This window comes from Pseudobacter ginsenosidimutans (assembly GCF_007970185.1).
Taxonomy (GTDB): Bacteria; Bacteroidota; Bacteroidia; order Chitinophagales; family Chitinophagaceae; genus Pseudobacter; species Pseudobacter ginsenosidimutans.
Genome location: NZ_CP042431.1, coordinates 4,844,406 through 4,902,076 on the forward strand (window position 1 = coordinate 4,844,406; position 57,671 = coordinate 4,902,076).

At 46.3% G+C, this 57,671-nt stretch carries 35 protein-coding genes and 1 tRNA gene (2 of these 36 cut by a window edge); 19 read left to right on the forward strand and 17 right to left on the reverse strand.

The window, feature by feature from the left end; all coding sequences use genetic code 11:
• On the forward strand, window positions 1-3,135 hold the 3' portion of the coding sequence (locus tag FSB84_RS19080) for a SusC/RagA family TonB-linked outer membrane protein (RefSeq protein WP_130539489.1). Its footprint begins 390 nt before the window's first position; 3,135 of the gene's 3,525 nt are visible here — the last part of the coding sequence; its start codon lies off the left edge, out of view; its stop codon occupies window positions 3,133-3,135.
• Between the two features lie 26 nt (window positions 3,136-3,161).
• Window positions 3,162-4,511 carry a RagB/SusD family nutrient uptake outer membrane protein gene (locus FSB84_RS19085; RefSeq protein WP_130539490.1) on the forward strand — a complete coding sequence of 450 codons (1,350 nt, stop codon included), beginning with the start codon at window positions 3,162-3,164 and terminating at the stop codon, window positions 4,509-4,511.
• A gap of 55 nt (window positions 4,512-4,566) precedes the next feature.
• Here FSB84_RS19085 and FSB84_RS19090 read toward each other — a convergent pair whose 3' ends face one another.
• The 3 genes from FSB84_RS19090 to FSB84_RS19100 form a co-directional block, all read right to left on the reverse strand.
• Window positions 4,567-4,947 (reverse strand): hypothetical protein, encoded by a 381-nt coding sequence (locus FSB84_RS19090; RefSeq protein ID WP_130539491.1) that lies wholly within the window; start codon window positions 4,945-4,947, stop codon window positions 4,567-4,569.
• Between the two features lie 198 nt (window positions 4,948-5,145).
• Complete coding sequence (locus FSB84_RS19095; RefSeq protein ID WP_130539492.1) at window positions 5,146-5,619, reverse strand: MauE/DoxX family redox-associated membrane protein; 474 nt, start codon at window positions 5,617-5,619, stop codon at window positions 5,146-5,148.
• A gap of 279 nt (window positions 5,620-5,898) precedes the next feature.
• Entirely contained in the window at window positions 5,899-8,277 is a 2,379-nt protein-coding gene (locus tag FSB84_RS19100) for an ABC transporter permease (protein ID WP_130539493.1), read from the reverse strand.
• Between the two features lie 349 nt (window positions 8,278-8,626).
• On the opposite strand from FSB84_RS19100, the gene FSB84_RS19105 reads away from it, so the two are divergent.
• Window positions 8,627-10,213 (forward strand): ABC-F family ATP-binding cassette domain-containing protein, encoded by a 1,587-nt coding sequence (locus tag FSB84_RS19105; protein ID WP_130539494.1) that lies wholly within the window; start codon window positions 8,627-8,629, stop codon window positions 10,211-10,213.
• On the opposite strand, the gene FSB84_RS19110 is transcribed toward FSB84_RS19105, so the two are convergent.
• Together FSB84_RS19110 and FSB84_RS19115 are read right to left on the reverse strand one after the other, a co-directional pair.
• On the reverse strand, window positions 10,208-11,728 hold the full coding sequence (locus FSB84_RS19110) for an ATP-binding cassette domain-containing protein (protein ID WP_225979825.1): 1,521 nt from the start codon (window positions 11,726-11,728) through the stop codon (window positions 10,208-10,210). The genes FSB84_RS19105 and FSB84_RS19110 overlap by 6 nt on opposite strands.
• 22 nt (window positions 11,729-11,750) lie before the next feature.
• On the reverse strand, window positions 11,751-12,068 hold the full coding sequence (locus FSB84_RS19115) for a carboxypeptidase-like regulatory domain-containing protein (RefSeq protein WP_130539495.1): 318 nt from the start codon (window positions 12,066-12,068) through the stop codon (window positions 11,751-11,753).
• Window positions 12,069-12,420: 352 nt separating this feature from the next.
• On the opposite strand from FSB84_RS19115, the gene FSB84_RS19120 reads away from it, so the two are divergent.
• The 8 genes from FSB84_RS19120 to FSB84_RS19155 all read left to right on the forward strand — a co-directional run bounded on the left by FSB84_RS19120 (window position 12,421) and on the right by FSB84_RS19155 (window position 23,757).
• Window positions 12,421-12,831, forward strand: coding sequence for a hypothetical protein (locus FSB84_RS19120; protein WP_130539496.1), 411 nt, complete (start codon window positions 12,421-12,423; stop codon window positions 12,829-12,831).
• 297 nt (window positions 12,832-13,128) lie between these two features.
• Window positions 13,129-15,036: a DNA topoisomerase IV subunit B gene (locus FSB84_RS19125; protein WP_130539497.1), complete on the forward strand. Its 1,908-nt coding sequence runs from the start codon at window positions 13,129-13,131 to the stop codon at window positions 15,034-15,036.
• A gap of 17 nt (window positions 15,037-15,053) precedes the next feature.
• Window positions 15,054-15,893, forward strand: a complete 840-nt coding sequence (locus FSB84_RS19130) for a DUF1835 domain-containing protein (protein WP_130539498.1) — start codon at window positions 15,054-15,056, stop codon at window positions 15,891-15,893.
• 37 nt (window positions 15,894-15,930) lie between these two features.
• Complete coding sequence (locus FSB84_RS19135) at window positions 15,931-18,453, forward strand: DNA gyrase/topoisomerase IV subunit A (RefSeq protein ID WP_130539499.1); 2,523 nt, start codon at window positions 15,931-15,933, stop codon at window positions 18,451-18,453.
• A 202-nt stretch (window positions 18,454-18,655) separates the two neighbouring features.
• Window positions 18,656-21,013, forward strand: a complete 2,358-nt coding sequence (locus FSB84_RS19140) for a TonB-dependent receptor (protein WP_158644005.1) — start codon at window positions 18,656-18,658, stop codon at window positions 21,011-21,013.
• A 1-nt stretch (window position 21,014) separates the two neighbouring features.
• The gene (locus FSB84_RS19145) at window positions 21,015-22,181 is read left to right on the forward strand and encodes a PepSY-associated TM helix domain-containing protein (protein WP_130539501.1); all 1,167 of its coding nucleotides are present in this window, start codon (window positions 21,015-21,017) and stop codon (window positions 22,179-22,181) included.
• Between the two features lie 139 nt (window positions 22,182-22,320).
• Window positions 22,321-23,586, forward strand: coding sequence for a PQQ-dependent sugar dehydrogenase (locus tag FSB84_RS19150; RefSeq protein WP_225979826.1), 1,266 nt, complete (start codon window positions 22,321-22,323; stop codon window positions 23,584-23,586).
• 96 nt (window positions 23,587-23,682) lie between these two features.
• A tRNA-Val gene (locus FSB84_RS19155) sits at window positions 23,683-23,757 on the forward strand.
• 359 nt (window positions 23,758-24,116) lie between these two features.
• Here the strand turns inward: FSB84_RS19155 and FSB84_RS31715 are convergent.
• The 6 genes from FSB84_RS31715 to FSB84_RS19185 form a co-directional block, all read right to left on the reverse strand.
• A complete protein-coding gene (locus tag FSB84_RS31715) occupies window positions 24,117-24,407 on the reverse strand; it encodes a type II toxin-antitoxin system RelE/ParE family toxin (protein WP_130539502.1) in 291 nt (96 codons plus the stop codon).
• Window positions 24,401-24,616, reverse strand: coding sequence for a hypothetical protein (locus tag FSB84_RS19165; protein ID WP_130539503.1), 216 nt, complete (start codon window positions 24,614-24,616; stop codon window positions 24,401-24,403). The genes FSB84_RS31715 and FSB84_RS19165 overlap by 7 nt, the downstream gene beginning before the upstream one ends.
• Before the next feature lie 428 nt (window positions 24,617-25,044).
• Complete coding sequence (locus FSB84_RS19170; protein WP_130539504.1) at window positions 25,045-28,188, reverse strand: glycosyltransferase; 3,144 nt, start codon at window positions 28,186-28,188, stop codon at window positions 25,045-25,047.
• Window positions 28,185-30,185, reverse strand: a complete 2,001-nt coding sequence (locus FSB84_RS19175; RefSeq protein ID WP_130539505.1) for a glycosyltransferase — start codon at window positions 30,183-30,185, stop codon at window positions 28,185-28,187. The genes FSB84_RS19170 and FSB84_RS19175 overlap by 4 nt, the downstream gene beginning before the upstream one ends.
• A 271-nt stretch (window positions 30,186-30,456) precedes the next feature.
• Entirely contained in the window at window positions 30,457-33,336 is a 2,880-nt protein-coding gene (locus FSB84_RS19180; RefSeq protein ID WP_158644006.1) for a T9SS-dependent choice-of-anchor J family protein, read from the reverse strand.
• A gap of 571 nt (window positions 33,337-33,907) precedes the next feature.
• Window positions 33,908-34,357, reverse strand: coding sequence for a YqgE/AlgH family protein (locus tag FSB84_RS19185; RefSeq protein WP_130539507.1), 450 nt, complete (start codon window positions 34,355-34,357; stop codon window positions 33,908-33,910).
• 148 nt (window positions 34,358-34,505) lie between these two features.
• Here FSB84_RS19185 and FSB84_RS19190 point away from each other — a divergent pair, with 148 nt between their 5' ends.
• The 5 genes from FSB84_RS19190 (at window position 34,506) to FSB84_RS19210 (ending at window position 42,481) form a co-directional block, all read left to right on the forward strand.
• Window positions 34,506-35,105 carry an RNA polymerase sigma factor gene (locus tag FSB84_RS19190; RefSeq protein WP_158644007.1) on the forward strand — a complete coding sequence of 200 codons (600 nt, stop codon included), beginning with the start codon at window positions 34,506-34,508 and terminating at the stop codon, window positions 35,103-35,105.
• A gap of 86 nt (window positions 35,106-35,191) precedes the next feature.
• The gene (locus FSB84_RS19195) at window positions 35,192-36,361 is read left to right on the forward strand and encodes a FecR family protein (RefSeq protein ID WP_130539509.1); all 1,170 of its coding nucleotides are present in this window, start codon (window positions 35,192-35,194) and stop codon (window positions 36,359-36,361) included.
• 202 nt (window positions 36,362-36,563) lie between these two features.
• The gene (locus FSB84_RS19200) at window positions 36,564-39,887 is read left to right on the forward strand and encodes a SusC/RagA family TonB-linked outer membrane protein (protein WP_130539510.1); all 3,324 of its coding nucleotides are present in this window, start codon (window positions 36,564-36,566) and stop codon (window positions 39,885-39,887) included.
• A 9-nt stretch (window positions 39,888-39,896) separates the two neighbouring features.
• Window positions 39,897-41,285: a RagB/SusD family nutrient uptake outer membrane protein gene (locus FSB84_RS19205; protein WP_158644008.1), complete on the forward strand. Its 1,389-nt coding sequence runs from the start codon at window positions 39,897-39,899 to the stop codon at window positions 41,283-41,285.
• Between the two features lie 8 nt (window positions 41,286-41,293).
• Window positions 41,294-42,481 (forward strand): TlpA disulfide reductase family protein, encoded by a 1,188-nt coding sequence (locus FSB84_RS19210; RefSeq protein ID WP_130539512.1) that lies wholly within the window; start codon window positions 41,294-41,296, stop codon window positions 42,479-42,481.
• A 91-nt stretch (window positions 42,482-42,572) separates the two neighbouring features.
• Here FSB84_RS19210 and FSB84_RS19215 read toward each other — a convergent pair whose 3' ends face one another.
• Window positions 42,573-43,799: a WG repeat-containing protein gene (locus FSB84_RS19215; protein ID WP_130539513.1), complete on the reverse strand. Its 1,227-nt coding sequence runs from the start codon at window positions 43,797-43,799 to the stop codon at window positions 42,573-42,575.
• A 156-nt stretch (window positions 43,800-43,955) separates the two neighbouring features.
• Here FSB84_RS19215 and FSB84_RS19220 point away from each other — a divergent pair, with 156 nt between their 5' ends.
• Complete coding sequence (locus FSB84_RS19220) at window positions 43,956-46,724, forward strand: T9SS type A sorting domain-containing protein (protein WP_130539514.1); 2,769 nt, start codon at window positions 43,956-43,958, stop codon at window positions 46,722-46,724.
• Window positions 46,725-46,914: 190 nt separating this feature from the next.
• Here FSB84_RS19220 and FSB84_RS19225 read toward each other — a convergent pair whose 3' ends face one another.
• The 5 genes from FSB84_RS19225 to FSB84_RS19245 all read right to left on the reverse strand — a co-directional run bounded on the left by FSB84_RS19225 (window position 46,915) and on the right by FSB84_RS19245 (window position 53,422).
• Window positions 46,915-48,225: a hypothetical protein gene (locus tag FSB84_RS19225; protein WP_130539515.1), complete on the reverse strand. Its 1,311-nt coding sequence runs from the start codon at window positions 48,223-48,225 to the stop codon at window positions 46,915-46,917.
• A 12-nt stretch (window positions 48,226-48,237) separates the two neighbouring features.
• The gene (locus tag FSB84_RS19230; protein WP_130539516.1) at window positions 48,238-49,533 is read right to left on the reverse strand and encodes an OmpA family protein; all 1,296 of its coding nucleotides are present in this window, start codon (window positions 49,531-49,533) and stop codon (window positions 48,238-48,240) included.
• A 46-nt stretch (window positions 49,534-49,579) separates the two neighbouring features.
• Window positions 49,580-50,428 (reverse strand): hypothetical protein, encoded by an 849-nt coding sequence (locus tag FSB84_RS19235; RefSeq protein WP_130539517.1) that lies wholly within the window; start codon window positions 50,426-50,428, stop codon window positions 49,580-49,582.
• Window positions 50,429-50,510: 82 nt separating this feature from the next.
• Window positions 50,511-51,143 carry a response regulator gene (locus FSB84_RS19240; RefSeq protein WP_130539518.1) on the reverse strand — a complete coding sequence of 211 codons (633 nt, stop codon included), beginning with the start codon at window positions 51,141-51,143 and terminating at the stop codon, window positions 50,511-50,513.
• A 44-nt stretch (window positions 51,144-51,187) separates the two neighbouring features.
• Window positions 51,188-53,422 (reverse strand): tetratricopeptide repeat-containing sensor histidine kinase, encoded by a 2,235-nt coding sequence (locus tag FSB84_RS19245; RefSeq protein WP_130539519.1) that lies wholly within the window; start codon window positions 53,420-53,422, stop codon window positions 51,188-51,190.
• A gap of 147 nt (window positions 53,423-53,569) precedes the next feature.
• On the opposite strand from FSB84_RS19245, the gene FSB84_RS19250 reads away from it, so the two are divergent.
• Both FSB84_RS19250 and FSB84_RS19255 read left to right on the forward strand, forming a co-directional pair.
• The gene (locus FSB84_RS19250) at window positions 53,570-55,339 is read left to right on the forward strand and encodes a helix-turn-helix transcriptional regulator (RefSeq protein ID WP_130539520.1); all 1,770 of its coding nucleotides are present in this window, start codon (window positions 53,570-53,572) and stop codon (window positions 55,337-55,339) included.
• A gap of 262 nt (window positions 55,340-55,601) precedes the next feature.
• Window positions 55,602-57,671 carry the start of a T9SS type A sorting domain-containing protein gene (locus FSB84_RS19255; protein ID WP_130539521.1) on the forward strand. The gene runs 3,165 nt beyond the window's last position, so 2,070 of the gene's 5,235 nt are visible here — the first part of the coding sequence; it begins with the start codon at window positions 55,602-55,604; its stop codon lies off the right edge, out of view.

Here is a 57,671-nt window from a genome sequence, read left to right on the forward strand (position 1 = left end):
GCCGGCGCCACTATTTCAGAGCAGGGCGCAGATCGTTATACTGCAAGTGTTGCGGATGGAACTTTCATATTAAGGGATGTTGATGAAAATGCAATGCTGCTGATCAGTAGTATCGGTTATGAAACGAAAACTGTAAAGGCAGGAGGCTCAGGCAGTCTCCGGGTTGAATTGACAGTTGCTGCAATGCAGATGCAGGAAGTTACGATCGTTAATACGGGTTACCAGCAGATCGGTAGGGAGAGGTCAACCGGCTCTTATGAGTTTATCAAAAAAGATGACCTGAACAGGCAGGTTGGTACCAATATCCTGAACAGGCTGGAAGGCGTAAGCAGCAGCATTTTATTCGACAGAAGAAACTTATCTCCCGGCCAGAATACCATCAGCCAGAATAATCTTATTATCAGGGGGCTCAGCACTTTGTCGGAGGGCATGAAAGCACCATTGGTGGTAGTGAACAATTTTCCTTATGAAGGTGATATCAATAATATCAATCCTTCTGATGTAGAAAATATCACTATTCTGAAGGATGCTGCGGCGGCTTCCATCTGGGGCGCCAAAGCCGCAAACGGTGTGATCGTTATTACTACAAAAAAGGGACAATTCAATCAGCCGGTGCGAGCCAGCTTCTCGGCTAACGCCAATACATATGAGAAGCCTGATCTTAACTATTATCCCCAGATGCCTGTAGCTGATTTTGTGGAGGTGGAAAAGTACTTGTTCGACCAGGGGTTTTATAATGGAATACTGAACAGCCCTGTAGCGCCGGCTGTTAGCCCGGTTGTGGAGATATTGAATAACAAAAGAGCAGGTATTACAAATCCTGCTGAAGCGGATCGTTTGATCGAAGCATTGAAAAAAGAAGATGTACGGAATGAATTTGAAAAGTATATCTACCGTCAACCAGTGCTTCAACAATATGCTCTCAATTTGAGCGGTGGTACGGAGAAAGTCAGGTACCTGATAACAGGAGGTCTGGATCAAAGCCCCGGCGTATTGAAAGGTGATCAAATGAGGAGGATCACATTCAGAACTGATAATACGTTTGTATTAACAGACAAACTGGATTTGCAATTAGGTGTTGCCTATGCAAATACCAAAACAGAAAATAATAGCATGGGAGAATACGGAGACGAGAATTACAACTACAGGGGAGGTGCAATGTTCATTTATCCCTATGCCCGTTTTGTTGGAGACGATGGTAATCAACTCACCTTTCCGAAAAACTACCGGGAAGGTTATACCGATACTGCAGGGAATGGCCAGTTGCTCGATTGGAAATACCGGCCATTGGATGAGCTGGAACTGAACCCGAGGACGATCAACACCCAGGATATTACCGCTAATCTTGAAGCCAAATTCAAGATTAATAGAAATATCAATCTTACTTTTCGTTACCAATACGAGCAAAGCAATATAGATAGCCGCTCACTCAATAAGGCAGAATCTTACTTTTCAAGAAATACCGTGAACCTGTTCACGGAGATCATAGATGGCCAGGTGATCAGAAGAGTGCCGGAAGGAGGGATATTGCGTTTATTCAATCAAAAGCTCGTTGCCCAATCTGCGAATATCCAGGCGAATTTCAATAAGACATGGGCGCAAAAGCACAATTTGTTCGCCATTGCTGGTGGTGAGATCCGGAATGCTGTGATGAACCAGAACAATTCCATTACTTACGGATATCTCGAATCAAATTCATCAGTTGCCAATGTAGATTATGTTACACCATTTCCCCGTTACGGCAATAGGGGCGAGGCACAGATCCCTCCAGGTTATTCGATCAACAAGTTGACGGACCGGTTTGTGTCTCTTCTCGCAAATGCTGCCTACACCTACGATGGAAGATATATTTTGTCGGCAAGTTTCAGGAGGGATGCCTCCAATCTTTTTGGTGTCAGCACCAACAATAAATGGAAACCATTCTGGTCTGTAGGTGGAAGCTGGAATTTATCGAAAGAGAATTTCTATGATTTCGATCTCCTGCCTTTTCTACAATTCAATGCTACTTACGGTGTGCAGGGTAACGCGAACAATACCATTTCTCCCTATACCATCATTCAGTTCGAGGGAGCACAATACAGTATCATCAACCAGCCATATGCGAATATCAATACACCAGGGAATCCTGAATTGAGTTGGGAAAAAACGAGACAACTTAATCTGCGTTTGGAATTTCAATCGGCAGGGAATAAGTTGACAGGACGTTTTGAGATGTACCGAAAGAATTCTATCGATCTGATCTATAATTCCACTATCGACCCAACAAACGGCATCGGTTCTGTAGCAAGGAACAGCGCCAGTATGTTGACCAAAGGGTTTGAAGCAGAACTAAATTACAAAGCCCTGGACCGGGAAGTGAAATGGGTGATGGGGCTTTCTCTGAACACAATACAGAATAAAGTAACAGATTATTTGCTGGAAGATAAAGACAGAAGCCTCAGTGGTATCATAAATTCCTCCGGAGCGGGTATTATACCCGTCAGAGGCTTGCAGCCATATTCCATACTGAGTTTTCCATTTGCAGGATTGGATCCGCAGACCGGAAATCCCAGGGGTTGGCTGGGAAAAGAGATCAGCAGCAACTATTTTGAAATCAACCGTCAATCAATCGATACTGGTTCGATGGTTCGGCATGGTTCGGCTATTCCAACAGTATTTGGGAATTTTCGTCATACCATCAGCTACAAAAACATTTCCCTTCATTTTTCAATTGCATACAGGCTTGGTTATTATTTCAGGAAAAGAGCGATCAGTTATAATGAGCTAGTTTCTTCCGGACTTGGACAGGTGGATTATGTCAATAGATGGCAAAAGCCCGGAGATGAGACCATGACTACTGTTCCTTCCTTTCTTTACCCTGATGACAGTTATGGCGCCAGGGACCTTTTTTATGCGCAATCATCTGTGAACGTTTTGAAAGGAGATAATATTCAACTGCAGAATGTAAACCTGCAGTATACGCTTGGGAAAAACAAGCTGCCTTTCAAATTCATGCGGTCATTCAGTGTTTTTGTTGCAGCCAATAACCTGGGCTATATCTGGAGAGCGAATGATCAAAAACTGGATCCGGATGTTCCATTTGCTTTTTATCCAAGACTAAGAAGTTATGCAGCCGGAGCAACAGTGGAATTTTAAATGCTATCAACTTTGAATTATTTTGTATGGGTATCTATAAAAATATTTACACTATTTGTTTATTCACGATCCTCTTCACGTCTTGTGAAAAATACCTGGATGCCAAATCTGATGCAAGATTGTCTATTCCTTCCACGATAGAAGATTTACAGGGTATCCTGGATAATTATAGCATGATGAACCGCTCTTCCGATCTGTTGAACAATATGACGGATGAGTATTACCTGCGAAGAACAGATTGGGAAGCGGAATGGCAATTGAATAAAGACAGTTATGTGTGGGATCCGCAGACCAATTACTACAGTGATGAGAATGATTGGGACAAACTTTATCAACGGATCTTTTACGCCAATACGGTGCTGGATAATCTGGAAAAAGCTACAGGAAGTCAGGAGAAGCTCAATCAAATAAAAGGAGCCGCATTATGCTTCAGGGCAATTTATTATTATCAATTGTTACATTTATACGCTCCTCCCTATTTATCTGTTACAGGTGAAAACAAATCCGGAGTGGTGATCAAACTTACATCTGATTTCAATCAGCCGATCATTCGTTCGTCTGTGCAGGATAGTTATGACCAGATGTTTAAAGACCTGGAAGCAGCTGTTAAACTGTTGCCGGATCGGGCTGCATATAAAACGAGGCCTTCGAAGGCTGCTGCGTACAGCTATCTTGCCAAAGGTTATCTTGATCTGCATAATTTTGAAAAGGTCAAAGAGTTTGCCAATGCCGCCTTGTTACTGTATGATACCGTAGTTGACTACAATCAGGTGGCTCCGGCATTCAATCCATTTGAGCGGTTCTTTCCTGAAACGGTCTTTTATTTGTACACCGTCAATGCATTGAATAGCTACGATTGGATCGCGATGGTGGATTCTACACTTTACAAATCATATGAAGACGATGATCTGAGAAAGCTATTGTATTTCCAGGATGCGCAGGGAAATGGTACTGTTGCCTTTGAAGGTGCTTATACTGGTAACCCCAATCAATTATTCAATGGAATTGCAACAGACGAGCTTTTCCTGCTCAGGGCTGAAGCCAATGCAAGATTGAACAATATCAGCGATGCTATGGCTGATCTGAATTTCCTGCTGTCCAGGAGATATGCTGCAGGCAGTTTTGTACCGTTGGTGGCGAACACAAAGGAGGAGGCTATCAATATGATATTGTTGGAAAGAAGGAAAGAATTGTTGAACAGGGGAGTCCGCTGGACTGATCTGCGCAGGTTGAACCAGGAATCCCCATATGCTGCAACCATCAGGAGGGTACTGGATGGGGATGTATTTTCATTACAGCCCAATGATCCAAGATATGCGCTTTTGATACCTGCCAAAGTAATCCAGCTTTCAAATTTGAATCAAAATCCGCGATGAACAAAAAAGCGGACTACTGCCTGGATGGCAATAGCCCGCAATTTATCAGAGCCTGTTATGATCTTTCTTCATAGATGTTCAGTTGTGCGTCGGCCTGATTGTCGGAAATAATACCGTCAGAATCTGTATCCAGTTGATTTACCCTGATTGTGAAATCTGCGTTGTTCACTACACCGTCACCATTCAGGTCAGTTACACGAAGCCAGCAAACTTCAGCTGCGCCTGCGCATGCTCCATCAGCTGGTGCACCAGGACGAGTGGTTTGAGTTGTGTACTGAGACACAATTTTTTCCTGAGCTGGAGTGCCTGCTGCACTAAACACATAATAAAGGACCGTTTGTTTTTTATCTTCAACGGGTTTCACTTCTCTTTTTGTGAAAGCGCTGAATCCGATTGCCAGAACTACGGCGAATGCGCCGAACAGGTACTTTTTCATATTTATCAAGATTAATGGTTTTGTGCTTACTCTTTTAATGGTTTTCAGCATCCCCATTCGTCGTTGTCCAGTGAGTATCCGACGATGACACTTTGAACTGCAGGGCTGGCACGCATGCCGCAGTGGTCCGCCCGGTTGCGCTGACCGGACAGCTTGTTGTACAACAATATCTTTTTTTGTAGAATTCTTTTCGAATGCTCAGGCTATTGCGTTTGCATGGCCGGGTATTGCCGGCTTCGGTTTCAGTGGCCGTCGCATCAGCCAGATGCCGGTTGCAGACAGGCCTGTAAAGAAAATATTAAAGTAAAGGTGCTGGGGCCATGTCATATTCTGCAGCACACCGCCGCAGGAGCATGGCCTGCCTGGAACAAACAGTAACATGTATGCGATGTAAATAGTAAAGAAGGTCATGGTGATGAAAGATAGCCAGAATCCTTTCAGTCGCTGTTTTGGAATGAAAAGCAACAATGAAATGAATAATTCAAAAACCGGTAAGGCTATCGCTATGAAATCTACCCGGCTTTCGCCAACAAGGGGAGATTGTTTGAGGAAGTATTTGAAATCTTCAAACCCCATTAATTTACTCACTGCTGTATAGGTAAAGAGCAGGATCAGGAGGGTAGAAATGATTTCAACGAATGTTTTTCGCTGCGTCACCACAAGGGCTTTCATGGTCCAAAATGTTTAATGGTTTCAGATGCTTAATTCTTTCCTGTATCCGGCAAACATGCTGGATACCATTTCCAATGGTTTAAAGAATGGTTGTTCGCCATATGGAAGATGGCGTCTCGGGGTGACGTTGATTGGTGACGTTTTGGGGGATCTCTGGCTCGGAGCCGGGGTTGGGCGAAGCTGGTTGATGGCTTCTGATTACATATACAAATTTAGAGGGAGTCTTACTTTTGTTGTTATGAATTCGGGAGTAATAATTTTGTTGATTAGACTACTGCACTATTCCGATCTCAGGCTTTGAACAGGATTGGTCAACGCTGCCTGAATGGCCTTGAAACAGATGGTGATAAAGGCTATAAGAAAAGTGATCGATGCCGCCAGCACAAAAACCCACCAGTTAAGACTTGTTTTGTACGCGAAATTGTTCAGCCAGTTATTCATAGCCCAATAACCTGCCGGCAGTGCGATACAAGTGGAGATCATCACTGGTTTCAAAAGATCTTTCGTAAGCAATACCACAATTCCCTGTACGGATGAGCCCAGTACTTTTCTTACGCCGATTTCTTTGAAACGTTTGATGGCAGTGAATGAAGCAAGACCAAAAAGACCGAGGCAGGCAACAAAGATTGCCATGCCGGCAAAGCCTGTCAGGATGGTTTGCTGACTGATATCTTTTTTATACATGCGATCGAATTGCTGGTCCAGGAAGCTATACTGGAATGGATATGCGGAAGCTGCTTTCTTATATGCTTTTTCTACCGCTGCCACTGCTTCGCTAATGTTACCGGGATTGAGCCTGACCACGGCCACTCTTTTATCTTCCCTGGGAGCGATCACCAATGGCTCGATATCGCTTTTAAGGGATTGGAAATTGAAATCTTCCACAACGCCAATGATACTGCGTTTATCAGTGTCGTGCAATGTGTTCTCGATCCATTTACCTACGGCCTGATCGGGGCTCCAGCCGAGCTTTGCAGCTGCTGTCCGGTTGATCAGTACGGCCTTCATGGTATCGGTGGGAAACGTGGGTGAGAAATCCCGGCCGGCAATGATCTTCAGTCCGAGTGTTTTTACAAATTCAAAATCTGTGAATTCAGTCCTTGCATACCATCTTTCTGAATGACCTTCCACATCAAACACATGACCATCGAAGAAACCGCCCGGTTCACCAGACATCATGGCAACGGAATGGATCCTGCTTTCTGCCTGCAATTCGCTCTTGAAAGCAAGCATGTTCCGGTAAATATCATCATTATCGATCTTCACCAGTATCGTTTGTTCCTGGTGGTAACCCAGTTGTTTGTTACGGATATAGTTCATTTGTTTGGTGATCACAAATGAACCGATGATCAGGAAAACAGAAATACTGAACTGCACAACTACCAGTGCCTGTCTGAAACTGGCTCCGCTTTTGCCCAGCCTCAGCCTGCCTTTCAGCGCCTGGTGAGGAGAAAATGCAGACAGGATGAAGGCGGGATAACTGCCTGCCAATAGTCCGGCTACCAATATAACACCTGCCAGGAAAAGATAGATGGGCCATGTACTCCAGGATACCGTCAGCGTATAACCGAGCAACTGATTATACCATGGCAATATGATGAGCAATAATCCAAGTGAAAGTATGCAGGAGATGATCGTCAGCAGAACAGATTCGCCGATGAACTGCCATATGATATTGGTCCTCATGGCGCCTAAAACTTTTCGCAGTCCAACTTCCTTGCTGCGTTCAGTGGCCCGGATGGTAGAGAGGTTAATGAAATTGATACAGGCGATCAGTAAAATAAGTATTGCGATGGAAAGAAAAATGTACACAACGGTCTTATCACCGTGCCTTACTCCATCGAATGACTGGTTGGCGAAATAAACATCCTTAAGGGGCAGGAGGCTCAGGGAAAACCTGAATCCGTATTTCTTCATATCGCTGCCCATATATTTTGTCATGAAGGCGGGCAGTTGTTGCTCTATCCGGGCCTGCGTTACAGACGGGGCAAGCCGTACGTAAGTGTACAGTGCGTTGTTCATCCAGGTGGTCATCCAGCTCATGGACCTGTAATTGTCCAGGGGCAATACCATATCGAATTCTAAATGCGAATTGGAAGGGAGGTCTTTTGCAATTCCTGTAACGGTTAGAGGTAGCTGCTTATCGAGCATAATCGTTTTCCCGATTACATTTTCCGTGCTGCCAAAATATTTCCTGGCAGTGGATTCCGTGAGCACCACGCTATTGGGGTTTTTCAGCACAGTATTGGGATCGCCGGCCAGCAGCCGGTAAGAGAAGAACTGAAAGAAATTTGAATCCGCAGCGATCACGCCCTTTTCGTGAAACGACTGGCTGCCGATGGTCACCAGGTTGTTGTTCTGGCTCACACGTACCATTTCTTCCACCTGTCCGGTAAATTCATTCGCTATTGCCGGGCCGTACATTCCGGACAAATAGGCCACATGTTTTACCGAGCCTTCATTTTTGAAGCCCCGCATCACCCGGTAGATCCTGCTGCCATCCTTATGAAAATTGTCAAAGCTGAATTCATTGATGATGAAAAGGAAGATCATCATACAAACCGTTATACCGATGGTGAGCCCCTGGATATTGATGAAAGAGAAAGCTTTGTTCTTGTTGAGATTCCTCCAGGCAGTGATAAAATAATTCTTGAACATGTGCGCTGTTAAAAGGTTTATGAATCAGGCCGGAACACGGGTGCTTTTCCTGCTCATCATTGCCCAACAAATATGCCATTGCACAATTGATTGTTTCATAGTCCGCTATAGCCGTGGGCGGAATGCAGTCCTGTTCAGAAATGGACAATTATGTACGGATTTGTTACACTTTTCCATTTGTACGAAATAGGGGAGCGGTTAAAAAATTGTTTTGTTTTAACAAAGTTCCCCGTAATTTTGTGCCTCCTATAATTGAAAATCTTCATGTAGAATTTAATTTCTTTCAGCAAATCAGACAGGTATCCGGCTTACGGGCCATCTCCATTTTTCACTCCTGAAGAAAGAAATTATGTTATCCTTACAGCAGGTCGCTTATGCGCATCCCAACAAGGATGTGTTGTTCAGCAATATTCAATTCAATATCGGCGCTCATCAGAAACTGGCATTGATCGGCAACAACGGAGCCGGGAAATCAACAATGCTGCGCATTATGGCAGGACTGCTGATTGCCACGGAAGGTAATGTGGTGGCCGATTCCAGACCATACTATATGCCGCAGGTATTCGGGCAGTTCAATCATCTTTCTGTTGCCGCTGCGCTGCAGATAGATAATAAACTGAAAGCATTGCAGGAGATCCTGGCGGGGCAGGTCACAGAGACTAATCTCAGCATACTGGACGACGACTGGTCCATCGAGGAAAGAGCCCGCGAAGCGCTGGCCCAATGGGGACTTGCATCGCTTCATTTCGATCGATCGCTGGCAACGCTCAGCGGTGGTCAAAAAACAAAGGTCTTCCTCGCAGGCATCCCTATCCATCAACCGGAGATCATCCTGCTGGATGAGCCCAGCAATCACCTGGACCTGCAGTCGAGGCAGCAATTGTATGAGCTCATCAGAAACAGCAGAAGCACGATAGTAGTAGTGAGCCACGACAGAACCCTGTTGAACCTGCTGGATGCAGTAGCCGAGCTTGGCAAACGCGGCATCACGCAATACGGTGGCAATTATGATTTCTACCTGGAACAAAAGGAACTGGAAGCAGGCGCACTGGCGCAGGATGTAAAGAGCAAAGAGAAGGCTTTACGAAAAGCGAAAGAAGTGGAAAGGGAAAGTCTCGAACGTCAGCAGAAACTGGATGCGCGAGGCAAAAAGAAACAGGAAAAAGCAGGACTGCCCACAATTTCCATGAACACGCTCAGGAACAATGCCGAAAAAAGTACTGCTCGTATCAAATCCGTTCATGATGAAAAAACAGGAAATATTTCGCAGGAACTGAATGTGCTCAGAAAAGAATTGCCGGACAAAGACAAAATGAAGATCGGCTTCGATCATTCTGGTTTGCACAAAGGGAAGATCCTGGTAACGGTAAATAATATAAACCTGCAATACGATACAAAACCACTCTGGCCTTCACCACTGAGCTTCCAGATCAATAGTGGTGAAAGGATTGTGATTACCGGAGCCAACGGTTCAGGCAAAACATCTTTGGTGAAACTGATCCTCGGGCAGATGGAGCCCATCCCGGGAGCCATTTCCAGGGCCATGAGCAATACCTTGTATGTAGACCAGGATTATTCGTTGATTGATGACCGTTTGAAAGTATATGAGCAGGCAGAACTGTTCAATCACTCTGCCCTGCAGGAGCACGAGATCAAGATAAGGCTCACCAGGTTCCTGTTTACGCAGGAGTACTGGGACAAGCCCTGTGCAACACTCAGTGGCGGTGAGAAAATGCGGCTGATGCTATGCTGCCTGACCATCAGTGGCGAAGCGCCGGACCTGATCGTACTGGACGAACCGACCAATAACCTGGATATTCAGAACATTGCCATCCTTACTTCTGCTATCAACGAGTATGAAGGAACGCTTCTGGTGGTGTCTCACGATGCTTATTTTCTCAAGGAGATAAATGTGGAGCGGAATATCGCTTTATGAGTAACTAATGCTGGCTTCACCCTTGTTCAATGATAAATGTTTATCGATACACTCCGGCCATTCCTGCTGATAATGGCTGACATAAAGCAGGGTAGTACCGGATAACAAACAGATCTCGTTTACTGATTGACGAAAGCGGGCTGTAGTGATCTCGTCCAGTCCCTGGCAGGGTTCGTCCAAAATCAAAACCGGCGGATTCTTGATGAGGGCGCGCGCCAGCAATGCGAGACGCTGTTCTCCTGCGGAGAGCATATTCAGCAGTCTGTGTGCTTTTTTGTCCAGCTCAAATAATTTCAGCCATTGCATCACCAGCGCTTCGGTTTCCGTGCTCAGTTGCCTGAACAATCCGATGGTATCGAAGAGCCCGCTTGCCACGGCCTGGAAAGTGGTTGCCAGCGGATCGAAATGCAGGTGCAGCTCCGGCGAAACATAGCCGATCCTTTTCTTGATATCCCAGATGCTTTCTCCGCTGCCCCTCCTTCTGTCGAACAAATATATTTCGTTCGCATAGGCGCGGGGGTTATCTCCTGTGAGCAGGCTCAGTAAGGTGGACTTACCGGCGCCATTCGGCCCGGCTACACTCCAGTGCTCTCCCTTTCTTACTTCCCAGTTGATATTTTTCAGGATATGTTTTTCTTCATAGCTCACATTCACATTCTTCATCCTGATGGCGAATTCGAATTCCGCTTTCACAGGTTGTACCAGTGAGCGCAGCAGTTCCGGAGAGAAGGAGGGAAGCAACTGCTGTACTGGTGGAATATATTCTGTCTTCGGCAGAGCCGACACCAGGCTGCCCATGGCGAGTGTTGCTACATGCGTGATGCAGGCTGGCATCTCATGTGGCGTAGTGATCAGCAGGAATGGTACTTTTTGTTCACTGAGCCTGGTTAAGATCTCCGTAAGGATGAAGCGGCCATTTGTATCGAGCCCGAGAAATGGATTGTCGAGAATGAGTAAAGATGGTTTTTGCAACAATGCTTTCGCTATCTGTAATCTTTTATTCTCACCGTTGCTGAGTTGAATGAGCGGTTCATGAAGGATTGGCTGCAATTGCAATATGGAAATAATATCTGCAACATGCGGTTCGGTAATATTATCTCCAAGAGCTTCAGCGGCCGTGATGGTATCTTCCGCATCGAAAGAATTGTAACGCTGCTGATAATACAGGTCGTTTGTATTGTTGCGCGCTTTGAACTTGTGTTGTTGTTCCACCAGCACGATCTGGTGATGATAAGTTTCCGGCGTGCCGAAGGCAGCCCGGATATGCCCGCTGAAGAAGTGGTGCCCGGCGATGGTTTTGGCGAGAACGGTCTTGCCGCTTCCTGAATCTCCTGTAAGCGCCCATTGCTCACCGTTATGGATGCTGAGGGTAATGCCGGATAACACCTGCTGAGCGCCGAGCTTAACGGATACATCGCTCAGTTGTAGGATGGGGGACTGCTGCATATTGCAATCTACAAACAGATAGGCATAAAAAAAGAAAAACAGCGCGATGCACTGTTTTCCTTTTTGCAAAGAGGAAAATTATAGGAACTGCTTATTGTTCCAGTTTGATTTCGCCAACATCTGTAGGTTGACCATCGGTAACTGTTACACCATCCTTGGCAGCATTCTTATAAGGAGGTTTAGCTTCTACAATCACTCTGTAAGTACCTGCCTTAGCACCGGTGATATTGAATGCACCAGACTCAACTGTTGCTTTCAGCGTATCAGTTCCGGACAATGCCCACACGCGCTCTGCGCCGTCTGCAGGAGATACTGTTCCTTTGATGGATCCTGTTTGGATGCCTTTGAAGGCGAATAATCCAGCGGTAGCAATAGTGAGCGCTACCAAGCTTACCTTGATGCTTTTCATAATTGAAAAATTATAGGTTAATAAAAATGGTTTATTATTTCTCTTCAACAATCGTTCTGCAACATTTCATTCTCACGTTAGAATAGGTGGGGTAGTTAGTTCTGTGTTGCATAAAAACAATGACTGTGCCATAAATATTTATGGTGAATAAAAAATCGATGGCATGATTATTTAGAAGGAAGAATTTTTTTTATTTAACAGTTGGTGAGCAAGAAAATCCACACCGGTCACATGTTTCCGCGCAATTTGTTTTCTTAACGTATCCTTCAATATCAGGTCATATTGTGTTAATGAACGCTTCGCAACTTTGTGCCGTGATCTAAAAAACAAATCACAAACAAAAACCTGGATTATGAAAACCACTAAATGGTTGTACAACCTTCTCCTGATCAGTTCAATGTTTTTTGCAGCGAATGGATTTGCCGCAGCACAGACTCAACCCCTGGCTGCCGCCATCACAACTGATCCCGTTGCACCCATGATTGATGTGATCTTTAACGGAACAGAAGGGAATTACCTTATCTTCACTGTAAAGGCCTCTGTGCCCGGAAAATCTTATTTCACCATCAGAAACGACGCAGGCCAGGATCTCCACCGCGAAGTGTACTATGAAGGCAATAACCTCCGCCGCTTCAAGATCGAAAGAGGAGATCTCAGATCAGTTCAGTTTGTCCTTGCCATTAATCGAAAACAAATAGCCCGGATCTTCAAAGTGAGCACCACCTACTCCGAACAAACGGAGGTAGAGGAAGCAAGACCATGATCCATTCAGCCATTAGACCTTTACACGGATTCTGAAGGAACACACCACAAGTTGCCGGGCCACTATCGCAGATTTTCAGGCCGGAGAAACTATCAAAGGGCCCTGTAACCCCCGATAGCTGCTCCGGCCTCTCTTTTTCCTGCCCCGTCACCCGCAAGCCCAATTTTCCACATACCTTAATATCTCACACAAAAACCTTCTGCTCCTGTTTTGCTATATTTGCCCGTTCTACAGCATCCCTTTCTATTGTAACTGATTTATTTTAATATATAAGTAGCTTACGAACAGGATTAGACTATGGCAAAAGAAAAAGAAACCACCGTTCAAGGCGAGTATACCGAAGACTCGATACGCAGTCTCGACTGGAGGGAACATATCCGCCTCCGCCCCGGGATGTACATCGGGAAACTAGGTGATGGATCCAGCCCCGATGACGGGATCTATGTATTGCTCAAAGAGGTGATCGACAACTGTATCGATGAACATACAATGGGCTACGGTAAGCAGGTTGAGATCTCCATCGAAGGGAAGAATGTATCTGTACGCGACTATGGCCGGGGCATTCCCCTCGGTAAGGTGGTGGACGTAGTGAGCAAGATCAATACCGGCGCCAAATACGATAGCAAGGCCTTCCAGAAATCAGTAGGTCTCAATGGTGTGGGTACAAAGGCGGTGAACGCCCTCAGTACCTATTTCAAGGTAACAGCTTATCGTGATGGCAAGGAAAAGACCGCCGAATTCGAAAAAGGCGTGCTTACCAAAGAATACAAAGAACAAAAGACCGACGAGCCAAACGGTACCCTCATCACCTTCATCCCCGACGAAACAGTATTCAAGAATTTCCACTTCCTCCACGAATACCTCGATGGACAGCTCTGGAATTATTGCTACCTCAACGCCGGCCTGGTGATGAACCTCAACGGCAAAAAATATGTGAGCAAGAACGGTCTGCTGGACCTTCTCCAGCGCAAGACCAATGAAGACGAGATCCGCTACCCGATAATCCACCTCAAGGGGGAAGACATCGAAGTGGCCATCACTCACGAGAATTCTTACGGCGAAGAATATTACTCCTTCGTTAACGGTCAGTATACAACACAGGGGGGAACACACCTCGCGGCATTCCGCGAAGCTTTCGTGAAAACCATCCGCGAGTTCTATAAAAAGGATTATGATGCCGCCGATATCCGTGGCAGCATCTGCGCCGCCATCTCCGTTCGCGTACAGGAGCCCGTGTTCGAAAGCCAGACCAAGACCAAGCTCGGTTCACAGGTGGTGTATGAGAATGGCCCTACCATGAAGAACTTCGTGAACGACTTCCTCTCGAAAGAACTGGATAATTTCCTGCACCGCAATCCGACCACTGCTGAAGCGCTCAAAAAGCGTATCGAGCAGAGCGAGCGTGAACGCAAGGAACTGGCCGGTATCAAGAAGCTCGCCAACGAGCGCGCCAAAAAAGCCAACCTGCACAATAAGAAGCTGCGCGACTGCCGTTATCATTATAACGACGAACCCACTGGAAAAGACAAGGAAGCCATCCGTGAAAAACAGGCAGAGAGCACCATCTTCATCACCGAAGGTGACTCCGCCAGCGGAAGCATCACCAAGAGCCGTAACGTGGAAACACAGGCCGTTTTCAGTCTTCGCGGTAAACCACTCAACTGTTTTGGCCTTACCAAAAAGGTAGTATACGAGAACGAAGAGTTCAATCTGCTTCAGCACGCATTGAATATCGAAGAAGGCTATGAAGGGCTTCGTTACAATAATATCGTGATCGCTACCGATGCCGATGTGGACGGTATGCATATCCGTTTGCTGATGATGACCTTCTTCCTGCAGTTCTTCCCTGACCTGGTGAAGAACCAGCACGTATACATCCTGGAAACGCCGCTGTTCCGTGTGCGCGACAAGAAAGAAACCTTCTATTGTTATGACGAAGGAGAAAAAGCGAAAGCCATCAAAAAACTGGGCGGCAAACCAGAGATCACACGTTTCAAAGGACTGGGTGAGATCTCTCCCGATGAGTTCGGAAGGTTCATCGGTCCGGAAATGCGCAAACAACCTGTGATCATTGAACAGGGCGAGCACGTGCAGGCATTGCTGGAATACTATATGGGCAAGAACACCCAGGAACGCCAGGAGTTCATCATCGATAACCTGCGCGTAGAGCTGGACCTGGCCGAAGAAACTGAAACTGCTAAATAGAGTACAAACCAGAATTTATGATTCATATCGTTTTCAATGAACCCGATGTAGCGGTGCTTCAAAAAGCCATTGAACTGGAAGAATCCATGCAGGGCGATATAGTGCTGATCAGGGATGATTATGCTGTTGGCCCTATCGCCGATATCTATGTAGGCGAAGGCATCGAAGCCAGGAAACAGTGGTGGAAAGATGTGCTGGCCGGCGGTGATTATGATGGAAAAGTGGAAACCGATGAAGTGAACGATTACAAGACCGTTGCCGAACTGGTGGGCACCATGCGCCGCAATCCCGATGAGATCATCTGGATCTGGGCCGCACAGAACAAGCACGATGTAAGCGGCTACTACTGGCTGCTCAACTATATGGCGGAATTCCAGGGAAGGGTATTCATCCTTTACCTGAACAACCTGCCCTTCATCAATGAAAAAGGACTCATCTTCTATCCTGAATGGTTATCCGTAATTCCTCCGAAGGAATTTCTGAAAGCCAGGAAGCTGGCGCGCCCTATCACGCTCAGTGAATTTGAAGTGGACCCCGATGAATGGAAGAAACTGATGCAGGAGAACAAAGGCGTCCGCATCCTGGAAGGTGGTAAGAAACTCGCTCATTTTGATTACGATTTCTATGATGCCGATCTGAAAAAGTACATCACCAACGACTGGCAGAAGGCCAGCAAGATCATCCATCAATTCCTCAGCAAGAACAAGCAAACTACCGGTGATGCTTATATACTGTGGAGATTGAAACAGATCCTCGCTGCCGGAGAATACGATGTGCAGGGTGAACTGAAAGGCATGAAAGACTTTGAAGTGAAAGGAAAGTCGGCGGTTCAGGCCACTTCAGAACAGGAACAATAATATAAAAACATACAAGAGCTCAGGCTGAAAGAATCTTATGGCTAAATCGAAAATATCAGAGCAGGCTTTGGAAAGCAATTCAGGTGTATCAGGACAATACAAGACCTGGTTCCTTGATTATGCTTCTTATGTGATCCTGGAGCGTGCGGTACCGGCTGTGGAAGACGGATTGAAACCCGTACAACGCCGTATCCTGCATGCCATGAAAGAAATGGATGATGGCAGGTTCAACAAAGTGGCCAATATCATCGGGCAGGCGATGCAGTACCACCCACACGGTGATGCCAGTATCGGCGATGCACTGGTGAATATGGGACAGAAAGACCTGCTCATAGATACCCAGGGTAACTGGGGCGATATCCGCACCGGAGACGATGCGGCCGCACCTCGTTACATCGAGGCACGTCTCAGCAAATTTGCGCTGGACGTGGCTTTCAATAATAAAACAACTGATTGGGCAACCAGCTATGATGGCCGTAAGAACGAGCCCGTGACACTTCCCATGAAGTTCCCGCTCTTGCTGGCGCATGGCGCTGAAGGTATCGCGGTGGGGCTGGCTACCAAGATCCTTCCACACAATTTCAATGAACTGATCGACGCCGCCATCAAATACCTCCGCGGAAAGAAATTCGATCTCTATCCCGATTTCCAGACCGGTGGTATGATCGACGTTACCAATTACAACGAAGGTAAACGCGGCGGCAAAGTGCGTGTGCGCGCTATTATAGAAGAGTTCGACAAGAAAACGCTGCTGATCAAAAATGTTCCCTACGGCGTTACCACCACTTCGATGATCGACAGCATCATCAAAGCCAATGACCAGGGCAAGATCAAGATCAAGAAAGTAACGGACAACACCGCTGCCGATGTGGAGATCCAGGTTGACCTGGCCCCCGGTATCTCTCCCGATATCACCATCGATGCCCTCTATGCATTCACCGATTGCGAAGTGAGCATTTCTCCCAATGCCTGCGTGATCGTAGACAAGAAACCAGTGTTCCTCGGCGTTCACGAGCTGCTGCGCGTTTCCGTGGAGAAAACAAAAGACCTCCTCAAGCGCGAGCTCGAGATCAAACTGGCGGAGCTGCAGGAAAAATGGCATTACACTTCGCTCGAAAAGATCTTCTTCGAAGAAAAGATTTACAAGGAGCTGGAGAAAAGACACGAGACCTGGGATAAGGTGCTGGACGCCATCGATAAGGCATTCAATCCTTTCAAGGCTCAACTGAAACGCGAGATCACCCGCGAAGACCTCATCAAGCTCACGGAGAAGCCTGTACGCAGGATCTACAAACTCGATATCGACGACCTGATCAACCAGATCAAGGGACTCGAAAAAGAGATCAAACAAGTGAAGCATGATCTGAACAACCTGATTGATTTTGCCGTGGCCTACTATGAGCGACTGAAAGAGAAATACGGGAAAACAAGAGAGCGTAAAACAGAGATCAAACCATTCGAAGTGGTGCAGGCGAAAGCCGTAGCCATCGCCAATGCCAAACTGTACGTGAACCGCGCAGACGGCTTTGTGGGCACAGGTTTGAAGAAAGATGAGTTTGTAGCCGATTGTTCTGACCTGGATGATGTGATCGTTTTCACCAGGGCAGGTAAGATGAAGATCGTGAAAGTATCTGACAAAACCTTCATCGGTAAAGACATCATCCATATCGCTATCTTCCAGAAGAACGATGAACGCACTACCTACAACATGATCTATGTTGATGCGAAGAGCGGCATCAGCTTCGCGAAGCGATTCAATGTAACAGGTATCACCCGCGATAAGGAATATGATCTCACCAAGGGTGCAGAGAAAAGCAAAGTGCATTATTTCACTGCCAATCCCAACGGTGAAGCAGAAGTGGTGAAAGTGATCCTGAGCCCGAATGCCAGTGCGCGTATCAAGGAATTCGATTTCTATTTTGAAGAGCTCGAGATCAAAGGACGCAGCAGTATGGGAAACCAGGTGACCAAGTATCCCATCAAGAACGTGAAGTTCAAGGAAGCCGGCAAATCCACGCTCGGCGGCCGTAAGCTCTGGTTCGATGATCAGTTCGGAAGGCTCAACACCGAAGAGAAAGGGGAGTACCTGGGCAGCTTCCAGGCGGAAGACAGATTGCTGGTATTCTACCACGATGGTACTTATATGATCACAGACCAGGAAGTGACCCAGCGTTTCGATCCCGAGAATGTGATCAGGATCGAGAAGTTCAATCCGGAGAAAACTGTTACCGCTATCTATCTCGATAACGATAAACAACAGTTCAACGTGAAGCGTTTCCGTATCGAGACTACCACCCTGTTCAATAAATTCACGATGATCAAGGAAGGTCCTGACAATTATCTCGAAGCTGTGAGCACCCATCCTGAGCCGATTGTGGTTATCAGACAGGGACGCGGCCAGCAGCAAAGAACTTCCAAGATCAAGATCAATGATTTTGTGGAAGTGATGGGCTGGAAAGCTGTTGGTAATAAGCTCGCTGATTTCAGCAAGAGCACCGAGTTTGAATGGGTGATGAAAGAAAAGAAAGAAGAAGCGAACGATCAGCCGGAGTTGTTTTAAATAATCAGAGTGTGCCCAGTCACTCGCGGAGACGTGAGCGACTGCTCTCCGAGAGGGCCAGACTCCACCAGTCCGGCCCTTTTTTTCTGCCATAACCCCTGATTTACAGCATTTTTCCGCTTTGCGTAACCGTTTTTTCCTGATTGGGATGATTCCTGCGGCGAACCGTAGTGAAATTTGCCGGCAAATACAAAAACCGGTTATGAGATTCTTGGTTTGGCTTTTAGCAGCACTTCCCCTCTTCAGCTTTGGCAATATCAACAGCAATGAACCCGACTTTGGCATCATCAAAGGACAGGTAACTACCAGCGACAATAAACCCGCAACTTTCGTAACAGTTTCCCTGAAAGGAACCAAACGTTCCGTTGTTACGGAAGACGATGGAAGTTTCATAATCCAAAAGGTAAAGCCCGGAACTTACCAGTTAGAGGTTACGCTTGTTGGTTATGATCCCCTGGTACAGGAAGTAACTGTTGGAAACAATCAAACAACCGCATTGAATCTGCAGTTGAATGTATCAAGCGTTCAGTTGACAGAAGTAATTGTGGTACATGCGAAGAACCGTTTCGCTACCAAGAGAACAGAAACTGTTGCGCGTATGCCTCTCCGTAATCTTGAAAATCCACAGGTGTACAATGTGGTAGCGCAGAGCCTGATCACAGAACAGATCGCAACTGAGCGTACAGATATCTTCAGGAATGTTCCCGGTGCAGTTCCCAATTTCGCAGCAGGCGGCTCCCAGGGGCTGACCATGCGCGGATTCCAGAATACACAGGGCACCAGAAATGGATTGGCCACCAGCGCTATCGCTCCCATGAACCCTGCTATCCTCGACAGGATCGAATTTATCAAAGGACCAGTAGGTACTGTGTTTGGCGGCGGCCGCGGTATCACTTTCGGTGGTACTTATAACTATGTGACCAAGAAACCTTATGATCATTTCGGTGGCGAGATCAGCTATACCACCGGCAGCTATGCATTCAACCGTATCCAGGCCGATGTGAATACGCCGCTGACCATCAAAGGAAAGCAGAATGCTTATTTCCGCATCGTAGGTGCCTACCAGTCAGAAGGTACTTTTCAGGATCAGGGCTTTGCCAAAAACTATACAATCGCTCCCAGCTTCAGATACGAAGTAAATGATAAACTCACCTTCAACATTGAAGCAGAAATTACCCGTGGCAATTACACCACCACTTCCTTCGCGTTGGATACGCTTGAGAAATTCTCAGCACGCAGCATGAAGGATATTCCTATCGGTTACAAACAATCGCTGATCAATAATAGTCTTGATATCAATAACGGTATCAACAACGTGCAGGCGCAGATCGAATACAAGATCTCCAACAAATGGAAATCCCAGACCAACTTCCTGTATTCAGAAGGCTTCTACAAAGATTTCCTCTGGACTACACTCACACTGCTGTCTGACTCCACTGTTGCCCGTTCTACCAGGAATCAAACCCCTGAGACTTTCGGCAATATCCAGGCACAGCAAAACTTCATCGGTGATTTCCTGATCGGGAAATTTCGCAACAGGGTAGTGGTTGGTTTCGATTACAACTACAATTACAATGATCTTTATCGTGTAACCGTTCCCGTTGATACGGTGAATTTCAGAAAGGCAACTATTGCCAATTACAGTGCCGATAAAGTGAATGTACTTTCACAGCAACGTGGATTCGGCGCCAGCAAAACCAAATCCAGCACATACAGTGTTTATCTGTCTGATCTGTTCAATATCACACCTGAGCTGATGGCCATGGTGAGCCTGCGTATGGACAGATTCAATACTGAAGGAACTTTCAATCCTGCCACCGGAAAATATACCGGCGCCTACAATCAAACATCCTGGAGCCCCAAGTTCGGTTTGGTGTACCAGCCTGTTAAGGACCGTGTTTCGATCTTCGGTAACTATATGACAGGCTTCCTGAACCAGGCGCCCGCTGCACAGCCAGACGGCTCTACACTGATCCTGAAACCTCAGTATGGTAACCAATTGGAAGGCGGTGTAAAACTGGAATTGTTCCGCAACAAACTGACCGGTTCAATCAGCGTGTATGATATCTCCGTTACCAATTCCACCCGCAATGAAACGATCGGAGGAAAGATCTTCACTGTTCAGGATGGTACACAACAGAGCAGGGGCGTGGAAGTGGAGCTGATCGCTGCTCCGGTTTCTGGTCTGAATATCATTGCAGGTTATGCTTTCAATGAGAACAAATACAAGAAAGCAAGTGCTGCGCTCACTGGAAAATATGTAACTGCCAGTCCGAAAAATACAGCCAACCTGTGGGTTAGCTATACACTCCTGAAGGGTAACCTGAAAGGGTTCGGTATCGGTGCAGGTGCAAACTATGTTGATGACAGCTGGTACGAATCACGTAACCTGTTTGTATTACCTTCGTACACTTTGGTGAATGCAACAGTATTCTACGATCAGCCGGCTTATCGTATTTCTGTAAAAGCAAACAATTTGCTGAACGAAGAATACTGGAACTCCAACGGCATCGCCCAGAAGCCTTCCAACTTCCTGGTGAGCCTCGGACTTAAATTCTAACATGACCCTGAAAAAGCTCATATTACAAATACATCTCTGGCTCGGTCTCGCAACCGGGCTGGTTGTTTTTATCATGGGCCTCACCGGCGCCATTTATTGTTTTCAACCTGAGCTTTCGAGACTCATCACTCAACCTTACCTGAAAGTACAGGCGCAGGAAAAACCTTTCCTGCCTGTAACCGAGTATAAACGAATTGCTGAGGCGCAACTGCCCGGAAAGAAACCCACCCGCATCCTCATCAAAGGGCCTGAAACCGCAGTGATAGTACAGTTCTCAGGCAAGAAGCCGAAACCATTTTCCTATGCTGTGTTCCTCAATCCTTACACCGGCGAAGTATTGAAGACCCGCGATATGAACTCCGAATTCTTCCGCTGGGTATTGAACGGACATATGTATCTCTGGTTGCCGCAACCCATTGGCAAAGCCGTTACCGGAGCCAGTACATTGATCTTCCTCGTGATGGTGATCAGTGGCATCGTACTCTGGTGGCCCAGAAATAAAGCCCGAAAAAAGAGCAGTTTCAAAGTGAAATGGTCCGCATCTCCCAAAAGACTCAATTACGACCTGCATAATGTGTTCGGTTTCTATGCAAGCTGGATCCTCATCTTTACTATTATCACAGGTTTATACTGGAGCTACGAGTTCACCAGCAAGGCAACCTACTGGACATTCAGCGGTGGGGAGTCAAAGCCCAAAACACCCGCTCCGAAATCAGTGAAGATGCCGCTAACGGACAGCAGCATGCAACCACTGGACAAGATCTTCAACCAGGTAAGAGCTTCTTACCCCGCCGCCAAAGGATTCCAGGTGAATATCCCGCAAACTGATTCTGCAGCTATACTGGTTCGTGCATATCCTGACCTCGATACCTATTATCAAAGCGATAACGTTTATTTCGATCAATACTCGGCAAAGGAAATTCCTGTGAAATTCCTGGGTAAGTACGCAGATGCCAATGCCGGTGAGAAAGCGATCCGGATGAACTACGATATCCATGTGGGCGCTATCGCCGGACTGCCCGGACGTATCCTGATGTTCTTCGTTTCCCTTATCGCGGCTTCCTTGCCCGTTACCGGATTTTATATCTGGTGGGGTAAGAAGAAAAAGAAATCAGCTGCAAAAGTGAAACCCGCCATCCGCAAACATACAGAACTGCAGCCTGCCTGACCTGTTTCCCGCTCCATCTAAAAATTCCCGGTATCCGTCGAATAATCCGCAGGATGCTGGCATGTGATTTTTATAGTCACAGGAATTACTCCTTAAAACAGTACCTTAGGTGACTGTTAAGGAACAAAACCAATTGACCATGCACAAGAAAATCTTCCACATTATTTGTGGTATCGGACTGATGGCAGTGGCTTGCAACAATGGAGAATCCAATGCAGCTGCCACAGACAAACCTGATACTTCCGGCATTGCATCGAATAGCACGGATTCCACCGGAAAGCCGGTTGAAACAGAAAAGGCCAATACCGATTACAAACCTGCTTTCCCCGGACAGACCAGGATCGCCGGTGTGAAAACAAAAACTCCCTGGGAGTTCAAAGTGATCACTTCCGGATTATCGAATCCCTGGGGAATAGCCGAACTGCCCGATGGCCGCTTCCTCGTTACCGAAAAAGCCGGCACTATGCGGATCGTAAGCAAGGACGGAAAGGTGAGCGATAAGATCAATGGCGCACCTGCCGTGAATGCCAATGGTCAGGGCGGCCTGCTCGGACTTACCCTGGATCCTGCTTTCAGCAAGAACAGGATGGTGTATTGGGTATACTCTGAAAAAACTGCTGATGGTAATCTAACGGCGGTGGCTAAGGGAAAACTGTCGGACGATGGAGCATCCCTCCAGAATCCAGTGGTGATCTACCGCGCCACGCCTGCTCATAACAGTTCACTTCACTATGGCGGCAGGATCCTGTTCGACAAGAACGGTTACCTGATGGTGAGCACCGGCGAACGTTCAGATAAGGAGACCAGGCCCCTGGCGCAAAGCCTGCAGGCAGGTCTGGGCAAGATCGTCCGCATCACAACCGATGGTAAGCCTGCTCCCGGCAATCCATTCCTCAAGGATAAGAATGCAAGGCCCGAGATCTGGTCGTATGGCCACCGCAATGTGCAGGGACTGGCCTGGCATCCCGTTACCGGTGATCTCTGGGAGAATGAATTCGGACCAAGGGGAGGAGATGAGCTCAACCGTATCGAGCCAGGGAAGAATTACGGCTGGCCCAGCATTACTTACGGTATCGAATATGCGGGACCGAAGATCAGCGATGGCGCTACACAGAAAGAAGGATTGGAACAACCCGTTTATTACTGGGATCCCGTACTCTCTCCGAGTGGTATGGCATTCTATTCCGGCGATGCCATCCCGGAATGGAAAAACAATTTGTTCATCGGTGGTTTGAGTTCAATGCACATCGCAAGGTTAGTGATCGAGAACAATAAAGTAGTTGGTGAAGAAAGATTATTGTCCGGAGAGAAAGAAAGGTTCAGAGATGTATTCAATGCATCCGATGGCGCATTGTATGCTGTTACTGATGGTGGAAAAATGTACAGGATCGGAAAGAAGAATTAGCAACTAATAATAACGATCGATTTTTTTTGAAAAAAAGCGCCGGATGTTTTGTTAATATCCGGCGCTTCTTTATTTTCGCGTCCCGATCACAACAAAGGGAGTTTAGCTCAGCTGGTTCAGAGCATCTGCCTTACAAGCAGAGGGTCGGCGGTTCGAACCCGTCAACTCCCACACTTCAGGAAGCCTCGCAAATTGCGGGGCTTTTTGTTAGTCCGAGAAAACCACCTCCTTCAGTGTATATTTACTCAACAACTTTAGGCATATGAGTTCAGTTGATCATAATAATAAACACTCTCCGGATGGCGTTACCTCATCTTTGCAGGACGAAATAATCAGGATTGCTACTCTAAGACTAGGGCACCCACTTTCCCCCGAATTAATCAGTATGGTGCGAATAAATAGATGGGGCTACATGGGGCTTGAATCCATCATCGATACTATCAAATTTATTGAAGTAGATGAGATTGAAAATTACTTATATGGCTTGAAGTAGCCTAGTGAAGACTTGTTTAATAGAAAAACAAGAATGATTAATAGTCCAATGGGTTCCTGCTAGTGTGCCTCATACGTACAATCCGGATGTTCTTTTCTGTTACTTTATAAGAAATTCGGTATCGATGGAGTTCAAAAGCCCGCCAGCTACCATCATTGTTCTTTTTGAATTTATCGAGATGATGTCGTTCAGGGTGCTGAACCAAAATGAGCGTTGCGTCGACGATCTCATTAATTACTGCCTGTGCGGCCTGGGGGGAATCTGTAGCTATATATTCAAAAGCTTGCCGAAGTGCGTTTTTAGCGCTTTGGCTCCATAACACTACCATTTTTTCATCTCATTTTTCAATTGCTCTGCTGTTGTAAATTTTCCTTGCTCTACTTCACTATTACCTGTTTCCAAATCGCTATTGTATTCCTCCAGAGTCTGTGCGGTTTCCCCTTTCGTTTTGTAATTGATGCCCATCAACTTAAGAGTACGGAGTAACCAGTCTCTCTTTACATTATCCTGCTCGTCAAAATTGATAATTAATTCCATATGCTATACTGTTCAATGTTCAAATTTACAGAAAAAACCGGGTGTTTGGAATAGGATCAATAATTCTCAGATTAGTATCACAAAACATGCTAAAAATTGATTATGAACAATTTATACTCTTGCATACACGAAGCTAGCTTTCGCAAACTGTAATTATGAGTTTTAGTTGTTATTGCATCCTTATAAAAATCATACAGTTGTTCTATTTCAAAAGGCCAATAATTGGTTCGACAATTCTCCGGCAGACTCCACAGATTCAGAAAGCCTCGCAAATTGCGGGCTTTATTATTTCAACCCAGCAATACCGAAGACAACTAACCTTACTTTGAACAACCTGTAATCCTGCATTACCCGGCTTCTCTATCAACTTATTGACCGGGGTCAACCCAATTTGCGAAATTGTCAAAGGAAAATTTTCGATCCACGACTCAACGAACAGCAGCATCAGCCCGGGCAGTAACAATTACCTGAATACCTCCTTTCCCGGCAGCTCGTATCTTTTGAACTCTCTTAATAATATTTCCAATGCGCTTGAACCATGCCGGCAAAACCTCATATTCATTATTATACCACTGTTGAACACTTATGCTTGAATCGTAGCCTTTCGCAGTGTTGTCATATAAGGAGCGCCAGCTGCGTTTGCCATACAATACCTTTACTATATGCCCCGTTCTTTTGAACCATAAAGGCAGCACTTCATATTGATTGAGGTACCAGTCGGCAATAACCTGGTCACTTTTCGTATGGGTTAGCACAGCTGAATTTGAATGAAGGAAGCCTGCGCCATTGTTTGATGCTTCTTGGTGCTGTTGTAACCAATGCTGGCACGACAAATAATAATCCGCCAGATTTTGATATTCATACATTGCGGGATTACTCCTGTAATCTTCTGCAAGGAATGGTTCAGCCATCAGGTATGTGATGATGAGCTTTGCTTTATTTGCAGAATTCCTGGCATCTACCAACCTTTTTATAGTATCCAGGTATTTTTGCTGGCTGACCTGTGTATCGAATGTTTGCTGTACAAACTGAATGGTTTCAGCCCGCAGGAATTCCTTGTGTGATTCCTGCATGTTCAGCAGCTTCCGGATCTTTGCAGCATATACTTTCGGAAGTGCATCTGCAGGAATCAGTCCACTGAAATCATTGGTCAGGATCTCCCTGATTCCGCCGATATCCGGCGCTACAACGGGAACGCCAGAACAAAGCGCTTCCATGATCACCAGTGGCAATCCTTCGGATAGTGATGTCATCAACATTAAATCAAATCCAGCCACTACCTCATGCACTTTTTCCTGCCATCCGATGAAACTGATATTGCTGATCTGTAATGCATTTGCCTTTTCCTGTAATTCAGCCTTAAGCGGACCATCGCCCGCTACTACAAAATGAAGGGATGGAAAAGTAGCATTTAGCTCATCTGCAACTTCCAGCCATTTGTGCAGCCCTTTCTCAATACATAGCCTCCCGATAAAGCCAACAATTTTTGTTTCCGGTTTCAATTGAAGTTTTTCACGCAGCTTCACCGGGTTTGAATCACCAGAATATAATCTGGTATCGAGGCCGTTCAGTATCACCCGGATCTTGCGCCTGCTGATGCCATAATTTGCTACCATGTATTCCTGCAGGTCCCGGGTGATCACAATACGTTCATCAATGTAGGGATCGTAGGCGGCTGAAATATCAACCCAGTCTTCGTGGTTCGGATCGTAAGCGTGCAAAAGATCCACTGTGGCAATTGTGGCTTTTATTTCTTTTTTGAGCGAGGCTGCCAGTTGATAACCTGCATTTGAACTTCTGATGAAAAGAAGCGAAACATTGCGGGAGATTAGCAGGTATTCCAGGAATTTTACTCTCTGTTGTTGATTGTTCGTAATTGTTTCTACATGGTATATTTCATCTGTGAACTCCTCAAACTTAGGTTTCCAGGAATGATCCGAAACAATATCTGTTACCAGTATGATCCGGTATCCGTCCCGCTTCAATGCCGCCAGTACATCGATATCCACTTTTTCTGCGCCGCCGCGCGACATAAAGGGTACACAATACAGTACATTTTTTGATGAAGCAGCCGGATTGATCAGGGATGGAGTGTTCATTCGCTGGTTGGCTTGACTAACATACCAGGGGGCGCCAATATCAGAGTGGATCAGTTGCTTTAATGAATGAAATGTTTGTTGCCGGTGTAGTTGGTTGTGATGATCAGTTTCCAGTGGCCTTCTCAGTAACTCATTCAGGCGGGGACTGTAGCCAAATAATTGGGGGTATTTCCCAAAAACCGCTACCGGATCGCTTTCGATGGCAACAGTTGTTTTCAGTACTTCACTATTTATGAAGGTACCGGCGAGACTGCCCGCTTCCAACCTGAGCAACAGCTCCTGAAAGGAATGATGGAACGATAAGCCTTCGGCAAAACCTCCTGAAAACCGTAACAGTGAGGTTTCCATCAGAACGCCGTTTATCTGGTGGATCTGGTCGGGCAATCCAACTATTGCCTGGTGGGACTTGTTTGCATGGGCAATATAATAATGCCAGGCAGAGCTCTTGTCGAAAATTTTTCGCCAGATAGCTTCTTCAACACTGCTGGATCGGGCAAAGCCCGCATTGTGCAATAAAAAAACGAATTCTCCTCTGGCACTTAGAAATGCTTGGTTGAAGCATTCATCCAATGGTTGCTGACTGCTGTTGATGATTGTAATCACTTCTTTACATGAAGTTATCTTCTCTGTAGATCTCCCTGGATCGGAGGATACAAGGATGATCTGTTTATCCGGAATAGTTTGTTCCTGCAAGCTGGCAAGCATTGGCGCCGGTAATCCATCATCATACGCGATGATAGTAACGATCGGCCGCCATTGTTTTTTTATTTCACTAATATAGACCGGATTGTACACTTCCGGGTTATTGGCAATAATTGTATCGAATGTGAAACGCGAATTTTCTGCCGCAATCGCTGTATGTGTTCTCCCATGCTGCCAATAGAAATAGAGTGGGAGGTCAATCATTTTTCCGCGATGGCCATGCCTGGAGAGTTTGATCCAATACTCCCAGTCTTCCATACCATACACCAGGTTTTCAGAAAAACCATTCACATTGTTGTGCGCACTGCGTTTGATAAGACTGCTAAGTGTAGGATGATTGGCCCAGATCAGGTCATATGCATTGAAGGATTGTGGCTTCCATACGAAGTATTCAGGAATTTGTCCATAATAGTAGACGGAAGAATACACATAATCATATCCGTTATAATATTGTAAAGCTTCAGACAATAATTCAATAGTACGGGGATGAATGGTGTCATCGTGGTCCAGGAACATTAAATAATCTCCTTTCGCTATTGCTGCGCCTGCATTGCGTGCAGCAGAAGGACCTTTGTTTTCCTGGTGGAGGATCGTGATGTCTTCCGTTCTCAGCTCTTCCAGAGCCTGTAAAGTAGCGGTATCGGTACTTCCGTCATTCACAACAATTATTTCCAGTTCTTGATGGGTCTGTGATACTACTGACCGAACAGCCTTTTTGATGCTGTTGCCGTAATTATAACATGGAATGATAACGGATACAGACTTTGTCATGCAGGGACATTTTTTTCAAGGCGATAGAATTGCACTGCTGAAGGATGAGTGGGGGCTAACACCGCCGTTGCCTTCTGTAAGCAACTGTTGCGGAGTCGATTCATTTTTGTTGTGTTTTTGGCAAGCTCCGTGATGGTAGCAATCAGGTCTGCCGCCTGCTTTTCGGGATCCTTGTAATGCAGGCGGAAGCGGGAGCCTGTCTGGGGATCGATCAAATCCTTTATTCCTTCATTGCCTATGGATAATACAGGAATACCAAGCCGGAGCGCTTCCCGCAAGGCATCATTCAAACCATTCAGGGCGCTTATATCAAGGTAGCAGTCTGCTATTGCGAGGGCTTCCTGAAGCTCCGGCTGTTGCGGATTTACAGGCAACAGTCGTAAGTTTCCGGACAGCTCATGGGGAGTGATAGATTCTCTCAATAATTTCAATTCCCGTTCCCATACTCTCAGAATAAAGAGACAATGGTTATGTTCGTTCGTTTTCAATTTGCTGATCAATGCCCGCAGCCACTTGAAATGCTCGTTGCCGATTCTGCCGGTGAAGGAAATGGTGAAGGTGCCTGAATTGATACCCCATTCATTTTTTTGTTGCTGCACTTGCCTTAATGAAAATGGCTGTACAGGTTGCTGCGATACCGGCGGCATGAAATACACTTTGCCATATAAAGCCGCATTCGTTTCCAGTATGAACCGGATCTCCTGTGCCCCTGCACCAATATGATCAATGTAAGCAGTATCTAAATGGTAACGCTGAATTAAGTTATCCACCGAAAATTGTTTTGGCAAGCTCAGCAAAATAAGATCTGCCTGCAGATGTGGAAAAGCAGATTTTATTAATGGCAGGTCTTCCGGATCAGCCGGCAGGTTGATAGCAATGACCCTTTGAATATTTCTGCTGGTGATTAAATACTGCCATATTGATTGACGGTTTTGTACAGCGCATAAATGATCTGCTATAAAAACATCATCAGTGATGCCGGAAAAATCTCCGTCATAATGATCGCTTTCCAGGTGATGGATCAGGATAGTGATGGATGCTCCCTGTGATTGAAAGAAACGAAGATAGTCGCAGGTGATGAGCTGTTGATTATCTTCAGGCTGATAGTTCAGCAGAAAAAGTATATGTTCTCCTCCTGATCCTGATAAATTGGCCTGTTGAATATTGGTAATTTGATGTCGTTCTTTTGATAAGGAGGTGTTGAAACTGAGCGATGCAAGTTTTTTAGCATATTTTTCATGCAGGCGGCCAATAAATGCCTGTCGTTTGCCGGCATCAAAAATATCGGGCCAGTCAATGGAGCGGTTGTTCCTTTCACGATACCAGTAGAGGAATTCAGGGATGGTATAACCCCAGAGGCCAATACTTGCAGCATGTAACCAAAAGTCCCAATCCTCCATGCCGCCCTTGATATTTTCGTATTGTATTTGATCAAATACAGAGCGGCGACAAACATAACAGTTAACGGCATAATTATCAGCAAGGAACCTTTCTGGTTGCAGGTATCCATGGGCCCATACATATTCTTTGGCATCAAAGCCAATGGTATGGCTGCTTACAAAAGAAAAATGCGGATTCAGTTCCAGGCATAGTAAACATTTTTCCAGGTAGCTGAATTCCACCATATCGTCTGAATCGATAAAAAAGAGATAATTCCCTTTCGCATGTTGCACACCGTGATTCCTGGTTAATGCAAGACCGATATTGGCTGTGTTGTTGATCACTCTGATGCGTGGATCGGATTGGGCAGCATCGTTCAGCAATTGCAGGGAAATGGAATTTGTTGAACAATCATTAATGATCAGCCATTCGAAGTTCGAATAGGTTTGATGAAGTATGGAATAAAGTGTTTCAAGAAAAATTTCACCGGTATTATAAAAGGCTGTAATGATGGATACCACAGGTTGAGAGGCCACCATTCCTGTTCTTTGAGAAGTCCCTGTTGTTTTCCTGGTAAAAGGAGTTTGTGTAAAATCGGGTATGTACGAACAGATCATAAGCTATACTTGCCGCAAAGATAGGTGTGACCATCTCCGCAGGTATTGCCATTGCAGCTTACAGCTTACCAACCAGTTGAACAGGGCGGTTCAATTGCCGCGTTATTTATTTGAAATGACGAAATATTTCAATTAAGTTACTTCAGAGGGATTTTCCTCCTGAATGCTGAACATTCCTTTTCGAAAGAATTGAATTATTGTTTCCTGCATAAACGAACCAGGGGTTGCAATGTATAATGCAACCCCTGGTTCCTGATCGTTTCGGATCTTATCAATCAACCTTCAATATCTTCACTTTTTCCTTTCCATTTCCAAGTGTAATAATATACAAGCCTGCTTTTTGTGTTGTCAGATCCACATCAAATACATTCCATCCAATGCGGAGATGTACTTTCTTATTCCAGATGGTGCGGCCGTTGAAATCATTCGCTCTTACATTGTATTGTCCTTCTTCTGTGATCAATGCTTTCAGGGTAATCTTACCTTTTGTAGGGTTAGGGTATCCCTGTACCACGGTTACGCTGCGGTTCTCATTGCAGAAGCCGAGCTCAATCACTTTGCTGGTGCTTGCTGTACAGCCATTGGCGTCTGTAGTGGTATAGCTGATGGTATGTTTACCCAATGCAGGAATTTCAAGATTCCAGTTATTGCCTGTTACACCTGTACCACTGAATATGCCACCGGCAGGAGTTGCCAGCAATTGAATATTCCTTTCTTCTACACATACATTGGTTGCAGTGGTAATGATTGGCTCGATTGGCTCATTGATAGTGAGGCTCACCACATCGGAGTAAACAGTTGAACAAGGACCAACCAGCATTACCCTGTATCGATTTCCATTTTCCGACTGTGTTACATTGGCAACAGTAAATGTGCTGCCATTCTCTCCGTTGATATTCTCCCAGGTTTGGCCCTGTTCTTTCTGCCACTGCACCAGTTGTGCACCTGTTGCATTGATAGTGAAAATGGCGTTCTGATCCAGGCAGACTGCACGATTTGCCGGTTGTGCATTGATCTCTGGTTTCTGTGAATCGGTAACAGTTACTGTGAAAGTACAGGTAGACTGATTGCCGCAGGCGTCAGTAGCTGTTGCTGTTACGGTTGTAACGCCAATGGGGAATGCAGAACCGGAAACTGGTAAGGTGGTAACGGTTACGGTACCGCCGCAATTATCTGTTGCATTCACAGTAAAACTTGCATTGGCGGTGCAGGATCCGGAAGTGCCTACGGTGATATTGGCAGGGCAACTGATCACAGGAGCAGTTTGATCGTTCACTGTAATGAGTTGTGTGCAGGTGGCGGTATTGCCGGCATTATCTGTAGCCCGATAGGTTCTGGTTATAGTATACTTGTTGGCGCAGGTTTGATTGCTGATCACATCGTTCACGAATGTGACGGCAACACCCGGACAATTATCCGCAGCAATAACGCTGCTGATATCGGGAACAGGAATTTCTCCGGTACAGCTGACAGATACTGCGGCAGGGCAGGAGATAGTTGGGTTTTGTGTGTCATTGACTGTTACCGTGAATGAGCTGTTGGTTGATCCGCAGCTATTGGTAGCTGTTAGTGTTACTGTTGTTACGCCAACATTGAAAGTAGAACCGCTGCCGGTGCCATGGCCGCTGCCGGTGGTAGCCCCGGTGAAACTATAGCTGAGTGTGGGCGCTGGAGTACCTGTTCCTGTTGCTGTATAAGTGGCCACAGCGCTGCAGGTATTTACTGCGTTGTTCAATGAAATATTGGATGGAAGTGTAACGCCGGGAGCGGGGTTAACGGTGACTGTTGCGGTGGCTGTGGTGAAACATCCGCCGACCTGTCCGGTTACTGTGAAAGTAACTGTTACCGGAGCAGCCGTTGTATTGACCAGGGGGCCACTGATATTCCCTGATCCGCTGGCGTCGATACCGGTTACTTCAGCAACCTTGTCCCTTGTCCAGCTGATTCCTGCGTAGGGAATTGTGCTGGACCCAATAATAGGAATAATGTCATTGCCACTGCAGATAGCTTGACTTTCATGCGAAACTGAAGTAACACCCGGGTCATTTACTGTGAAAACAGTATTTGATGAATGTGCACAGCCATATGGATCTGTAATGTCATATGTGACAGTCTGCGTACCAACAGAAGGATCAAATTGCCCATTGATTACTCCTGTTCCGGAGAATGTTCCGCCGGCAGGAGAGGCCATGCCAGCCAGGTCAACAATGATATTTCCGCAGACTTCCTGTGGCTGGAATGAAATAGGATTTGCAGGGCAAACAACGGTGATCGAATAAGGCTGGGACCCGGAACAACCGCTGGCATCAGATGCAGTAACAGTAAAATTGAATGTTCCTGTTGCTGTGGGTGTTCCGGAGATGGTGCCGTTTGCACTAAGCGTAAGGCCGGGAGGAAGAGCTCCGGAAGTAATAGCAAAGTTTGGTGCGCCAAGTGCTCCTGTCTGACTGAGTGTTTGATAATAACTGCTACCTGCAGTGCCACCGGTAAAGGCGCCGGCGGCAGGACTGAGCGTAAATGCCGGGCACACATATGGCGTGTAGACAACGTTATCGATTCCGATATAATCACTGTTGCTTCCCATTGGACCCGCACCTGTTACGAAGTAGCGAAATGCGATCCTTCCTGAAGTGGGAGCAGGTAATCCGGAAATCGTAATGGTATATTGTGTCCATATACTGGGATATACATTGGTTACCAACGTAGGGTTTACAGAAAGGAGTAAGGTGCTGAAATCTCCAAAGCTTACGTGTGAGGTTCCTACATTGGTGCTGGCTCCATTGGTACTGAGGCGTACTTCCAGTCTGTCAGGATATTCGGTACCACCAACAGGCGTGGTTGGTCTCCTGGTCCAGAAAGTAAAAACATCTCCATTGCGCAAGGTTCGGTTAGGAGTGATCAACCAGTTACTGATAGTTCCTGTGCCTCCGGTTGTACTGTTGAAATTTACTCCAATATAAGCGTTGTTGACTCCATTATAAGCGTTAAAAGGACCGGGGTCAGGTGTAGCAGTAGTAGGAGTGCCCTGGAACCAGGTATTACCACCCAATGGATTACTGTTATTCTGGATATACCAACCATTGCCGGTCAGTAATGAAATGTTGTCGAAATTCTCTGTGTAACTCTGAGCATTGACATTGAGATTTGTCAATGTTGATAGTAGAAAGAAGAACCAAAAAAAATGTCGGGTAAAATTAGGGGTCATAAGTATTTAGATTTGACTTTCATCAAGAAAGACGTTACATCGTAAATGGAAAAATGTAAACGTCTTAATTATAAAAAACTTGTTGCTTCAAAGGATAGGAATTGCTGAATATCGAAGCTACTACCGGCATTACATACCCGATAAGCAGGAATGAAAGCCGGTACTGCCCTGGATCTTCAGGGTTTTACAAACAAGTAAAAATGAGAGCTGAAAAAAGAAATGAAATAAACAATGAGGGTAGTTTGGGGTTTGGTTTTAGTAATGGGTTGAAGGCGCAAAGATATTCGATAATCAAATCGGAACCATGAATGAGTTGCGTTTCTGATGTATGTTTATGGATTTTTGCAAAGAATCTATAGCGCCGGCGCATCTTGTAGTATAGACGCATTTGATGTACTTAATTGATCTGGGTTATACCGGATATTCCCAGCCAGATAGTTTGCGAGGTATCAGGCAGGGATATGCGCTGGAAGATAGGGTAAGGGGCAGCAAACAGGTAGACAATAAGTGGACGGGCTTATTTACTGATGAAAACATTTCCTTCTTTTACTATTTCCCAACTCCCTTCCTCAATTTCTGCTTCCAGTTCCTGATCGTTCCAGCCGCAATAACCAATGAACAATTTAATATCCATTTCTGTGAGTGTTTTGTTATTGATCAGGCGGACAGCTTCCCTGAAATCACCGCCCAGACAAATATTGCCGGTAACAGGTGTGCCGCCTTTGATCAGGTCGGGCCGTTGGTGAAGAAAGAAAAGATGCTCACGGTCTACCGGACCACCATCGTACATGGGAAAAGGAGCACTGTGTTTGAACTCTTCCAGTTCATTGAATCTACGGAGGAATGGTATATTCACTACAAATCCCATTGCACCTTTTTCATTGTGCTCTGTGATGAATACCTCTGTGTTTTCAAAGAAAGTATCATCAAGAAGGGGTGTGCTTTTTAAGAAGGTTCCGGAATGCATAATGGTAAAATTAGTACAGTAATTGCAAATGCCGGTTTTATGGCTGGGATTGCTGGTTGGGCCGACTTCAGTTCAGTGTGCTACTGCACACATCTTAATCCGATTTGATATTAATTTGTATTTTTAGCTCAAACCCTGACTGTTAATTTTGGACACTGCATATACTGCTTATGAAGATACAGAACTGTTCCGGCTCATCGCAGAAGGTGATGAAACCGCGTTCCGGCAACTCTTTGAGCGCTACACTCCGCGCATCAGGCCATTGATCAGATCGATCATTGGCGAAGAAGCAGCAGTGAAAGATCTGATTCAGGACATCTTTCTACTCCTCTGGATCAGCAGAGAAAAACTTCCCGACGTACAGCATCCTGAAAAATGGATCTTCCGGATGGTTCATTACCGCTGTTACAAATGGCTGCGGGATCAGGGTGTCAGATCAAGTGCCAAACTGAAACTTAACGATACACAAATTGCCGGTACTGCCAACTCCACACTTGAGAATACACTGTTCCTCGAAACATCTCGCCTGATCCGGCAGGCTGTGCAGGCACTCCCGGCACAGGCACGGAAAGTTTATCAGCTTCGGAGAGAAGCTGACATGAAGATCGATGAAATCGCTGACCTGATGGGCCTGTCGCCCAAAACAGTAAAGAATACACTCACCCGGGCCTTGAAATCTATCCAGTCTTACCTGGAGGATAATGGCATTATCATTCCTGCCGCACTGCTTGCCTTGCTGCTATCGTAAATATTTTTTTGTACCGGTAGGGACTTCCATGCCATAAGCGGTACAATATATAAGACCCCTTTCCTATACCCATAAAACATTGTATCATGAATGAACGGCTGCTGTTATTGCTGCAAAAAGTACGCGACAAAAATGCTACCGATACCGAACATGCGGAGTTGCTGGCAATGATCGCTGCTGATGAACCAGGTGATACTGGCGCCATTATCAACCAGTTCCATAACTGGCAGTCAGCAGATGCTGAAAGCTATAGCGTAGAAGAGATGGACAGCTTATTTGCCGGCATCATCACTGCTGATAAAGCAATACCTGTCCGCAAACTGTCTTACCGGAAATGGGCCGCGGCAGCCGCAGTATTGCTTTTGCTGACTACATCTGTTTATTTCTGGTTGAATGATAATAAAGATCAGGTGGCCATCACCGAAACGCCGGTAGAGATCTTACCAGGCAGGGATGGCGCTGTGCTCACACTTGCCGATGGCAGGGAGGTGGTGCTCGATAGCCTGGGAAATGGCGTAGTGGCCCATCAGAACGGTATACAGGTGTTGCTGAAAGATGGACAACTGAGCTATGATCCTGTAAAAATGGAAAATGGACAAGTGCAATTCAATACCATGACTGTTCCCCGTGGCCGCCAGTTCAGGTTGCAATTACCTGATGGTACCAATGTATGGTTGAACTCCGCCAGCTCAATTCGGTATCCGGTCGTCTTTACCGGTGCTGAACGGAAAATAGCAATAACAGGCGAAGCCTATTTCGAAGTAGCGAAATATCCTGACAAGCCTTTCATGGTTACAGTGAACAACAAAGCCAGGGTAGAAGTATTGGGAACGCATTTCAATATCAATGCCTACGATAATGAAGACAGTATCCATACCACCCTGCTGGAAGGTGCGGTACGCGTGCATAACAGGAGTAACAGGAATTTACTGCTGAAACCCGGACAGCAGGCTGTGATCCCGGCAAATCAGGATGGGGCCGCTGTTGGGATAGCGCTTGTAAAAAATGTAAACCTGGAAAAGGTGATGGCCTGGCGGAACGGACTGTTCAATTTTGAAGGAGCTTCCCTGCAGGAAGTGCTGAAGCAATTGGAGCGATGGTATGATATTGAACCCGTATTCCAGCATGGCATTCCCGATATCAGGTTCAGTGGCGAAATGACCAGGGACATGCCTTTGAGCGGACTGCTGATCGGCCTGGAAAGATCGGGCGTCCGGCTGCGATTGGAAGGAAAGAAACTCTTGGTGCTTCCATAGGAACAGAACTTTCTCCTTGCCGTATAATTTCATCAACGATACTGCTGTCGCAGCTTCCGCTGTGGCCGGAAAACTTGCTTATTGCCCGGAAATAAACGATAAAAGAAAACCGGAAGTGCTTGGACACACTTCCGGCCAATGTTCAATTGATCGTAAAAAAGGTGTCGAGCCAATTTCTAAACCAACCAAACAAAGCAAATCTATGCCAAAACCTGCTCAATTGATGAGAATGATGAAACTGAGCTTTTTCCTGCTTTTTGCTGTGATGCTATCTGCGCATGGCACCGGTATATCGCAGACGGTAACGCTTTCCGGTAAGAACCTCACCCTCAAACAGGTTTTTGCCGCCGTAAAAAAGCAAACAGGCTATGTGCTATTCAGCAACGATGAACTGATGGCAGAAGCCAAAGCAGTTACCCTGAACGTGCGCAATATGCCACTGATGGATTTCCTGCAAACTGTTTTCAGGGAACAAACACTGGACTTTGTAGTGCAGGCGAAAACCATTTTCCTGACCAGGAAACAACAAAAGAGTAATGCATCGCCCGATGCCTCAACAGATCCGGGTCCGATCAAAGTGCAGGGAAGGATCGTGAATGAAAAAGGAGAACCACTCACCGGTTCCGTTACTATCAAGGGCACAGGGAATGGAACGGCCACGTTGGAAGATGGAAGATTCTCCCTTACTGTGGAGCCCGGCACCTCACTCGTTTTTTCTTCGGTTGGATACAAACCCATTGAAGTGAAGGCTAAACCCGAAATGGGTGCAGTGGTGTTGAAAACAAGCGATTCCAAACTGGATGAGGTGATCGTGAAAGCCTATGGTACTACCACAAGACGGCTCAATACCGGTAATATCAGCAAAGTAACCTCTGAGCAGATAGAGCGGCAACCTGTTACCAATCCGCTGGCTGTTCTGGATGGAAAGGTGCCTGGTCTGGTAGTAACACAAACCAACGGGCTGCCCGGTGGTCAGTTCAAAGTGGAGATACAGGGACGGACCTCTATCGACAAAACTATCTCTGATGATCAACCGCTGTTTATCATAGATGGGATACCTATGCCAACAAATAATGATCCCATCAACCGGCAATGGTCTGCATTGGGGGCCCCGGATCAGAACAGGCTCTACAATGGCGGCCGCCTGCATGGTATGAGCCCTTTCAGCAGCCTTAATCCTAATGATATAGAAAGTATCGAAATACTGAAAGGTGCTGACGCCACTGCAATCTATGGTTCAAGAGGTGCAAACGGCGTTCTCATCATCACTACCAGGAAAGGAAGATCCGGCATATCTAAACTGGACGTCAATATCAGTACGGGTATAAGCAATGTGGCAAGGAAAGTGGAATATCTTTCTACCTCCCAATATGTGGCTATGCGTAAAGCCGCTTTTGAAAGCGATGGAATGACGCCAACTGAAGCCAACGCATATGATCTTCTCGTGTGGGACACCACCAGGTATACAGACATGAACAAACTCATATCCGGGAATACTGCCTCATTCACCAACGCCAACCTGTCTTTTTCCGGAGGAAGCCAAACGGTGCACTACCTGCTCTCTGCCAATTACCGTCACCAGGGTACAGTACTGCCTGGAAACAGTGCGGATAAGACCGGCTCCATGCATTTCAGCATGGGCACCAGTTCCCGCAATCAGAAATTCAAAGCAACCATTACCGGAACTTATTCCTCCGGCACCAATAACCTGATCACTGTTGACCTGGCAAACCGTATGTCTTTACCACCAAATCTCCGCGTTTATGATGAAGCAGGCAATCTTGCCTGGAATGAGGGTGGCATCATTACACAGGATGGACTGCTGCCCAATCCTGTAGCTTTCCTGAACAATACTTATGAACTCAAAACAAAAAATCTTACCAGTTCATTACAATTGAGCTATGCAATCCTGAAAGGTCTTACCATCCGCACCAATCTCGGGTACAGTGCCATTCACACTAATGAGATGGGGCTGGGACCTAAATCCGGCGCCAATCCGCTGAGTTTCGGGCAACGTGTTTCCGAGTTCAATACGAATGAGTTTGTAAGCCAGATCATCGAACCACAACTGGAATACAATACACAGGTAAAAGGGTCGAAGATCAACCTGTTGCTCGGAGGCAGTTATCAATCCAATAATGGCGAAGGGAATATGATCCGCGCAGCAGGCTACAATAGTGATAATCTCATGACCTCCCTCATGGGTTACACCGCCGTGCACGCCACCAGGTACAGATCGGAATACCGCTATGAAGCTGCATTTGCGCAACTGAATATCAACCATAACAGCAAATACATCCTCAATGCTGCAGTGAGAAGGGATGGCAGCAGCAGATTTGGGCCTGATAAACGATTTTCCAATTTCGGTTCAGTAGGCGCTGCCTGGTTATTTTCCGGCGAATCTATCGTTAATGAACAAGCGCCCTGGCTGAGCTTCGGTAAACTTCGCAGCAGCTATGGAATTACGGGCAATGATAAGATTGCTAATTACCAGTTCCTCGATACCTGGATGGCGCCCACCTATACTTATGATGGTAGCTCTGGTTTGTATCCTGCGAAATTATTCAACGGAGAATATCACTGGGAGAAGTCGAACAAATTTGAAGTGGCCCTGGAACTCGGTTTTGTGAAGGATAAAGTGTTCGTTACTGCCAACTATTATCATAACCTTAGTTCCAATCCGCTGGTGCAGTATCAGCTTCCGGCGGTTACGGGCTTCACCAATGTAGTGAAGAATCTGCCTGCCAAAGTAAGCAACACAGGATGGGAGCTGACACTCAATACCAATAATATCGATGTGAAGGATTTCTCCTGGACCACCAGTTTCAATCTCACACTACCCAAAAATAAACTCGAGTCTTTTGACGATCTGGAGAATTCCTCCTACAGCAACACGTATGTAGTGGGAGAGCCGTTGGACCTGATCTACAAGTACCGGTACCTGCGCGTGAATCCTGAAACAGGATTGAGTGAACTGGAAGATAAGAACAAGGATGGTATGTTTGTTCCTGCCGATGATTACCAGGTACTGGGCAGTCTCAATCCGAAATATTATGGTGGTCTTTCGAATACGATCAAATACAAAAACTGGCAATTCGATTTCCTGTTCTCGTTTCGCAAACAAACAGGTTTCAGTTACCTGAATGAAGTGGGAGGGCCACCCGGAGGCATGAGCAATATCCCTGTAAAGATGGCCGGATTCTGGACCAAACCCGGCGATGATGCCCCTTTCCAGCGATTGACACAAACTTATGGAGATGCCTATTTTTCCTGGAGCAATATGATGTGGGATTCAAACAGACCCTATGAAGACGCTTCCTTCATCCGGCTGAGAAATGTGCAGCTTTCATGGATGTTGCCAGACCAATGGGTAAGACAATGGAAGATGAATAATGCACGCGTTTACGTACAGGCACAGAACCTGCTCACCATCACCAGCTATGAAGTGGGTGATCCTGAATCGCAGGCGCTGCAATCCACACCTCCATTAAGAACAGTTGTCTTCGGATTACAATTATCATTTTAAATGATCGACATGAAAAAAATATTGCAGTTTTCCATTTATACTTTTTCCATTGCAGGCATGCTTCTGTTCACTGCCTGCGAGAAACATATAGAGATCGATAATCCAATCGATCAACTGGTAACAGGAGATGTTTTCAGGGACTCTGCCTCTGCGGAAGCCACGGTAATAGGGCTCTACAGCCAGCAGAACAGTTTTATAGGGATGTTCATGTATGGCGCATTGTCTGGTTACGCTACATTGCTTCCTGCCCTGAGTTCGGATGAATTGTATCCTACAACCCTTGCGCGATACCAGCCATTTGCATCGAATGATATTGCCGTGGATAATGCAGATATACAAACCAACTGGAGCAATGCCTACAATATCATCTATCATGCCAATGCTATTATCCAGAACCTCGGGGCTTCCACAGAACTCGATACCCGTTTGAGAGACCGTTTGTCTGGCGAAGCCAAATTCATCAGGGCATTGAACCTGTTCTATCTCACTTGTGAGTATGGTCCTGTTGCCATGCCACTGACCACTGATTACACTGCCAATGCCATGATCAGCAGGTCCGACACCGCTACTGTATTGAATCAGGTAGTGAAAGACCTTAAGGATGCAGAACAGGGACTTCAGCCCGGCTATACTTCCGTGAATAAATTACGTGCCAACAGGTATGCTGCCACTGCATTATTGGCAAGGGTATATCTTTTCCAACGAAATTATGAGGCGGCTGAAGCGGCAGCCGGTACGGTGATCACAGAAGGTGGTTACCAACTGGCATCTGTAAACGCTACTTTTTCTCCCGGCAGTACCGAGACCATCCTGCAGTTTGCACCTGGCATTACAGGCTCCTGGAATACGCCTGATTTCAGTTTGTTCTTTCTCTCAGGATATTCTCTCACCCCAACACTGATGGCGGCTTTTGAAGCCAATGATCTCAGGAGGAATAGCTGGACACGTCATTATACGGCTAACGGTGAAGATTGTTATGCGCCTTACAAGTATAAGATCGCCTATGCAAGCAATGGCATCGAATACAATATTGTGCTCCGGATGGCCGAGCAATATCTGATCAGGGCTGAAGCAAGGGCGCAGCAGGATGATCTGGCCGGCGCTATCTCTGATCTGGATAGGGTCCGTGAAAAAGCAGGTATCACATTGATAGATGATACCAATCCCAATATTGGTAAACCTGATCTGCTCGAAGCTATATATCATGAGAAACAAATAGAATTCTTCGTTGAATGGGGGCATCGTTGGTTCGATATAAAACGATTGGGCATTGCAGACGCCATCCTCAAAGATATCAAGGGTAGCACCTGGCAGGCTACCGATGTGCTGTTCCCGGTGCCACAGTCGGAAATAAGGATCAACACCAAACTCGATCAGAATCCCGGATATAAAAAATAAATAGAAAAATGAAAACATTAAGATTGTGCATCATCACTGCAGTATTGGTGATGCTGGGCGGCGCATTGCCTGCACAGCAAAAGAACAGGTCATTTGTAATCAAAGGAACCTTAACGGAAATCCAGGAAGGAAAGGTTTTCCTGGCCTGGCAATCGGGGAGTAAACGGCAGTTTGACTCTGCCATTGTGAAAGGAGGGAAGTTTGAATTTAAGAATGATATTTATGAGGACTATCTTTTTGCCAGGGCCTCCCTGCTGGCTGTAACTAAGAAGCAGATAGAAGATGCTGTACCAATTCCTATGTCTGATCAAAATGTAGTGGAAGTTTATGTTACGCCCGGCTCAACTACTACAGTAAGGGGATCGGTGAAGCTGCAGGAGGCAACTGTGAAAGGCCCGAAGGTGCAGGAGGAATTTGCGTTACTGGAAAAGGAAAAACAGCCGCAGATGTCGGCACTTGCGGCTAATGGTGAGCGTTGGATGCAGATTGTATTGGCCGGTGAGGAAGGGGCGAAAAAAGACAGTATTGCATTTTTTCAGAAAAGAGGCGATAGCATCATGGGAAAGATCAACGGTATAGAAACTGCCTTTATTGAAAAGCATACGGCTTCCCTGTTAAGCCTGCAATTATTGTTCAACATGGCTATGATATCGTTCGACCAGCATGACCCTCTGACTGTCGAAGAGTCATTGAACAGGTTGACGCCCGCGCTTCAAAATTCTACTGAAGGAAAGATCATCAGGAACAAAGTAATTACAGCCAGGTCGCTGGTCATTGGCCGTCCTGCGCTCGATTTCAATATTCCCGATACTTCCGGAAAACCGGTCCGTTTGTCTTCTTTCAAAGGAAAATATGTTCTGGTTGAGTTCTGGGCCAGTTGGTGCGGGCCATGCCGTGCACAAAACCCTCATTTACTGAAAGCGTATGAGCAATTCAAAAATGAAAAACTGGAATTTGTTTCTGTGTCCATAGACGACAACAGGAAAAAATGGATGGATGCCATTCATCACGATAAGCTGCCCTGGATCCAGCTTAGTGAACTGAAAGGCTTCGAGAGTGCTGTGGCTCTGCAATACAATATATCATGGATACCGCTGAACTTCTTGCTGGACCCGGATGGTGTGATCATCGGGAAAGATCTGCGTGATGGAAAATTGTCGGAAAAACTGAGTGAAATATTCAAGACAGAGAAATAAACTGTTATAGCCTGAACTCCTTTACCACAATAAAAAGGCGTCTCACAAAATGTTGAGACGCCTTTGCAATAATAGGAATTCAAAAATCGTATCAATCCCAGTAGCGGGTCCCATTGCTATGTGCAAACCCCAGTAGCCTTTCTCCATTCGGGTCTTCATACACTGAAAGAAAATCTTTGAAGTAAGGGCTATAGCTTCCGTATAATTTCTTATGCGGGAAAATTTCCTTATCAATTTCCAACATAAGTATCCAGGTTCCGTCCAGCCGTTTCGCGGAAATGTACTGGCCTTTTTCAGCCCTTACGTCAAGGAATTTATGGTTGTTCACTGTGTTGTTGTCGAGCCGCTTTATCGTCCAGACACCATTCTTCTTAAGTCCGAACACTTCCTGGTATTTCAGGTCAACAAGCGAATCGTACACCGTTGGAATCAGGATGTCTCCATTCGCAGACAGTAATCCCCAGCCTTGTTTGTTTTTGAGCAGAACGGTTGACCAGGCTGATCCGAAATGGATTTCTCCTTCTACAGGCCTGGGTGGAGTGTTCAATGCATCTCCTTTCGCGAAAGGGTATGCGATCTCCCATTGCCGGTTCCTTAAACAGAATACAGCTTCAGTACCCAGCTCAGTAACCGTATGCTTACGCACCAGTGAATCGAATACGGGCTCCAGTAATTGTGTTCCTCCCAAAGTAATGAGTCCTTTTTTACCATTTTTTACAATATAAAAAGCGGAATCTGTGCCATTGTGATCTGCAAACTGGTAGATTGCATCGGCTTCATAATCGAGACTGTCTGTTTTATTGTATATGTATTTGCCATTGGTGAATACAGGCTTCTCTTTGATGATCCTGAATCTTCCTTTGGAGATTTCCTGTACATTGTATTTTACCGGATACCCGATGAGTTCTTCTATCTGCGGCGAGTGTACGGGGTCTCCGGAGATCTGTTCAGTTTTCTTGTTATCTACATGATACAGATAACTTTTTTTGTCCCGGACAAGGTAGAAAGTCCGGGCATCGGCTTCTGCAATATCGTACTGGCAGGGTGCCAACACTTTTCCATGGCGATCGATCAGTCCATATTTACCTTTCTTTTTTACGATACCGATGCGTTGTTCAGGCAGTCCATCCGTTGCTTCGAAACGAAAGAACCACCTGGCTTCTTCCCAGACAGGTTGTATCAGTATTTTCTTTTTGGAATCGCAGTATCCCCAGAGTTTACCTTTCCGGTAGGGGATCAACTGATAAGAATTCTCCTGTGCAAATGCAGGAAAAATGGAAATGATGAGGGTTAGGGCTAAAACTGTTTTCTTTTTCATAAGGTGGGGTAAAAATAATATACAGCCGGAGAATTTTTTAGCATCACTTGAATAATTATATGAGTCAATACAGGAGAGAGCGCTCAACCGGGTATTTGGGGGTCGTTGTTTTGTGAATTCAGGTCTTTGAAGTATTTTTCCCGAAAATACAGTTCAATGGTCCGTTCCCTAAGCCTTTTCATCTTTCTTTTCTTTGCATTTTTTCAGTTTAATTCTTCACTATTTGCGCAATGTTCTACCGGGATGACGGGGGAGTACAAAATTGGTCCGGGTGGCAATTATTCAACCATTCAACAGGCCCTGGACCATCTCTCCGAAAATGGAGTGAAAGGTAATGTGGTCCTTGAACTGCAGAGCAATTACCAGAGTAATGTGGAGAGTTTTCCATTGACCTGTAAGACCATACCCTGCAGTGGAGAAACGCGGACCATCACACTGCGGCCTGAACCTGGAGCCATCAATATCCGTGTTGCGGGTGATGATCCGTTGACCATTTTCAATCTACTGAATGTGGCGGGATTTATCATTGACGGACGACCCGGCGGACAGGGAAATAAAGGGGAGCTCAGTTTCGAGAACACCAATATGTCCGGGAATACCTTCCGCTACTGGCATGGTTCTTCCTGGAATCAGTTAAAGTTCCTCACAATAAAAAGTGTGATCCGGAACCAGTTTAGTGGTGTTATACATTTCGGTGGCTCAGATTCCGCCACAGGAAACAATTTTAACCGGATAGAGAACTGTGATATAACGGCGGGGGCTACCCATCCGCAGAATGGCGTGTATAGTGCGGGAGAATATGAAAAACCCAACAAGGGCATCGTGATAGACGGTTGTAATTTTATCGATATTTTCAGCCACCTCGAACGAAGCTACAGCATTTTAGGAGGCGCCAATACAGATAGTATGGTGATCACCAACAATAGTATCTACCAAACTGCTCCCAGGACTTTTTCGGAAGTCCGTTACAATGTTGAAGCGGGAGGGATCATGATCAGTGAGAGTTTTTTTGGCGGGCATTTGATAGAGCATAATTTTATTGGCGGTTCTGGGCCTAAGGCCGCCGGAAGCTATTCGGAATACAGCGGTGATTTCCGTTTTCAGGGTATAGTTGTGGTAGGAACAAATCGCCGCGCCAAACCTGTTACGATAGCTCATAATACTATCGCCAATCTCTTACTGACGGCGGTTATGAATCAACATTCCATGATCATGATCGGCGATTATATGATCAGCAGAGAGGTTTATTTCAATGGCAAGATACTCAACAACGAATTGGGATTGATCAATGATGCAAACAGTATCCGTATCAACAGACCTGAAGACGGTCATTGCCGGGCATTGAATCTTACCAGCCTGGTGGGTGATTCTGTTCTGGTGGAAGGAAATTCCATCGGCGGATTTTCATCACAGCAGGTATCGTCGGGTTATTTTGAATTGTCCGGCATTTTTATTTCAGGGGGCGCTATATCCCAGCTGACGATCCGGAATAATACCATCCGGAATTTTTTGAACAATAGTACCTCAAACCTCAGCGGTATCAGGGTTACAGGCGGTAGTAATTTCCTGAGCGACACGCTTACCATCGCCGGCAATCTTATTGAAGAATTGAGAGTGACTCAATCCGGAAGCGGCTCTACTTCAGCGGGGATCTTCTATGCCGCGCACGGGTTGAGTAAAGTAAAAATAAAGGCCAATAAAATCAGGTCTCTTTCCGTAGTGGATGGCACCAATTATTCACCGGAAGTGTCCGGGATCTGTGTTTTCCATTTTTCCAGAAAGGGCAGCAGTTTTGAATATCTTGAAAATGAAATTTACGACCTGCAGCAGGCCAGAGCGTCCGATTCGCGAAATACCGAAATTACGGGCATCTATGTTGAAAATGCAAATGGACAGGAGGTAACTCACCATCTCAGCAGGAATTATATCCATCACCTTACTTCAGAGGACCCTTATATCAACTATTATACAAGTGTGCGTGTAGCGGGCATTACCATTTATGATGCGAAGGCCACTACCACAGTGGATAACAACATTATTTTCCTGGGAACATTCAAAACCGGAAAATCAAATCCCTTATGCATTCCTTTCATAGGTATTGTAAACAGGGCAGGAAATAATCAATACCTCCATAATACCATTCTGATTACAGGGGAGAGCAGCATTACGGGTTACAATATGGATCATTTTTCAACCGGATTCTTGTTGTTTGAGCCATCACAGCAAAAGAGATTGCTGGCGAACAATATCATAGTGAACAACCGTAGCAATGCTGCCGGTGTAAATGGCAAGCATAGCATCATGAAATCATATGGAAATGATCTCGCCAATTTCGTATCCGATCATAATTTGTATATGTGTCCGAAGGAAAACGAGATCTTTGATGGATACGGCGCCACACGCGATGAAAGCTTTAGTAACTGGCGTGCACTCACAAAACAGGACATGCATTCCTTTGTGGCTGATCCCGCATTCAGGAATAGCAGTGCTGTGCTGGGTGAAACAGATCTTCATCTCCAGCAAACCAACCCGGCTGAAGGCGCGGGGATCAATACGTTCACCACATTGTATGATTTTGATGGACAGCTTCGCGCTGATATGACACCGGTAGATATCGGCGCTGATGCAGGGGCCTTTGCAGGGATCAATCCGCAGGATACGATCCGGATAGAAGAAAATCTATCACTTTCGGCTTATCCCAATCCGGTTAAAGACCGGATGTTGTTGAAGGTTTATTCCAAACAAGCCGGAGCAGCCACTGTTACCGTTTTTTCCTACGCTTCAACTCCTGTATATGTGAAAAGTTTTCAGGTGAAGGAAGGAGAAAACAGCCTTGACGTACTCACTTCTTCCTGGCCTCCGGGATATTATGTATTGAAAGTAGTGGTAGGAAATGCAACCAGTGTAATTCGTCTCATGAAATGATAAAATGCAAATGCTGTCTCCTGGAAAAAGAGGCAGCATTTTTCTTTATTTCTTGTTCAGGAAGAATTGCCTTCCGGTAGTAGGGCTTCCCTCAGGTCACTTCCTGAAAAGTGAATTTCCTATCCACTTCAACGGTAGTTGAGAAAACCCGGCCAGGCTGGTGGTATCCGCGCCATCAAACACCCTTTTTTTAAGGTTTGCATTGAGCTTCTTTGATCCCGGGTAACAGTTCATCCCGCTGGAATTCGCCACGGGCTTTGGCGAGTTTTTTGGGATCGTCTTTATACTTTGATTCGATTTCATTCCAGAGATCTTCCAGTCGTTTGTATACAGCGATCTTGTTCTCCCAGCAAAACACCTGTCTGCTGGCTCTTTCCATTTGTTTAGCGCTGAGCCTGCTGTTGGAAATATCGTTTTCCAGTACACAAAGTTTGTGTTCCAGTTCCCTTCGTTCAATTGCAATAAGTGTAACAGGATTGTACATGGCAGATAGCTTGTACATATCACTTTCACTGGTGGCCCTTATTTTCTCATGCTGCAGTTTGCCCAGTATTTCTTTTTCCTTTTTTGTGGCGGCCAGCTTGAATGCTGTGGCCTCCGCTTTTTTGGAAGCACAGGGGTAGATGGACGAATTCCCGCGGCTCAGTTTCTCTTCCAGTTTTCTTTCCCTTTCTTCGGCATCATTCATAGCTAACGGGATCTCTTCCGATTCCATAACAGAGAAAGGGGCAGTAGAAAAACAATGTGCCGGTGTTCCTAAATTTTCGATCTCCCTTACGGCCATATTGAACTGCGTTCCGCGCGTGTGCGCCAGTACCAGGTAATGTCCTGCTGTTGTGCGGATATGTCCGAGACCATAAGCGCCGAGATGATCCTTTATGATCAGTTCTTTCGGATAATTATCGCCTGCCAGGAACAGACTGGATTTGCCGTCGCCGGTAGTGTATTCCCTCGCTTTTACCTGGCCGTTCAGGCATTCACGATAACTGCCTTCTTTGAGCAACAGGATCTTTTGATCGGCCACATCATCCATTTGTTCATGATGAGTATTGCCGGTGATCACATAATGTTTGATCTGTTTAGGTTGATCGTTTCCTGTTTTTTCTTCCCTGTTGAAGTAGCGGAATTCAATTCCTTTTTTGGTAGTCAGCAGGAATTGAAATCCCGGTTTGTGAATATCGAATTCACATTTGCAGTCAGCATCGTAGAGAGGAACGGAACCGCTGATGCCGGATTCGCTGTTGAGCAGGAAACAGCAGTTGATCACTTGTTCCTGGATCTCTCCGAGTATGAAGAAACGTTTATCGAAACAAATGGTCTGTTTGGGCTGTATCTCTTTTTTCTTTTCCGGATTTTGCAATACGGGTGCTATCAGTTGTGGGCGGGCGCCGCTGCCGGTCCACCAGCCGCCACGCAAGGTTGTATCTTTTTTTGCCGGTGGTTGTGCGTTGATAGCAAGGGATTGCAGTGCAAGCATACCAAAGAGTAGGAATGATTTCATGGCTTGTAATGATTATTGTTTTACAAATTCCACTCGCCGGTTCTGTGCTTTTCCTTCTGTTGATCGGTTGTCTGCAATGGGCTGGCTGGAACCTTTGCCGGCGGTGGTCAACCGGTTGTTGTTGATACCAAAACTGTCGTTCAGGTATTTTTTCACGGATGCAGCGCGATGTTCGGAAAGTGTTTGATTGGCATTGGGATTTCCGGAATTGTCTGTGTGGCCAATGATCTGAAGTTTCAGGTCCTCATGCTCTTTCATGATCTGTGCAATCTCTTTGAGTATGCCATGGGATTCAGAACGGATGCTTGCGGAACCGGTATTGAAGTAAATGCCTGAAGTGGAGAACCTGCCTTCGGTAAGGAGCTTATGCCGGGTGTCGGGATCGCCAATGGCAACGCGGATATTGGAGATAAAAAAGTATTCGCCGGCTTTGCTTTGTCTGGTGCAGAAAACGAGTTTGTTGTAATGGCTACCGGGAACGAATGCCTGGGGAAGGTCCCACAATTTGGTTTCCCCCACGTAGATGCGCAGCCGTTGTTTTTGCCGCCACATGGCGATATGCACTTTATGTTTGTTCCGGTTGAAAGCTGCTACGGCATTGGTTTTATTGGTCATGGTGAGTTTACCTTTTTCGTAAATGGAAATGGCGGTTTTGCCGAGGGCTTGTGAGCCTGCATCCTGCGGGTGCAGTTCCAGCCGGATGCCGGAGAGGGTAGGGCGTCCGAAATGCATCCAGTTGGTGAAATCATTCTTGCTGCGGGATTCGGCTATACAAATGAACAATGCATCGTTGTAGTAGTTGTAGGAAGGGCTAACATTCAGATCGAATTCGATAGTGGCGTTCTCGGGGATATCGTTGATGAAGTCCGGTGTGAAAGCGCCTTTGCCGGTGAATGCAAGCCAGTGTCCATCGTCTCCGTTAACGGTCATGATCTCGCCTGTGGCATTGGTATTCCATTTCGCAGGAAAATCACCAACGGCATCCTGCATGAAATCTTCCACGGCAATCACTTTGTTGCCGGGTACGAAATCATATTTGGAGGAAGCGGCAAAGCCGCTGGTCTGGCCGGAGCCTTGTGCTGGCTCGTTTTCCAGTTTTTCATTTTTATCACTACTGCTCTTTTTCCTTTTTCCATTGAACACATTCTCCACTTCATCCAGGCCTTTGTCTATTGCCCTGTCTGTTTTTCTGTCCGCCCGCTGTTTTGCTTTCCTTTCAACTTTCTTACCGAGTTTATCTATCACAGACTGCGCCTGGATGGTGCATTGCGCTGTGATGAGGAAAATGAAGAACATGACTGTTTTCATTTGTATACTTTTTTAATGTGATGAAAATGGTTTGCCGGGTGGCGGATCATTTACCGGGTTTGTTGAAAACCAGGTCGCCATTGTTTTCCAGAACAACGGACCGGAGCGGGGAGGGCAATGTCATTGGCAGCCTGCTGAGATTGTTGTTGAGCGATTCTGTGAATGTAGCTTTGATATCGGGCCTGTTCAGCACATCGGTGAAAATGCCGGAAGCGGTCTGGAACACCTGGTTGTTTAAAAATTCCAGTATTTCACCAACCACATTAAAGCCAACGCTCTGTAACCGGCCGCTGACCTGCGCCCTGGCATTGCTGTACGTGAGTTTTCCATTTTCTACAGTGGGGTAGAGCAGGATGTTCACCTGCACATTGTCCAGGTCGAACCACCACATGCCACCGCCGCAGATGATATTATCGATACAGTTGCCAAGCACTTCATGACCTGCCGCTTCAAAACGGAAAGAGATCTTTATCGCGCCATTCTCCAAAGCGGTTTGAGGAACCATGTTCCGCATATCGGTGAAGTAAATGGTGGCGGGATTCTGCCGGGTGGCAGGCAGGTCGAAGGTTTGTGATACTTCGTTATCCCTTCCACCGATCTTTAGAGTGCAATCGAAAGGTTTGTGGAATTTGTAGGTGTTGTTGCTGTTGTATTGAAATGCCGTGGGCGTGTAATTGTTGATCTTCAGTTTGAGTGTAGCCATCAGCAGTGAGAAGGCAGGGAACCATTGTTTGCGTTCTATGCGTGTGCCGGCATAGAGTTGCAGGTTGTCTGGTCTTATTTTGATGACAGGCCTCAGCGTATCGGTTTTTTTCATTTGTGCATCGGCGTTGCCGGTGCAGAAAAAAAGCAGGGTGATAAATACGAATCGGGACAAAACAATTGAAGCATTCATAATAAAGGTTTGTTCCACAAAGTTTCTACAAGCAAACAGTTTTTGCAATTACACATTTGGGTAGTGTGGAAGGGAACCTGTGCTACACGATCTTGTGCTTAAGTGCTTTGGCAACGGCTTCTGTGCCGCAGTTCACATGGAGCTTACGATAGATGTTCTGGAGGTGTTTTTTAACAGCATCGATGGTAATGCCGGCAGCCGATGCGATCATCTTGTAGGAGTTGCCTTTTACCAGCCATTCCAGTATTTCTTTTTCTCTTGCAGTAAGATTGAATGGGTCACTAACGGGTACCTGAGAACGGAAATGTTGAAATACTTTCTGCGCAACGAATGGGCTCATTGGTGCATCGCCTTCCATTACTTCGTGCAGTGCCTGTATGAGTTTGAGGGGTGGTGTGTTCTTGAGAAGATAACCGTCGGCGCCTGCGCAGATAGCATTGAAGATGCGGGTATCGTCGTCGAAAACGGTATGGATGATCACTCTGGTTTCAGGAATAATGGACTTGATGATGCGTGTGCCTTCGATGCCACTGGCGCCGGGCATATCGATGTCCATGATCACGAGGTCTGGCAGGAGAGCGGCCACCTGCTCCGCAGCATCATTGCAATGATCGAAAGAACCAGTCACCGTAAATCCGCTGTCTGTACTCAGTAGCAGTTCCAGCGACTGGCGCAGTCGAAGGTTGTCTTCATATATGATCAATCTCGCCGGCATAGTAATAAAATTAGGCTTCTTCCTGTTGCTAAATTACTACACAATCAGGTACCTGTTAGGTGCATTTCCAGGTTGATGCTGGTGCCTTTTCCCGGTATGCTCCGGATAGTAAGCGTGTCGTTCCAGAATCCGGCACGCTGTTGCATATTGGCGAGGCCATTACCGTGGACTGTTTTTGTATTATCGAATCCTACGCCGTTATCGCTTACCTGCATGCTCAGTTTTCCTCCGTCCGTACTGATACTGACCATGGCTTCTGTTGCCTGCGAATATTTAGTAAGGTTATTGATGGCTTCCTTGAAGATGAGATAGAAATCGCGGCGCCGTTCCATGCTCATGCTGATATGGTTAACATCATCGGGAAAATTGAATGTGTAATTGATGTTCTTTCCGTCCAGCATGTCTGCTGCGTAACGTTTCATGCGGATGAAGAGCTGTTGCAGGTCATCATAGCGGGGATTGATGTTCCAGACAATATCGTTCAGGTTTTCGCTTACGCGCTGAATATCTTCCCCTGCCTTGTTAAGGTATTCGGAAGCCAGGTCAGGCTTCAGTGCATTCTTCTTTGCGAGCTCGTTGAGGATATGGATATTGCTGAGCGAGGAGCCGATATCATCATGCAGATTTTTGGCGATATCGTTCCGAACGGCAAGCAGTACCCGCTGTTCCTTTATTTTCCTGGTGAGTTTGTAGCGGTTGAAAAGGAACCAGGTGATCACCAGCAGCAGGAGAACGCCGGCGATGATGGCATTGGTCATCAGGTTGGATTTTCGCAGGGCGGCATCCTGGAGGTCTTTTTGCTGTTTGGCCAAAAGCAGTGCCTGTTGCTGGTTCTGTACGGTGAGATTCTTCTTTTCAAGGTCTTCTTCCTGTTTGGCGATCTTTATTTCCTGCAGTTCCTGTGATTGTGAAAGAAGATTGATCTCGTTCTGTCTTTGCTGTGCCAGCAATGCATTTCCTGCTGCGAGCGCTTTCTGTTTTTCTGTTTCCAGTTCCTGGATGCGGCGGGCGGTGGCGAGTTGCTTTATCTCATTATCCTTTTTTTCTGTTTCGTATTTCGCCTGTGCGTCGGAGATCTTTACCAGTGTTTCCTGGTTGATGATGCTATCACGATAGAGGATGTATTTTTTATAGTTTTCGTATGCGTTGTAGAAATCTTTATAGTCTTTGTAAAGAATGGTCCTGTTCAGGTATACATCCCTGATATTGGCTTTGTTGTTGAGGCGTGTGGAGAGTTCGAAAGCCTCTTTGTAGAACTGCAGCGCCTGTGCAGTGTCGCCGGTGGCTTTGGAGAGGATGGCGGCAGCAATTTGCCTGCGGGCCAGCATTTCATTGTTGCCGGTCTTCTGTAGCAGTTCGATGGCTTTCTTTTCGTATACGAGTGCGTCTGGGTTTTTCTTTTGCCTGTTCATCAACAGCGCCATATTGATATAGCATTCCGCCATACGGGACTCCAGTCCGCTCTGTTCTGCGTACTGTAGGCCAACACGCTGGTAATGCAGGGCATTGTCGAGCGAGTCCAGGCGCAGGTAGATCAGTGACAGGTTATTGGCGCTGGTGGCCGCTCCTGCCACATCGTTGAGTTGTCTGCGCAGGTCAACGGCCCGCTTCCCATACGGGAGGGCAGTGAGGCGATCACCTGCATCGTTGTAGGCTACGGCCAGGTTATTGCAAATTTGTGCGATGGCTGTTTCTTCCTGCCATTGCTCCTGGATGGAGAGCGCTTTCAGCAGCCAGTGGATCTGGTTGTCCAACCGGCCGAGCTTGCCATGCAGAACACCAATATCGTTGTACACCATTCCTGTGTAGGTGGAATTCTCTGTGCCGAATTTTGTATCCAGCGATTGGTTGAACAACTGTAAAGCCATGGCATGCTGATCCATACTCATGAAGTAAACGCCAAGCTGATAGCAGGAAAGCGCAGTGATGAAATTGTCTTTGGTATGCAGCCCGATCTTTAACGCGGCGGAATCATATTTTCCCAATAAATGGAATTCAGAACGTCGGTAATGGATATCTGCCAGCTTCAGTAAAGACAATGCTTCCTGGTATTGTTTTCCATTTTCCCTGCTTAGTTGAAGGGCTGATCCTGTTCTTTGAATAGCTTGCTGGTAGCGTGCTGCATACTTTAGGCTGTCTGCTTCTGCGAGGAGAAGACGGATCCTGGACTCCAGTCCGGAGGCCGGTTCTGTTGTTTGTGCTCCGCTGAACAGGCTGATGCAGAGCAGTAGGCAGCAAAGCAGTGTTGGTTTCAGTGTATAAGGTTTTGTGGTGGCCACCTGTATAGTGACTGTTCAAATGTAATCAAACTAATCATTTCCTGCCAGTACCTGTTTGTGTACTTTTCTGTTGCTGCAATCAAATTTTCGTTATTAAACACTTATGTAATACCTTCCCTTTTTATAAACGGCCGTTCCCGATAGTTGATGAAAAGAATTTTCGTTTTACTCGCTGGCTTATGCTGCATTTCCTGTCTGTACCCCCAGGCCCCTGCCACAGAGGCCATACTGGAGGCATTTGAGAACAGGAGCCGGCAGCACTTGTTGCACGAAAATGAGGCTTATGCCCTCACCAGTTTTTCCCCTGCATATCTTTTCGATACATTGTTGCCGGCAGCAGAAGCGCGGTATAAAAAACATCCTGATACGTGGCTGCAGGTGCATCTTCTGCGTTTGCGGGCCAATGCCGCTTCCAATCACCGGAACCTCAACAATAATATCGGCATCAGGCCGGAGTCGGTCACCCTCACGGAAGAAGCCATCCGTCTCTGTCATTTGGAAGGGAATGATCTGTTGCTGGCTGAGACTTATTTCGATATGGCTGAATTGTTCAATCTCTATGCGCGGCATGAAGAATATATCACCATGCTTACGAAAGCTTTCGAGATTGCGGACAGGGAGGGACATGATTATTTTCCCGGCATCCTGTTGTATCATAAGCTGGCCGGCATGTGCAAGGCTGCATTCCATATCAACAGCTACAGGGAAAGTATCCATTATGGTAACCGGGCCCTTGCGATGCTGGGCGCATTGAAAAGGCCTCCCGATCTTCACACTGAAATTTTCGTGTATGACCTGGTAGGCTTCAGTTATAAAATGTTGCACCAGGCTGATAGTTCCATTTTCTATTATCGACGTATTAATGAGCTGTTGAAAGGCAGGGACACCAGTACAGTTTTCTACAAGTTATGGAGCGCAATCGCTAATGGAAATATCGGCGAGAACCTGTCGGCGCAGGGAAATGCAATTGCTGCGGATCCCCTGCTGGAGCAATGGGAGCGTGCGGGGATTGGCTTCGGTGATTCCGCCAACATTTCGCTGGCGAGAAAGGCGCAGGCTGCCAATTATTTCAGGAAAGGTGAATACGACAAGGCCCTGCAATGCTGGCTCTTTGTTTTCGAATGGAGCAAAAAGGAGAAACATTTCACCAATGCTGCGGCTGCCGCAGAAGGGATTGCTTCTGTCTATCGGCGGAAGGGCCATGTGGATGATGCATTTTTCTATTTCCGGCAATCACAGGTTTATAATGATAGTCTAACTGCTTTCAACAACCGCTCCGGCCTGCAGGCTGTTCAGGCAAAGGTGAAGCTGGAGAACCTGCAGCAATCACTGGCGAACTCGAAGGCCCTGCTGAAAGTGGAAAAGAGGAGTAAGCAGTTCCTGCTGGCGGGTATCGTGCTGTTGGCCGTAATTGCCACGTTACTGTATAACCGCCAGAGGCTGAAGGCGCAGAACCGTTTACAAAGATTGGCCCAGCAGAAGCGGGAAGCAGAACTGGATGCCAGGAAAACGAAGGAGGAGATCGAGAATTTCGTACGCCATATCAAAGAGAAGAATGATCTTATCGATTCACTTCGTGATAAATTATCGTCGGATACAGCCCTGAAAGCAAGGCAGGATATCCTGGAAGGATTATCTGAATATACCCTGATCACAGATCATGAGTGGGAACAATTTAAAACGGGTTTCGCCAAAACATATCCATCTTTCTTTCCCGCCATGGCTGCCCGATTGAACCAGGTAACGCCGGCGGAAGAGCGGTTGGCTACGCTGATTTTTCTCGGTTTCAACAATCTTCAGATCGCAAACACGCTTGGTATCGGCCGTGAAAGTGTTACAAGGGCCAGGTACCGCTTGAAGCAAAGGCTTAGTCTCTCCAAAACCGAGGAACTGGAAGAGTTGATCGCAAAATGGTGATCAGTAGCTTTTTACACTTTCCTGTTTTTTACTTTTTCACTTCTTGTCCGGGCATTTTTGTATTTGTCCGGTTTTTTGTCTGCCCGTCCGGACCTGTCCCGCCGATGCTCAGATGTAATTTTACAATATGAAAAAACAAGTCACGGATCCAAGGTTCGTGTATGCCCTGATCATCCTGGTGGCTGCTATCAGTTTTGTGCTGGTATGGATCTATTATTAAAACCATTGTTCTGAAACCTGAGAGACCCTAAAAATTCCGTCCATGAAAAGAATATTACTATTCTTCGCTTTTTCTGTTATTACCTTTTTCACTTTTTCCCAATCGATCGTGTATGTGGATGCTGCTGCTGCCGGCGCCAATGATGGCAGCAGCTGGCCCAATGCCTACCGTCACCTGAGCAGTGCGCTGGCAGCGGCCAATGCAGGTAATGATATCGATACCATTTTTATTGCCAAAGGAACCTATTATCCTACCGGCGACCAGAGCGGCACCAACAGGGATAGTGCCTTTCTTTTGTTGCGTGGCAATCTTTTCCTCTATGGCGGATTCGATCCCGCCAATGGGATAACGGAAATAGGTCAGCGCAATATTCAACCCTATGGAGGAACAGGCACCATCCTCAGCGGTAATATCAATAACGCCGGAGATAGTCTTGATAACTGCTGGCATGTAATGGTGATTGCCACTTATGCCAATGATTTGGGGAAGATCCTGCTGGATGGCCTCACCATCCGCGATGGCAATGGCACCATGGCGCCCGGTGGGTACAAATATTACAGATCGGGTCCGGGAGGACCTTATGGATATTACGGCACAGGAGGTGGAATGCTGATCACTTCACCGGGTACCCAGATCAGAATGCGGAATGTAGTGGTAAGCAACAATGTTACGCAAGGCATTCATTCCCGCAGGTTCCTGGATATGGAGAACTGTTCGGTGGTATCTAATATTGCGCCGGGCGGAGACGAAAACTCTACCACACATTTTGCTGTTTCCGGCGGTGGATTGTACTGCCTGGAAGGTCTGAAGCTGAAACATTGTCTGGTAGCGGATAACCAGATCTATTACGGTTTTGTGCCAAGGGGAGGTGGTATTTACCTGGAGGGTAACCTGGATATGGAGGAGTGTATCGTCAGGAATAATACGGTGCTGGATGCGGCTGGCTGTTCCCCATTGGTTGGTGAGGGCGGCGGCGGCGGTATTTACGCTCATGGTTATGCGCTGATCAAAAACAGTGAGATCACCGGTAATGCATATACGGTAGTATTGGGCTGTGTTTGGGATGGAGAATTCCGCAGGTACAGGTATGGCGGTGGTGGTGGCCTTGCATTGAATTCCAATACGGAAATCGTGAATTCCATTATTGCATTTAATTCTATAAGTGGCGGAATGGTGCCCGCCGGCGCATTCAAGCGTTTTGCAGGCGGCGGCATCATGATGATGGACAATGCCGGTGTGAAACTGGTAAACTCAATAATATATGGCAATACAGATCCGATCGGGGCTGCTATCAGCGCTGTTGATAATTCCTTCAGTATTCCCGTCAACATAGGCAACTCGGTCATCTTGTCCAATAGCTCCCTTTTTTCACCTGAGATCACGGCTACAAGGTATCATAGCCTGGTGCAGGGATTCAATAGCACTACTGACGGTAACCTGGATGCATCTGCCGCCGGTACTGTATTTACCAATGCAGCAGGTGGCGACTTCAGTTTGCCTGCCGGATCAGTGCTCATCAACAAAGGCAATAATAATTTATATAACAGCGCTGCTTACCCTGATGTGGAATTGAATGGCCACAACAGGGTAAGTGGTGGTGTTATCGATATTGGTCCTTTCGAATATGGCAGTACGCCGGGCACTGCCCTAAATGTATTATATGTGGATAGTAGTGTGGCAGTTTCAGGCGATGGCAGTTCCTGGGCATCGGCTTTCAGGTATCTTTCTGATGCCTTGCTGGTAGCCAATGATAATATTGCCGTAGACAGTATCCTGGTGGCGAAAGGAACTTATTATCCAACGGGCGCACAAAACGGTACCGACAGAAACCGGGCCTTCTTCATCCGCTATGGGGGATTGAAAATATTCGGCGGCTTCCCGGGTGGAGGCGGCAGTTTCTCCCAACGGGTACTGCCTGCTGCCACAGGTGGTTACTCTGAGGGAGGTACTATCCTCAGCGGTGATATCAATACTGGAGGTGATAGTACAGACAATAGTTACCATGTGTTTGTTGTAACAGATATTCCTCAGTTTGCAGACAGTATCGTGATCGATGGATTCAGTGTGCATAACGGTAATGCCAATGCGCCATACACCGCCAATTATACCTAT

What these genes read in the sequence shown, in the direction of transcription:
- FSB84_RS19175 (WP_130539505.1), bottom strand. Translation starts at nt 30,185, where the DNA reads ATGATCTGTTCGTACATACCCGATTTTACACAAACTCCTTTTACCAGG.
- FSB84_RS19240 (WP_130539518.1), bottom strand. Translation starts at nt 51,143, where the DNA reads ATGCCGGCGAGATTGATCATATATGAAGACAACCTTCGACTGCGCCAG.
- FSB84_RS19215 (WP_130539513.1), bottom strand. Translation starts at nt 43,799, where the DNA reads ATGAAAAAGAAAACAGTTTTAGCCCTAACCCTCATCATTTCCATTTTT.
- FSB84_RS19225 (WP_130539515.1), bottom strand. Translation starts at nt 48,225, where the DNA reads ATGAAATCATTCCTACTCTTTGGTATGCTTGCACTGCAATCCCTTGCT.
- FSB84_RS19210 (WP_130539512.1), top strand. Translation starts at nt 41,294, where the DNA reads ATGAAAACATTAAGATTGTGCATCATCACTGCAGTATTGGTGATGCTG.
- FSB84_RS19200 (WP_130539510.1), top strand. Translation starts at nt 36,564, where the DNA reads ATGCCAAAACCTGCTCAATTGATGAGAATGATGAAACTGAGCTTTTTC.
- FSB84_RS19135 (WP_130539499.1), top strand. Translation starts at nt 15,931, where the DNA reads ATGGCTAAATCGAAAATATCAGAGCAGGCTTTGGAAAGCAATTCAGGT.
- FSB84_RS19095 (WP_130539492.1), bottom strand. Translation starts at nt 5,619, where the DNA reads ATGAAAGCCCTTGTGGTGACGCAGCGAAAAACATTCGTTGAAATCATT.
- FSB84_RS19205 (WP_158644008.1), top strand. Translation starts at nt 39,897, where the DNA reads ATGAAAAAAATATTGCAGTTTTCCATTTATACTTTTTCCATTGCAGGC.
- FSB84_RS19220 (WP_130539514.1), top strand. Translation starts at nt 43,956, where the DNA reads ATGGTCCGTTCCCTAAGCCTTTTCATCTTTCTTTTCTTTGCATTTTTT.
- FSB84_RS19085 (WP_130539490.1), top strand. Translation starts at nt 3,162, where the DNA reads ATGGGTATCTATAAAAATATTTACACTATTTGTTTATTCACGATCCTC.
- FSB84_RS19165 (WP_130539503.1), bottom strand. Translation starts at nt 24,616, where the DNA reads ATGGAATTAATTATCAATTTTGACGAGCAGGATAATGTAAAGAGAGAC.
- FSB84_RS19150 (WP_225979826.1), top strand. Translation starts at nt 22,321, where the DNA reads ATGCACAAGAAAATCTTCCACATTATTTGTGGTATCGGACTGATGGCA.
- FSB84_RS19105 (WP_130539494.1), top strand. Translation starts at nt 8,627, where the DNA reads ATGTTATCCTTACAGCAGGTCGCTTATGCGCATCCCAACAAGGATGTG.
- FSB84_RS19195 (WP_130539509.1), top strand. Translation starts at nt 35,192, where the DNA reads ATGAATGAACGGCTGCTGTTATTGCTGCAAAAAGTACGCGACAAAAAT.
- FSB84_RS31715 (WP_130539502.1), bottom strand. Translation starts at nt 24,407, where the DNA reads ATGGTAGTGTTATGGAGCCAAAGCGCTAAAAACGCACTTCGGCAAGCT.
- FSB84_RS19130 (WP_130539498.1), top strand. Translation starts at nt 15,054, where the DNA reads ATGATTCATATCGTTTTCAATGAACCCGATGTAGCGGTGCTTCAAAAA.
- FSB84_RS19250 (WP_130539520.1), top strand. Translation starts at nt 53,570, where the DNA reads ATGAAAAGAATTTTCGTTTTACTCGCTGGCTTATGCTGCATTTCCTGT.
- FSB84_RS19100 (WP_130539493.1), bottom strand. Translation starts at nt 8,277, where the DNA reads ATGTTCAAGAATTATTTTATCACTGCCTGGAGGAATCTCAACAAGAAC.
- FSB84_RS19120 (WP_130539496.1), top strand. Translation starts at nt 12,421, where the DNA reads ATGAAAACCACTAAATGGTTGTACAACCTTCTCCTGATCAGTTCAATG.
- FSB84_RS19235 (WP_130539517.1), bottom strand. Translation starts at nt 50,428, where the DNA reads ATGAATGCTTCAATTGTTTTGTCCCGATTCGTATTTATCACCCTGCTT.
- FSB84_RS19090 (WP_130539491.1), bottom strand. Translation starts at nt 4,947, where the DNA reads ATGAAAAAGTACCTGTTCGGCGCATTCGCCGTAGTTCTGGCAATCGGA.
- FSB84_RS19115 (WP_130539495.1), bottom strand. Translation starts at nt 12,068, where the DNA reads ATGAAAAGCATCAAGGTAAGCTTGGTAGCGCTCACTATTGCTACCGCT.
- FSB84_RS19140 (WP_158644005.1), top strand. Translation starts at nt 18,656, where the DNA reads ATGAGATTCTTGGTTTGGCTTTTAGCAGCACTTCCCCTCTTCAGCTTT.
- FSB84_RS19185 (WP_130539507.1), bottom strand. Translation starts at nt 34,357, where the DNA reads ATGCATTCCGGAACCTTCTTAAAAAGCACACCCCTTCTTGATGATACT.
- FSB84_RS19230 (WP_130539516.1), bottom strand. Translation starts at nt 49,533, where the DNA reads ATGAAAACAGTCATGTTCTTCATTTTCCTCATCACAGCGCAATGCACC.
- FSB84_RS19145 (WP_130539501.1), top strand. Translation starts at nt 21,015, where the DNA reads ATGACCCTGAAAAAGCTCATATTACAAATACATCTCTGGCTCGGTCTC.
- FSB84_RS19125 (WP_130539497.1), top strand. Translation starts at nt 13,129, where the DNA reads ATGGCAAAAGAAAAAGAAACCACCGTTCAAGGCGAGTATACCGAAGAC.
- FSB84_RS19170 (WP_130539504.1), bottom strand. Translation starts at nt 28,188, where the DNA reads ATGACAAAGTCTGTATCCGTTATCATTCCATGTTATAATTACGGCAAC.